Here is a 56093-nt window from a genome sequence, read left to right as displayed (position 1 = left end):
TCGGGCTGCACGCCCTTCATCGCCAGCCAGTGGGTGTCGGCATCGCCGAGATGACGGGTCCAGTTGCTGAAGTCTTCCAGCGAGCTGAAGGCGCGCGAGCAGATGCCGGTGAACGGCTGCTGCGGCTGGAACTCTTCGACCCGGCTGTGGACAACTTCCAGGTTGGCCAGCTTGAGCTCCAGCTTCACCTGGGTGAGGAAGCGGGTCTTCTTGCCATTGGAGTCGAGCAGGGTGAAGCGGCGCTCTGGGAACAGGATGGCCAGCGGCACGCCGGGCATGCCGCCGCCACTGCCGACGTCCAGCCAGTTGTCACCATGCAGGGCGACGTAGGGCACCACGGACAGGCTGTCGAGCAGATGGCGCGAGACCATCTCGTCCGGGTTGCGCACGGCGGTCAGGTTGTAGGCCTTGTTCCACTTGATCAGCAGGGCCAGGTAGCCGAGCAGCTGTTCGTGCTGCTGGGCGGTGAGCGTTACGCCAAGCGTCTGCGCGCCCTGCGCGAGTTCATCGGCATGGCGTTGGGTGACCACGGACATCAGGCGCTCTGCTCCAGCTGGCGGCCGGCGCCGCGTTTCTTCAGGTGGATCAGCAGCAGGGAGATGGCCGCCGGCGTCACGCCCGGGATGCGGCCGGCCTGGCCGAGCGTCTCAGGGCGGGCGTTGCCGAGCTTGTGCTGAATCTCCTTGGAGAGACCGGAGATGCTGGCGTAGTCGATATCGGCCGGCAGCCTGGTGTCCTCACTGGCGCGCAGGCGCTCGATCTCTTCCTGCTGGCGGTCGATGTAGCCGGCGTACTTGGTCTTGATCTCGACCTGCTCGGCGACCTGGGCATCCACCTGCGGCGCTTGTGTCACTTCGGCCAGGGCGGCGTAGTCGATTTCCGGGCGGGCCAGCAGGTTGAGCAGGTTGTACTCATGGGCCAGTGGCGTGCCGAAGCGCGCGACGATGGCATCGCCCTGCGGGGTGCCGGGGCGCACCCAGGTGCTCTTCAGGCGCTGCTCTTCCTGAACGATGCCCTCGCGCTTGGCCTCGAAGGCGGCCCAGCGGGTGTCGTCGACCAGACCCAGCTCGCGGCCCTTCTCGGTCAGGCGCAGGTCGGCGTTGTCCTCGCGCAGGATCAGCCGGTATTCGGCGCGCGAGGTGAACATGCGGTACGGCTCCTGGGTGCCCAGGGTGATCAGGTCGTCGACCAGCACGCCGATATAGGCCTCGTCGCGGCGCGGGCACCAGGCGTCTTTGCCCTGGGCACGCAGCGCGGCGTTGGCCCCGGCCAGCAGGCCCTGGGCGCCGGCTTCTTCATAACCGGTGGTGCCGTTGATCTGGCCGGCGAAGAACAGACCGCCGATGACCTTGGTCTCCAGGCTGTACTTGAGGTCGCGAGGGTCGAAGTAGTCGTACTCGATGGCGTAGCCGGGACGCACGATATGGGCGTTCTCCATGCCGCGGATCGAACGCACGATTTCCAGCTGCACGTCGAACGGCAGCGAGGTGGAGATGCCGTTGGGGTACAGCTCATGTGTTGTGAGTCCCTCGGGCTCGATAAACACCTGGTGGCTGTCCTTGTCGGCGAAGCGATGGATCTTGTCCTCGATCGACGGGCAGTAGCGCGGGCCGATGCCTTCGATCACGCCGGAGTACATCGGCGAGCGATCCAGGTTGCTGGCGATGATCTCGTGGGTGCGCGCGTTGGTGTGGGTCATCCAGCAGCTGATCTGCTGCGGATGCATGTCCTTGTTGCCGAGGAAGGACATCACCGGGATCGGCGTGTCGCCGGGCTGCTCGGTCATCACCGAAAAGTCCACGGAACGGCCATCGATACGCGGCGGGGTACCGGTCTTCAGCCGGCCGACACGCAGCGGCAGCTCGCGCAGCCGCTTGGCCAGCGCGATCGAGGGTGGATCGCCGGCGCGGCCGCCGGAATAGTTCTGCAGGCCGATGTGGATAAGTCCGCCGAGGAAGGTACCAGTGGTCAGCACCACGTTGTCCGCGTGAAAGCGCAGACCCATCTGGGTGGCTACACCCTTGACCTGGTCCTGCTCGACGATCAGGTCGTCCGCCGCCTGCTGGAATATCCACAGGTTCGGCTGGTTCTCCAGGATCTCGCGGATGGCTGCCTTGTACAGCACCCGGTCGGCCTGGGCGCGAGTGGCGCGTACGGCCGGACCCTTGCGACTGTTGAGCACGCGGAACTGGATGCCGCCTTTATCGGTGGCCAGTGCCATGGCGCCGCCGAGGGCATCGATTTCCTTGACCAGGTGACTCTTGCCGATACCGCCGATCGCGGGGTTGCAGCTCATCTGGCCGAGGGTTTCCACATTGTGGGTCAGCAGCAGGGTCTTCACGCCCATGCGTGCGGCTGCCAGCGCAGCCTCGGTGCCGGCATGGCCGCCGCCGATCACGATCACGTCAAAACGGGAAGGGAAGTCCACCACGCACCTCGTGCCTGTAGAGAAAGGGGGATTGGAAAGGGGTGGCAAGTATAGGGAGTTGGCCTGGCCGAATGAAGCCTTCTGGACAAAAAATAGCCAGAACTCCGCTGCTCAGGAAAAGAGAGAATAAAAGAGAGAAATCTTATAAAGCTTAGTTTTTATGTCTATGTATGGTGCAGCGCCTTTCTGTGGATAGATCGCTACAGCCTGCATATGCCATGGTCTGCAGCGATGTATAAGGCTGTGCCATTCCTGGCCCTATCCCTTGGGCAAGCTGGATAACGCCTGTGGATGAAAACGTGCTTTATGCACAGGCTGGTTTTCCACGCTATTGTCACCAGGCTTATCGACCGGGCTCAGGCGTGGTTTTCCACAGGGTTTGGGAAACCTATTTGCCGATGCAGAAGCTGGAGAAGATCCGTCCCAGCAGGTCGTCCGAGCTGAAGGCGCCGGTGATTTCGCCCAAGGCCTGCTGGGCCTGGCGCAGGTCCTCGGCCAGCAGCTCACCGGCGCCCATCAGGGTCAGCTGGTTGCGGCCGTGCTCGAGGCTGGCCTGGGCATGGCGCAGGGCCTCGAGGTGACGACGGCGCGCGCTGAAACCGCTCTCGGCGGTCTGCTCGAAGCCCATGCAGGCCTTGAGGTGTTCGCGTAGCAGATCCAGACCATCGGCCGACTTAGCTGACAGGGTGAGGGTGACATGGCCGTCGTCACAGGTTTCCATGGCCACGGCTTCGCCGGACAGATCGGCCTTGTTGCGGATCAGGGTGACCCGCGCCGGATCGGGCTTCGTGTCGAGGAACTCTGGCCACAGGGCAAAGGGATCGGCCGCCTCCGGGGCGGTTGAGTCGACGACCAACAGCACCCGATCCGCCTCGCCGATGGCCTCGAGTGCACGCTCCACACCGATGCGTTCGACCTGATCGTCGGTGTCGCGCAGGCCGGCGGTATCCACCACATGCAGAGGCATGCCGTCGATGTGGATATGTTCGCGCAGCACGTCGCGGGTGGTGCCGGCGATATCGGTGACGATGGCCGCCTCGCGCCCCGCCAGGGCGTTGAGCAGGCTGGACTTGCCGGCATTGGGACGACCGGCGATCACCACGTTCATGCCGTCCCGCAGCAGAGCGCCCTGGCCCGCCTCGCGCAGCACTGTGGATAAATAGTCGCGCACACCGTCTAGCTGGCTGAGTACGTGGCCATCAGCCAGGAAGTCGATCTCCTCCTCGGGGAAGTCGATGGCCGCCTCGACGTAGATGCGCAACTGGATCAGCCGCTCCGTCAGCTCATGCACCCGCCGCGAGAATTCGCCCTGCAGTGAGCGCAACGCGTTGCGCGCGGCCTGGGTCGAGCTGGCCTCGATTAGATCAGCGATGGCCTCGGCCTGAGCCAGGTCGAGCTTGTCGTTGAGGAAGGCGCGTTCGCTGAACTCGCCCGGCCGGGCTTGGCGGGCACCCAGCTGTAGGCAACGCTGCAGCAGCATGTCGAGCACCACCGGGCCGCCGTGGCCTTGCAGTTCGAGCACATCTTCGCCGGTGAAGGAATGAGGACCGGGGAAGAACAGCAGCAGGCCCTGGTCGATCACCTCGCCATCGTCGTCGTGCCAGGGGCCGTAATGGGCATAGCGTGGCTTGGGTTCCAGGCCGGCCAGGGTGATGCCGATTGCACGAGCGCGCGGGCCGGATACGCGCACGATGCCGACGCCCCCGCGGCCCTGGGCGGTGGCGACGGCGGCTATGGTTTCGCGGGCAGTGGTCATGGAGGGCTCTCGACTGTGGATATCGTGCGGATAGCAAAACGCCCCACGAGGGGGCGTCTTGTGCAGCTTCAGCGGACTCAGGCTTTCGCCGTCGCGGCCTCGATCTTGCGCGTAATGTACCACTGCTGGGCAATGGACAAGACGTTGTTGACCACCCAGTACAGCACCAGACCGGCAGGGAACCAGAGGAAGAAGAAGGTGAAGATGATCGGCATCAGCTTCATCACCTTGGCCTGCATGGGGTCCGGCGGCGTCGGGTTGAGGCGCTGCTGAATGAACATGGTGGCGCCCATGATGATCGGCAGGATGAAGAACGGATCCTTGATCGACAGGTCGGTGATCCAGCCCAGCCATGGTGCTTGGCGCATCTCGACGCTTTCCAGCAGCACCCAGTAGAGGGCCAGGAACACCGGCATCTGCACCAGGATCGGCAGGCAGCCGCCGAGCGGATTGATCTTCTCCTTCTTGTACAGCTCCATCATCGCCTGGGACATCTTCTGGCGATCGTCCCCGTGCTGCTCCTTCAGTGCCTGCAGCTTGGGCGACACGGCGCGCATGCGGGCCATGGAGCGATAACTGGCGGCGGACAGCGGGAAGAAGGCCAGCTTGATGATGATGGTCAGGACGATGATCGACCAGCCCCAGTTGCCGAGCAGATCATGGATGTGTTCCAGCAGCCAGAAGATCGGTTGGGCGATGAACCACAGGATGCCGTAGTCGACGGTCAGTTCCAGGCCGGGAGACAGGGCCTTGAGGTGTTCCTGGGTCTTCGGACCGGCATACAGCACGGCGCCGGTCTCGGCGCTGGCGCCGGCGGCGACGCTCAGCTGCGGGCCGGTGAAGCCGATGATGTAGTTGCCCTGGCTGTCCTTGCGGGTCTGGACGCTGTTGCTGTCGTCCTTGTCGGCGACCCAGGCGGTGACGAAGTAGTGCTGCAGCCAGGCGACCCAGCCGCCCTGCACGGTTTCGCGCAGGCTCTTCTCGTCCATGTCGCCCATCTTCACCTTTTTATAAGGCTCATCGGCGGTCCACATAGCCGCACCCAGGTAGGTGGCGGTACCGGTGGCGGTGGTGGAGGAAGGATCGGCGCTGCTGTCGCGCTTGAGCTGGGCGTAGAAGTTGCCGTTCCACACCTGGCCGCTCTGGTTGTCGACCTTGTAGGTGACACCCAGATCGTACTGGCCACGCTCGAAGCTGAAGCGTTTGACGTAATTGACCCCGGCCTCGGAATAGGTCAGCTCGACCACCATCTGATCCTGGCCCTCAGCCAGTGCATAGCTGCGCTGGGCACTGCTCCACAGGGCGCGACCGCTGGATTTGTCCGGCGAGTTGCTGCCGATCAGGCCGCTCTGTGCCAGGTAGGTGCGCTCGCCGCCGTTGTCGAACAGCTGGAACGGTACGTCCGGGCGATCCTGACGACGCGGATACCTGGGCAGGGTCAGCTGGACGATATCGCCGCCGCGGGGATCGATGGCCAGCTCGAGCACATCGGTCTTCACGCGGATCAGCTCGTCGCTGATGGCAGCGGGCGCGGACAGCTGGGGGTTGGCTTCCACATTGGCGGTCGGTACGTCATTGCCGGCCTGAGTGGTCGCCGGAACATCCGGCAGCGTGGCTTGCGGTTTGCCGCCGACGGTGGCGCTGGCACTGGCCGGAATGGCGGCCTGGCCGTAGTCCTCGTTCCACTGCAGAACCATCAGGTACGACACGACGGCCAGGGCGACGAGCAGGATCGAGCGTTGGATGTCCATGGATTACTCGGTCATCGAAGGGGAGGAAGGAGGCGGAACCGGATCGTAACCACCGGGATTCCAGGGATGGCAGCGGCCCAGGCGGCGAATGCCGAGCCAGCCGCCATGCAACACACCGTGAGTCTCGATGGCTTGTTGCATGTAGCAGGAGCAGCTGGGATAGAAGCGGCAGTGGCTGGCCATCAAGGGACTGATGGCGTAGCGGTAGAACTGGATCGGGAGGATCGCCAGTTTACGCATGGGAGCTGTCGCTTACCCCGGGAGGGGCGGCATCTTGGCGCTGCCGGGCCAGGCGCCTCCAGAGTTTGCCGAACTGCTGGTGCAGTTCCGGATTGTCCAGATCGCCAAGCCCTTTGCGGGCCACCACGACAATGTCCAAGCCGCCGAGCGAATCCTGGTTGAGCCGGAAGGTGTCCCGGATCACACGCTTGAGTCGGTTGCGCTCGACGGAGAGCTTGACGCTTTTCTTGCCGATCACCAGCCCCAGGCGGGGATGGTCGAGATCATTGGCGCGAGCGAGGAGCAGGACGTTCTTGCCTGGAGCCTTGCCGCTGGGTGAGTCGAATACCGCTTTGAAGTGCCGGGGTGTCAGCAGGCGCTTTTCCCGACCGAAGTCTCGACTCACCACCCGTTCCGATTTATCAGACGGTCAGACGCTTGCGGCCCTTGGCGCGACGACGCGACAGGACGGCACGGCCGTTCTTGGTGGCCATGCGAGCGCGGAAACCGTGAACACGAGCGCGCTTGAGGGTGCTGGGTTGGAAAGTACGTTTCATGGTGATTTACCTGGGTGGTCCATACGGGCCTGGATGGCCCCCGTTTAAAGAGACCGGCGATTCTAGTGAAACCGCGCCGCCAGGTCAATTTCCAACCAGCCGGAATGAGTAAAGAAGGATAAAAGAAAAGAAATTCTTTAAAGCTTGATCTGGTTGCTTTTGTTAGTGAGCTGGTCAGGCTGTGGGTAAGTGCTCCCAGCGCGCAGGCGCCGTGGGTCCTGCGGCAGGATAAGACTGTCCGTAAACGGGTGTGCGGCATGTGTGCCACGCGTGCATGACCTGTGCAAGAAAGGCCTGGTTGTTCACAGAAGCATTTATTCCCATGTCTACACCCAGGCTTCTCCACCGGGTTCAAGGTACCCTTATCCACAGCCTTTTCAGCAGCGCATTGCGAATCCGGGAACATAAGTAAATCCTTGATTTCACTGGTTTGAAATTGCCTAATCGTGTGGATAACTCGGTGGCCAAGGGCTACAATGCGGGCTGTTTTTTTGCTTCGTCAACCGTAGCGATCCAGGGGATATCAGTGTCCGTAGAACTTTGGCAGCAGTGTGTCGAGCTGCTTCGCGACGAGTTGCCCGCCCAACAATTCAATACCTGGATTCGCCCTCTGCAGGTGGAGTCGGCGGGTGATGAGCTGCGTGTCTATGCGCCAAATCGCTTCGTGCTCGATTGGGTCAACGAGAAGTACATGGTGCGCCTGCTCGAGCTGCTGGCCGAGCGCGCCAACGGCCTGGCTCCGGCGTTGTCACTGTTGATTGGCAGCAAGCGCGGTCCAGCCCCGCGGATGGCGGCACCTACGCTCTCCACTATTAACAGTGCTCCGGTGGCTGCCACGCCCGCTGCGCCGGCCAGTGAATCGAGCAGCGACCCATTGGCCGTAGTCGCCCCCACGCCGGCTCCCAGCCGACCGACCGAGCGCACCGTGCAGGTGGAAGGTGCACTCAAGCACACCAGTTACCTGAACCGCACCTTCACCTTCGAGAACTTCGTCGAGGGCAAGTCCAACCAGATGGCCCGAGCCGCGGCATGGCAGGTGGCGGATAACCTCAAGCACGGTTACAACCCGCTTTTCCTCTATGGAGGCGTCGGCTTGGGCAAGACCCACCTGATGCATGCGGTGGGCAACCACCTGCTGAAGAAGAACCCGAACGCGAAAGTCGTGTACCTGCATTCCGAGCGTTTCGTCGCCGACATGGTGAAGGCGCTGCAGCTCAATGCGATCAACGAGTTCAAGCGCTTCTACCGCTCGGTGGATGCGTTGTTGATCGACGATATCCAATTCTTCGCCAAGAAGGAGCGCTCCCAGGAGGAGTTCTTCCACACCTTCAACGCACTCTTGGAAGGCGGTCAGCAGGTGATCCTCACCAGCGATCGCTATCCGAAGGAGATCGAGGGCCTCGAAGAACGCCTGAAGTCGCGCTTCGGCTGGGGCCTGACGGTGGCGGTTGAGCCGCCTGAGCTGGAGACGCGTGTTGCTATCCTGATGAAGAAGGCCGAGCAAACCAAGGTCGACTTGCCGCATGATGCCGCCTTCTTCATCGCCCAGCGCATTCGCTCCAACGTGCGTGAATTGGAAGGCGCGCTCAAGCGGGTGATTGCCCACTCGCACTTCACCAACCAGCCGATCAGCATCGAGCTGATCCGCGAGTCGCTGAAGGACCTGCTGGCCCTGCAGGACAAGCTGGTCAGCGTGGACAATATCCAGCGCACGGTGGCCGAGTACTACAAGATCAAGATCGCCGATCTGCTCTCCAAACGCCGCTCCCGTTCGGTGGCGCGGCCGCGCCAGGTGGCCATGGCCTTGTCCAAGGAATTGACCAACCATAGCCTGCCTGAAATCGGCGATGCTTTTGGCGGAAGAGACCACACCACAGTGCTGCACGCCTGTCGTAAGATTGCGGAATTGCGCGAAGCCGACGCGGATATCCGCGAGGACTACAAGAATCTGCTGCGCACCCTGACCACCTGATACGCAGCCCACAAGGCAAGGGACTAGACCATGCATTTCACCATTCAACGCGAAGCCCTGTTGAAACCCCTGCAACTGGTCGCCGGCGTCGTCGAACGCCGCCAGACCTTGCCGGTTCTGTCTAACGTGCTGCTGGTGGTTGAAGGCCAGCAGCTGTCGCTGACCGGCACCGACCTGGAAGTCGAGCTGGTTGGTCGCGTGACGCTGGAAGACAGCGCCGAGCCGGGCGAGATCACTGTGCCGGCGCGCAAGCTGATGGACATCTGCAAGAGCCTGCCGAGTGACGTGATGATCGACATCCGTCTGGACGAGCAGAAGTTGGTGGTCAAGGCCGGTCGCAGCCGCTTTACCCTGTCTACCCTGCCGGCCAATGACTTCCCCACTGTGGAAGAAGGTCCGGGCTCGCTGACGTTCAACCTGGTTCAGAGCAAGCTACGCCGTCTGATCGACCGCACCAGTTTCGCGATGGCTCAGCAGGATGTTCGTTATTACCTCAATGGCATGCTGATCGAGGTACAGACCGGTGTGCTGCGTGCGGTGGCTACCGACGGTCACCGTCTGGCCATGTGCGCCATGGAAGCGGCGATCGAGAATACCGAGCGGCATCAGGTCATCGTGCCGCGCAAGGGCATCCTCGAGCTGGCCCGTCTGCTCACCGAGCAGGACGGCGAGGTCGCCATCGTGCTGGGTGCCAACCACATCCGCGCCACTACCGGTGAATTCACCTTCACCTCCAAGCTGGTCGACGGCAAGTTCCCGGACTACGAGCGCGTGCTGCCGCGTGGCGGCGACAAGCTGGTGATCGGTGATCGTCAGGCGCTGCGCGAGGCCTTCAGTCGTACCGCGATTCTGTCCAACGAGAAGTACCGGGGCATTCGCCTGCAACTGGCCAGTGGTCAGCTGAAGATTCAGGCCAATAACCCGGAACAGGAAGAGGCCGAGGAGGAAGTGGTGGTCGACTACAACGGCGGCTCCCTGGAGATAGGCTTCAACGTCAGCTACCTGCTGGATGTGTTGGGCGTGATGACCACCGAGCAGGTGCGTCTGATCCTGTCCGACGCCAACAGCAGCGCCCTGGTGCAGGAAGCCGGCAACGACGATTCTTCTTATGTCGTCATGCCGATGCGTCTGTAATCACCGCTGAATGTCCCTCTCCCGCGTCACCGTCACCGCGGTGCGAAACCTGCACCCGGTGACGCTCTCCCCCTCCCCTCGCATCAATATCCTTCACGGCGCTAACGGCAGCGGTAAGACCAGCCTGCTAGAAGCCATTCACCTGCTCGGCCTCGCCCGTTCCTTTCGCAGCAACAAACTGCAGCCGATGATTCAGTACGAACAGCCAGCCTGTACCGTATTCGGTCAGGTGCTGCGTGAAGACGGTTTGCACAGCAATCTCGGGATATCCCGTGACCGCCAGGGTGAACTGCAGATTCGCATCGATGGGCAGAACGCGCGGAGCACCGCGCAGCTCGCCGAACTGCTGCCGCTGCAAGTAATCAATCCAGACAGCTTCCGTTTGCTCGAGGGCGCGCCCAAGGTGCGCCGTCAGTTTCTCGATTGGGGAGTGTTCCACGTGGAACCACGCTTTCTTCCGGCCTGGCAGCGCCTGCAGAAGGCCTTGCGTCAGCGGAACTCGTGGCTGCGGCATGGTACACTGGACGCCCCGTCGCAAGCGGCCTGGAACCGTGAATTGTGCCTCGCGAGCGACGAGCTGGACGGTTATCGGCGGGCGTATATCCAAGCCCTGAAGCCGGTGTTCGAGCAGGTACTGAGTGAACTGTTGGAGCTTGAGGGACTGACCCTCAGCTATTACCGCGGATGGGACAAGGATAAGCCACTGGCCGATGTGTTGGCGTCTTCCCTACCGCGCGATCAGCAGCTCGGTCATACCCAGGCTGGGCCGCAGCGTGCGGATCTGCGCTTGCGGTTAGGGGGGCACAACGCCGCAGAGATCTTGTCCCGCGGCCAGCAGAAGCTGGTGGTTTGCGCGCTGCGTATCGCTCAGGGGCATTTGCTGAACGCGGCCAAACAAGGCCAATGCATTTATCTGGTAGACGACTTGCCGTCGGAGCTGGATCAACGACATCGACAGGCCCTGTGCCGCCTGCTGGATGATTTGCAGTGTCAGGTGTTCATCACCTGTGTCGACCAAGAATATTTGAAGGATGGCTGGCGCACGGAAACGCCGGTCGCCATGTTCCACGTGGAACATGGACTGATCACCGCATCGGGAGTGAACGCATGAGCGACGAGAACAACACGTACGACTCCTCGAGTATCAAGGTACTCAAAGGTCTAGATGCCGTACGCAAGCGCCCGGGCATGTACATCGGCGACACCGATGACGGCACCGGCCTGCACCACATGGTGTTCGAAGTGGTGGACAACTCCATCGACGAAGCGCTGGCCGGCTACTGCTCCGAGATCAGCATCACCATCCATCCCGACGAATCCATCACAGTGCGTGACAACGGTCGCGGCATCCCGGTGGACATGCACAAGGAAGAAGGCGTCTCGGCGGCCGAGGTCATCATGACCGTCCTCCACGCCGGCGGTAAGTTCGACGACAACAGCTACAAGGTGTCCGGCGGCCTGCACGGCGTGGGCGTTTCGGTGGTGAACGCTCTGTCCAAGGAGCTGATCCTGACCATCCGCCGCAGTGGCAAGGTATGGGAGCAGACCTATGTGCACGGTGTGCCTCAGGCTCCCCTGGCTGCCGTTGGCGACAGCGAAGGCACTGGTACGCAGATCCACTTCAAGCCGTCCGAAGACACCTTCAAGAACATCCATTTCAGCTGGGACATCCTGGCCAAGCGTCTGCGCGAACTGTCGTTCCTCAACTCCGGCGTCGGCATCCTGCTGAAGGACGAACGCAGTGGCAAGGAAGAGTTGTTCAAGTACGAGGGTGGCCTCAAGGCCTTCGTCGAGTACCTGAACACCAACAAGACCATCGTCAACCAGGTGTTCCACTTCAACATTCAGCGCGACGAAGACGGCGTTGGCGTGGAAGTGGCGCTGCAGTGGAACGACAGCTTCAACGAGAACATTCTCTGCTTCACCAACAACATTCCGCAGCGTGATGGGGGCACCCACCTGGCCGGCTTCCGCTCCGCCCTCACCCGCCACCTGAACAACTACATCGAGCAGGAAGGCCTGGCGAAGAAGTTCAAGATCGCCACCACCGGCGACGACGCTCGTGAAGGCCTGACCGCGATCATTTCTGTCAAGGTGCCGGATCCGAAGTTCAGTTCGCAGACCAAGGACAAGCTGGTCTCCTCCGAGGTGAAGACCGCGGTAGAGCAGGAAATGGGCAAGTACTTCGCCGACTTCCTGCTGGAGAACCCGAACGAAGCCAAGGCCGTGGTCGGCAAGATGATCGATGCAGCCCGTGCCCGCGAGGCCGCGCGCAAGGCTCGCGAGATGACCCGCCGCAAAGGGGCGCTGGATATCGCCGGCCTGCCCGGCAAGCTGGCCGACTGCCAGGAAAAAGACCCGGCGCTGTCCGAACTCTACATCGTGGAGGGTGACTCCGCGGGCGGTTCTGCGAAGCAGGGCCGTAACCGCAGGACCCAGGCGATCCTGCCGCTCAAGGGCAAGATCCTCAACGTCGAGAAGGCGCGCTTCGACAAGATGCTCTCCTCCCAGGAGGTCGGCACCCTGATCACCGCCCTCGGCTGTGGCATCGGCCGCGAGGAGTACAACATCGACAAGCTGCGTTACCACAACATCATCATCATGACCGATGCCGACGTTGACGGTTCGCACATCCGTACCCTGCTGCTGACCTTCTTCTTCCGCCAGTTGCCGGAGCTGGTCGAGCGCGGCTACATCTATATTGCCCAGCCACCGCTGTACAAGGTGAAGAAAGGCAAGCAGGAGCAGTACATCAAAGACGACGAGGCCATGGACGAATACATGACCCAGTCCGCCCTCGAGGATGCCAGCCTGCACGTCAACGAGAATGCCCCGGGCCTGTCCGGCGAGGCGTTGGAGAAGCTGGTCAACGAGTACCGCGCCGTGATCAAGACGCTGGATCGTCTGTCCCGCGTCTATCCGAAGGACATCACTGAGCACCTCGTCTACCTGCCGCGCGTGTCGGTCGAGCAACTGGCCGATCATGGCGCCATGCAGAGCTGGCTGGAGGCCTTCCAGGCGCGCCTGAAGAGCGCCGAGAAGTCCGGACAGACCTACAGCGCCAGCCTGCGCGAGGACCGCGAGCGCCATCTGTGGCTGCCGGAGGTGGAAGTGCTGGCCCACGGCCTGTCCAACTACATCACTTTCAATCGCGACTTCTTCGCCAGCAACGATTATCGCTCGGTGACCACGCTCGGCGATCAGCTGAACAGCCTGCTGGAAGACGGCGCCTACGTGCAGCGAGGCGAGCGCAAGAAGCCGGTTTCGACCTTCAAGGAGGCGTTCGAATGGCTGAAGGTGGAGAGCACCAAGCGCCACAGCATCCAGCGCTATAAGGGACTCGGCGAGATGAACCCGGAGCAGCTGTGGGAAACCACCATGGACCCGAACGTGCGCCGCATGCTCAAGGTGACCATCGAGGACGCGATTGCCGCCGACCAGATCTTCAATACCCTGATGGGTGACGCCGTGGAGCCGCGCCGCGACTTCATCGAGTCGAATGCCCTGGCGGTGTCGAACCTGGACTTCTAGTTTTGGCAGCCGTTTCGTAGAAAGAAGCACCCCGGCTTAGGCCGGGGTTTTTTATGGTCGGCGTCAATGGTCAAAAGCTTACACGCCGAAGCGGGATGAACGTCTGCCGGCGGCCCATGCGCCTGGCTACTCTACACACACCTGCCGGGAACTGGATGTTCCCGGGTCAAGGAAGACAGACCGCGCCAGGACGGCAAACGACAGGATGTCGGAAGGTCATAAAGAACCCGCCTCGGCGGGTTTTTTGTTGCCTGTAAAAGGCGGGCTAGGCCCACCAGTAGCGCACGAAGTGGAAGAAGATCGGCGCGGCGAAGCACACCGAGTCCATGCGATCGAGCATGCCTCCGTGGCCTTCGATCATGTGGCCCCAGTCCTTCACCCCACGGTCGCGCTTGATCGCCGACATCACCAGGCCACCGGCGAAGCCGAGCAGGTTCACGGTCAGGGCCATCAGCGCGGCCTGCCAGAAGCTGAACGGGGTGATCCAGAACAGCGAGGCGCCGATCAGGCTGGCCAGCGCCACACCACCGACAAAGCCCTCCACTGTCTTCGATGGCGACAGTTTGGGCGCGATCTTGTGCTTGCCGGCCAGCTTGCCGCAGACGTACTGCAGCACGTCCGACAGCTGCACCACGATGATCAGCCAGGCGATCAGCAGCAGGTTGCGGCCCTCGTAACCGGGGATGTCCAGGGTCAGCAGGGCCGGCACCGCGGATACGCAGTACACCGCGATCATCAGCCCCCACTGCACTTCCGAGGCGCGTTCGAGGAAGCGCGTGGTGTCGCCGGCCAGCGAGGCGAGGATCGGCAGCAGGAGGAACAGGTAGACCGGGATGAAGATGGCGAACAGGCCGTACCAGTCCAGGGCGATCAGCAGGTACTGCATCGGCAGGGCGAAATAGAAGGCCGCCACCAAGGCCGGGTAGTCGCTGCGCCGGGTTGGCGTCAGGGTGAGAAATTCGCGCAGGGCGTAGAACGACACGAAGTAGAACAGCAGGACCACGCCGTTGTTGCCGAACAGGAAGGCGATGCCGATGACCAGCACCATGACCCACCAGGCGTCGATACGCGCAATGAGGTTGTCGATCACCGCATTGGGCGCGTCACCGGCTCGATGGCGCAGGATGCGGGCGATCAGGGTGGCCAGCAGCAGTACGGCACCGATACCGGCGAACAGCAGGAGGGTATTGCGATCCATATCAGACGATCTCCGGGGCCAGGGCCAGCAGGGCGTTACGTGCACGTTCGAGGAAGGCGGCCTTGTCTTCGCCGTCGATGCGCTCCAGCGGTGCGCCGAAGCTCAGGGTGCACAGCAGGGGCAGCGGCAGCGCCCTGCCCTTGGGCATCACCCGGTTGAGGTTGGCGATCCATACCGGCACCAGTTCCACCTCCGGCCTGGCCTGTGCCAGGTGGAAAAGGCCACTCTTGAAGGGCAGCAGCTGCTCCTCGGTAAGGTTGCGGGTGCCCTCCGGGAAGATGATCAGCGAGTCGCCCTGCCCCAGCGCATCCAGCATCGGCTGCAGCGGATTGGCATTGGGATCGCTGCGGTCGCGGTCGACCAGCACGCCATTGAACACGTCGCGGATCAGGAAGCGGCGCAGGTCGCCCTTCATCCAGTAGTCGGAGCCAGCCACCGGGCGGGTGCGCCGACGCAGCTCCGGCGGCAGCGAAGCCCAGAGCAGCACGAAGTCGCCGTGGCTGCTGTGGTTGGCGTAGTACAGGCGCTGCACCGGTTGGGCCGTGCAGCCCAGCCAGAGTGCACGGGCGCCGGTAAGCAGACGAGCCGCCGAAGTGATGGCGAAGGCGGTGAGCGATGCGAGCATGGATAGGACTCCTTTATCCAGCCAGGGAAAGCCAGGGCATGGCGAGAATGGCGGCCAGGGCGAGCAGCAGCTGTGTGATCAGCCAGGCGGCCTGCAGGCGCAGCAGGCGCAGGGCGCCGCGGCAGCGGTCGTCCCAGTCCCGAGGCGGAGCTTTTGCGTGTTGCAGGCCGAGCTGCAGCAGCGCCTGGTCCAGGTCGGTGGTGTGGTCAGCGAGACCCGCGGCATCGTTGGCCAGCCGGGTGAAGAGCTCGGCGTCCAGCGCCACGCGGACGGCCCAGTACTTCTGCGCCAGGCCCAGCATCACCAGCAGGCCGCAGAGCACGCCGCCGGTGGCGCTGTATGGCATGCCGAGCAGTGGCGCCAGGCCGTAGGCCAAGGCCAGTAGGGTCAGCGCATTGGATAGCAGGTCCAGGCCTCGGCCACGGCGCAGCAGGCCGGCGACCAGGGTAAGTTGCATCTCAGAGGCCATGCGCCATCTCCGGGCTCGCAATGGGTTGCAGCAAGCTATGCAGAGCGCGACGCTGCGGCTCGCCGAGAACGATCTGCGGGCGCGCGGCTCGGACCAGCTCGATGGCCTGCTCGACGCTACTGGCGCGACCGCTATGCAGCAGCCAGGCGGCCACCAGGGTGGCGCTGCGCGAATAGCCGAGGGCGCAGCAGACCAGCAATGGGCCCTGTTGGCGCAACTCCTCGATCAGCTCGGCGCCCTGGCGGCAGGCCTCCGCATCGGGGGCGACCAGATCCAGCAGCGGCAGATTGCGATAGGCCTTGCCGGTCAGGCGAACCGGCAGCTCGGCGCTCAGATCCAGTACGGCAGCGAAGGGCGCGGCTTCAGTCGCGCTCGGTACACGGCCGAGCCAGATGCCCTCTACCACCTGATCCGGCTGCGGATGCTTGCGCGTCCACAGCCGCGAATTGATCCAGGCACCTAGCAGGTAGGGAGCAAGCATCCAGCTGCTGGCAGCCCCGAGCGAGCCGTCGGCGCGCTTCTGAAAGCCGGGCGCGTCGAAGAGCGCATAGTTCAGGGCGACCAGCAGCAGCGAGGCGCAGGGCCATAGCAGCCATAGCCAGGCGCCGCCGAGGTTGACTGCCAGGGCCGCGCAGACAGCACTGACCAATCCGTAGCGCAGGGCTAAGCGCCAGCGCTGTGGCTCGCGCGCCAGGCGCAGCTGCTGTAGAGGACCCCGACCTTCGATCGGCCAGAGCCATACGCACAGCCAGCCCGCGAGTATGCCGGTGGGCACGTCGATGAAATGATGCTGCCAGGTGGTCAGCACCGACAGACCGATCAGCGCCATCCAGCCATGCAGCAGGCCGCGCAGCAGCGCGCCGCGGGTGTGCCGGGCGAACATCACCCAGATCACCACCAGCAGGGCGATGTGCAGCGAAGGCGCCTGGTTGAAAGGTTTGTCGAAGCCCATCAGCACGTCGAACATCCAGCCAAAGAAGCCGCTCAGCTCCGGACGTTCGAAGGTGAAGCGCAATGGCCAGAGCAGGAAGCAGGCAACGCAAACCAGCTGAGTGCTGAGCAGGCGCAGGGCATGTCGGTCCATCTCGCGGCGGTTCGCCGGGAGCAGGAAGGACAGGCCGTAGAGCAAGTCGATCGACCAGTAGGGCACGATGGTCCAGACCCACAGTGGCGTCGCGCCTTCCCAGGCGAATACCAGGCTGCCGACATCGTTGCGCTGTGCGGTGAACCAGTTGGCGAAGCCATAGCTGGCGAAGAACAGCGGGCCCAGCAGCAATAGCCAGAGAACCCCGCGTTTCCATAGCCCGCTTTCGCGGGCGGCGGGGGCGTCCATCAGGACACCCGCTGAGCCAGGGACACGCTGAAGATGCCCCATTCATCGATGCGCTGTTCCAGCTTGCGGAAGCCGGCGGCTTCCACCAACTGGTCCATCTCCGCCTGGCTGCGCCGGCGCATGACCCAGGCCTGGCCCTGGCGATGGCTGGTCAGGGCGCGGGCGATCAGCTCCAGCTGCGGGTGCCAGGGCTGACCGGTGTAGACCAGGTAGCCGCCCTCCTCGACCGCCGCCGCCAGCCCGGCCAGCGAGTCGCCGACCATCTGGTTGCTGCCAAACAGTTCATAGAGGCCGGAGACTACCGCCACTGTTGGCTTGGGATCGAGTGAGGCCAAATCTGCCTTGTCGAAGGCATCGCCTTTGACGAAGCGGGCGATGTCGCCCAGTCCCTTCTGCTCGATCAGGGTACCGCCGTCGCGCACGTTGATATCGCTGTAGTCGCGCAGCAGAATCGAGTCCGGCTTGTGTTCAAGCCCTTCCAGCGACTCGAGGATGTAGCGGCCATGGCCGGCGGCGATATCGACGATGCGCACCGCCCTGCCCGCCTCGCGCAGCCGGCCCATGGCCAGGCGCAGCAGCTCTTCGGCATGCACCTTGCGCTGGCGAATGCCGCGCCAGCCGATGGAGTTGAGGTAGTTGGCGTCGATCAGGCGGCCCAGCGCGGACTTGCCGGACGGTTGGTTGCGGTAGACGTAGTCCAGGGTGCTGCCGGAGTCGAAGCCCGTATCGAAGCCGAGCTTCACGCCGTCGGACAGTCCGTTGCCGAGTTTCAGGCCGGCGCGGGTGGCGCGCCAATAGAGATCGGCGAACGAATTCCTGGGTAGCGGCGCGGCCAGGCTCTCGGCCTCGGCGCAGCTCCAGCCGCAACGGTCGGCATCCAGCAGCGAGGGGCGCTCGGCCGGCTGTTCGAAGCTATCCAGGATGAAGCGCCGCGCACGGCTCAAGGCATGGCCGCGGTCGCGCTCGCCGAGGGTGTCGTGGAAGAAGCCGGGCAGGATGTGCTTTTCCTTGCGCAGGCTGCCCAGGCGCTCGAAGAACTGCTCCTGCGGCTGGCGATGCACGACGAAGTCGGCGCCGGAGATCAGCAGCTGGGTCGGCACCTGGATCGCCTGGGCGTCGTTCACCACGCGCTCGGCGGCGTCGTACAGGCCGAGCAGCATGTTCACCGAAATCGGCCGGGTGATCAGCGGGTCGTTCTCGAAGGAGGCGATGCGCTCGGGATCGTGGCTGAGGAAGCGCGCCTTGACGTAGCTGTTGACGAAGAAGTTGCCGCGCCACTGGCGCAGCAGCTTCAGGCCCGGACGGGCGAAGGGCACGTAGAGCTTGACCTTAAACGCCGGCGAGGCCAGTACCAGGCAGCGCACCTTCGGGGCGTAATCGTGGGCCCAGGTGCTGATGATCACCGCGCCGACGCTCTGCGCCAGCACGGCCATCTCCGTCTGCTCGATAGCGTGGGTTGCGCTGATATGGTCGAGGAAGGTCTGCACGTCGCGCACGCTGGTGGCGAAGCTCGGGCTGTCGCCGCGGGCGCCTGGCGAGAGTCCGTGACCGCGGGCATCCCAGGCGAAGAAGTCGTAGTCGGGCAGGTCCAGCTCGGCGGGCAGGTGGGCCATGCGTCCGCCGTGCTCGTGGCCGCGGTGGAACATCACCACCGCCTTGCGCGGGCCGTCGCCGGGTTGAGTGGCCGGCCAGTGGCGGTAGAGCAGCTCCACGCCGTCGTGGGTGAGAAAGACCGCCGTCGTGCAGTCGCGCATCGAAATGTCCCTATTCCGAGTGAGAGGTGGGTGCGACCTCGGCAAGGCCTTGGCGCACGCGATTGATCAGGGTCGCCAGTAGCAACAGCAGGATCACGGCCAGCAAAACGTTTATCCAAGACGCCGGCAGCAGGCCGGACGCCACGCCGGCGCCCAGCACGCCGAAGCAGAAGGCGCGGTCGCTCTTGCCCATGGGGCCGTCGTAGCGGCGCGAGGCGCCGACCATCGGGCCGAGCACGCCGGCGTATTCGCTGATCACCGCCAGCACCACCACCAGCACCACCAGGGTCGGCGATACGCCGGCGAGCAGGGCGAAGGGCAGGTACAGGGCGCTGTCGGCGACCACGTCGCTGAGTTCGTTGAGGTAGGCGCCAAGCCTGGACTGCTGGCCGAACTCGCGGGCCAGCATGCCGTCGACGGCGTTCAACGCCATGCGCAGCAACATCCACAGCGGGATCAGGGCGAACAGCCAGGTGTGATGCGGCAGCCAGGCCAGCAGGGCGCCCAGCAGCACGGAGATCAGGGCCGCGGTGAGAGTCACCTGATTGGCGGTGACGCCACGCTCGTATAGGCCCTTTACCCCCGGGCGCAACAGGTTCTGAAAGCGCGGCTTGAGCTGGTAGATCGATGGCATGAAACGAAATCCCTTTCCCGTTGCGTTCCGCTAGCTTAACCGCTTTGCCGGTACTCGGCTGCGCATAGAACGTGCGGTGCCGCTCGAAACTTATACCCTGTCGCGCCGTTCCCTGGCCGCACCAAAAACGATCGGTAAATCAGCGAGTTGCAAGCGGTGATGTCACTCTGCCGGTATCTTCTGCACAGCTTATCCACAATCAGGCGGCGTTGGACGCGTTCTCCACGCATTCCTGAGTGGCGGCGCCGCTGATCGACTGCTGTGCCTGGCTCACCCAGGTAAAGGCGCGTTCGTTCAGTTCGGCGATGGCGCGAGGACCCTCGCCTTCGGCATGCATCGCCGGGCCGATCACCACCCGGATGGTGCCCGGATACTTGGCCCAGCCCTGCTTGGGCCAGAACTCGCCGGCGTTGTGGGCAATCGGCAGTACCGGCAGGCCGGCATTCACGGCCAGGGCGGCGCCACCGCGGGAGAACTTGCCGATCTGGCCCGGCGGGATGCGCGTGCCCTCGGGAAACACCAATACCCAGGCGCCCTGCTTGATGCGTTCATCGCCCTGCTTTGCCAGCTGCTTGAGGGCGGCCTTGGGGTTGCTGCGGTCGATGGCGATGGGCTTGAGCATGGCCATCGCCCAGCCGAAGAACGGCACGTAGAGCAGCTCGCGCTTGACCACCTGGGACAGTGGTTCGAATAGGGCGGAGAGGAAGAAGGTTTCCCAGGTGCTCTGGTGTTTGGCCAGGATCACGCAGGGCTGCTGCGGAATGTTCTCCAGGCCGTGCACCTCGTAGCGGATGCCGACCACCACCTTGGCCAGCCAGGTGGCGCAGCGGCACCAGGCCTGCACGACCAGGCGATAGCGGGAACGGAACGGCAGAAAGGGCGCGATGAACACGCAGAGGATGCACCAGAAGAACGAGCTGGACGACAGCAGCAGGTAGAAAACGAAGGTTCTGATGGCCTGCACGGTCGTCATGGGGCTCGGGCTCTCCTAGAGCAGCAGCTGGTCGGCTATCGCCGCCAGATCATCGAATATCAGGGTTCCCGCTGGCAACGGCTTGGCCAGCGTACGCTCGCCCTTGCCGGTCTTCACCAGAACGGGTTGGCAATGGACGGCCAGGGCGGCGTCGAGGTCACCGCGGCTGTCGCCGACGAACCAGACACCGGTCAGTTCCGTGCCGTAGTGCGCGGCGATCTGCAGCAGCATGCCAGGCTTCGGCTTGCGGCAGTCGCAGCCGTCGTCCGGGCCATGCGGGCAGTGGACGATCAGGCCGACTTCGCCGCCCTGCTCCGCCACCAGCTGGCGCAGGCGCGCGTGCATGGACTCCAGCACCGTGACGTCGTAGTAGCCGCGGGCGAGGCCGGACTGGTTGGTGGCCACCGCCACGGTCCAACCGGCCCTGCTCAGGCGCGCGATGGCCTCGATGGAGCCGGGCACCGGAATCCATTCGTCGAGGGACTTGATATAGGCGTCGGAGTCTTCATTGATGACGCCGTCGCGGTCGAGAATCAGCAGCTTCATACGCTTACCAGGGCGACCGGGCGGCATCGCGCCGCCCGGTGAGCCGTCAGCCCAGCAGGGAGATGTCGGCGACGCCGAGGAACAGCCCGCGCAGCTGGTTGAGCAGCGCGTAGCGGTTGGCCCGCACCGAGGCGTCCTCGGCATTGACCAGCACGGCCTCGAAGAACGCATCCACCGGCTCGCGCAGGGCGGCCAGGCGTTCCAGCGCCTCGCAGTAGCAACGGGCGGCCGCCATCGGCGCCACGGCCTGGCTGGCCTGCTGGATGGCCGAGTACAGGCTGAACTCCGTCGGATTGTCGAAGTAGTGGGCTTCGGCGCTGGCGGCGACCTGGCCTTCGTACTTGCTCAGCAGGTTGGACACGCGCTTGTTGGCGGCGGCCAGGGCGGCGGCTTCCGGCAGCGTGCGGAAGGCCTGCACGGCCTGCACGCGCTGGTCGAAGTCCAGCGGCGACGCCGGCTTGAGCGCGCGCACCGCCTGGTACACGGCCACGTCCACACCTTCGTCTTCGTAGCGCGCACGCAGACGGTCGAAGATGAAATCCAGCACCTGAACGGCGAGGCCTTCGCTCTTGATCTTGCTGCCGTACAGACCGATGGCGAAGCTCACCGCCTCGACCAGGTCGAGGTCCAGCTGCTTCTCGATCAGGATGCGCAGCACGCCGAGCGCGGCGCGGCGCAGGGCGTAGGGGTCCTTGGAGCCCGTCGGCAGCATGCCGATGCCGAAGATGCCGACCAGGGTGTCGAGCTTGTCCGCCACGGCGACCGCGGAACCGGTGAGGGTCTGCGGCAGCTCGGCGCCGGCGCCACGCGGCATGTACTGCTCGTTCAGCGCCAGGGCCACATCGTCGGCCTCGCCGTCATGCTTGGCGTAGTAGTAGCCGGCAATGCCCTGCATCTCTGGGAACTCGCCGACCATCTCGGTGGCCAGGTCGCACTTGGAGAGGATGCCGGCGCGGGCCGCGCGGGTGGCATCGCCACCAATGCGCTCGGCAATAAAGGCGGCGAGCTTGGAGACGCGCTCGGCCTTGTCGAACACGCTGCCGAGCTGGGCCTGGAACACCACGTTGGCCAGGCGCTCGTTGCGCTTTTCCAGCGGCTGGCGCTTGTCTTGCTTGAAGAAGAACTCGGCGTCGGTCAGGCGCGGGCGCACCACCTTCTCGTTGCCGGTGACGATTTGCGCCGGGTCTTTCGATTCGATGTTGGCCACGGTGATGAAGCGCGGCAGCAGCTTGCCGTTGCCATCCAGCAGGCAGAAGTACTTCTGGTTGTCCTGCATGGTGGTGATCAGGGCTTCCTGCGGCACCTCGAGGAAGCGTTCCTCGAACGAGCAGACCAGCGGCACCGGCCATTCGACCAGGGCGCTGACTTCATCGAGCAGGGCCGGCGGCACGATGGCGCTGCCGTTCTCGGCACGGGCCAGTTCTTCGACGCGGGCGGCGATCTGCTGGCGGCGCTCGGCGAAGTCGGCGACCACGTAGGCGGCGCGCAGGTCTTCGGCGTAGCGGGCCGGGCTGGAAATGGTCACGTCACGGTTCGCATGGAAGCGGTGGCCGCGTGAGATGCGGCCGGCCTTCTGGGCGAGGATCTCGCAGTCAACGACCGCGTCGCCGAACAGCATCACCAGCCACTGGGTCGGACGCACGAATTCGTCCTTGCGCGCGGCCCAGCGCATGCGTTTCGGAATCGGCAGCTCGCCGAGGGAGGTCTCGACGATGCCCGGCAGCAGGCTGGCGGCGGGCTGGCCGGCGATGCTCTGCTCGAACTTCAGTTTCGGGCCGCTGGTGTCGATCTGGCTCAGTTCGACGCCGCATTTTTTGGCAAAGCCCAAGGCGGCCTGGGTCGGCTTGCCCTCGGCGTCGAAGGCGGCCTGCACGGGCGGGCCGTCGAGGCGCACGCTGCGGTCCGGCTGCTGCGCAGCCAGTTGCTCGACCACTACGGCCAGGCGCCGCGGCGCCGCGTAGAAGCGGGCGGTGGCGTACTCCAGGCCGGCGGCCTTGAGGCCCTTCTCGATGCCGGCGAGGAAGGCTTCGCCGAGGCTCTTCAGGGCCTTGGGTGGCAGCTCTTCGGTGCCCAGCTCAACCAGAAAATCCTGAGCACTCATCATTCGGCCTCCTTGAGCTTGGCCAGTACTTCGTCACGCAGTACGGGGGTGGCCATCGGGAAGCCGAGCTTGGCGCGGGCCAGCAGGTAGCTCTGGGCGATGTTCCGCGCCAGGGTGCGCACGCGCAGGATGTACTGCTGGCGCGCGGTCACCGAGATGGCGCGGCGGGCGTCGAGCAGGTTGAAGCTGTGCGAGGCCTTGATCACCATTTCATAGGCCGGCAGGGGCAGCTGCAGCTCCATCAGGCGGTTGGCCTCGGACTCGTAGAAGTCGAACAGGTCGAACAGCTTATCGACGTTGGCGTGCTCGAAGTTGAAGGTGGACTGCTCCACTTCGTTCTGGTGGAACACGTCGCCGTAGGTGACCTTGCCGAACGGCCCGTCGGAGTAGACCAGGTCGTACACCGAGTCGACGCCCTGCAGGTACATGGCCAGGCGCTCGAGGCCGTAGGTGATCTCGCCGGTGACCGGGTAGCACTCGACGCCGCCGACCTGCTGGAAGTAGGTGAACTGGGTGACTTCCATGCCGTTCAGCCAGACTTCCCAGCCCAGGCCCCAGGCGCCAAGAGTCGGCGATTCCCAGTTGTCCTCGACGAAGCGGATGTCGTGCACCAGGGTGTCGACGCCGATGCGGCGCAGCGATTCCAGGTACAGGTCCTGGATGTTCTCCGGGTTCGGCTTGAGTACCACCTGGAACTGGTAGTAGTGCTGCAGGCGGTTGGGGTTCTCGCCGTAGCGGCCGTCGGCCGGGCGGCGCGAGGGCTGCACGTAGGCGGCGTTCCAGGTCTCCGGACCGATGGCGCGCAGGAAGGTGGCGGTGTGGAAGGTACCGGCCCCCATCTCCATGTCGTAGGGTTGCAGGATCACGCAGCCTTGCTCGGCCCAATAGCTCTGGAGGGCGAGGATCAGGCCTTGGAAGGTGCTCACGTCGGGCGTTGTCTGGCTCACGAATACCACCGGTGTCGAGGCGTTTGCATAAAGCCGCGCAGTATACCCCAAGGCTGTGCGGCAACGAGGGTGCCGCCGGCGCGAGCAGAAGGTCGGCTAAAGGCTGTATTTACATACAGTATCTATTGGCTATAGTTCGTTTCGATTCCTTCACAGGTGCCCTGCCATGCCCCGCTGCTTCTGGTGCAACGACGACCCGCTGTACATCACCTACCACGACGAGGAATGGGGCGTGCCGCAGCGCGACCCGCAGTGGCTGTTCGAGATGCTCTTGCTGGAAGGCTTCCAGGCCGGGCTGTCGTGGATCACCGTACTGAAGAAGCGCGGACGCTATCGCCAGGTACTGTTCGGCTTCGACCCTGAGCGCCTGGCGGCGATGAGCGACGCGGAGATCGAAGAGCGCATGCAGGATCCCGGCATCATCCGCAACCGCGCGAAGCTGAACGCCGCGCGGCAGAACGCGCGGGCCTGGTTGAAGCTGGAAGACCCGGCCGGCCTGCTCTGGTCCTTCGTCGGCGGTGCGCCGAAGATCAATCACTTCAGCGGCCGCGGCGACGTGCCGGCGGTGACGCCCGAAGCCGATGCCATGAGCAAGGCGCTGAAGAAGCTCGGCTTCACCTTCGTCGGCCCGACCATCTGCTACGCCTACATGCAGGCCGCCGGCATGGTGATGGACCATACGACCGACTGCGACAGGTACCACGTTCTCAAAGGCTGAACCCTTCGGTCACAACCGTTACAATGCCCGCCTTTTGCGTTTCCGGGAGTTGTTCGTGGAGAGATTGAAAGGCGCCTTGGTGGTCGGCTTTCTGCGCCTGTTCGCCCTGCTGCCCTGGGGTGCAGTGCAGGCTGCCGGCTCGGCCATCGGCTGGTTGATGTGGAAGCTGCCCAATGGCTCGCGCGACGTGGTGCGCATCAACCTGGCCAAGTGTTTCCCCGAACTCGACCCGGCCGAGCGAGAGCGCCTCGTCGGCGCAACCCTGCGCGACATCGGCAAGACCCTCACTGAAAGCGCCTGCGCCTGGATCTGGCCGGTCGAACGCACGCTCAAACTGGTGCGCGAGGTCGAGGGCCTTGAGGTGCTGCAGGCCGCGCTCGCCTCCGGCAAGGGCGTGGTCGGCGTGGCCAGCCACCTGGGCAACTGGGAGGTGCTGAACCACTACTTCTGCTCCCAGTGCAAACCGATCATCTTCTACCGCCCGCCCAAGCTGCAGGCCCTCGACGAGCTGCTGCAGAAGCAGCGCGCACAGATGGGCAATCGCGTGGCGCCCTCGACCAAGGAAGGCATTCTCAGCGTGATCAAGGAGGTGCGCCGCGGTGGTGTGGTGGGCATTCCCGCCGACCCGGAGCCGAGCCGTTCCAGCGGCCTGTTCGTGCCGTTCTGCGCGATCCAGGCACTGACCAGCAAGTTCGTCCCCGGCATGCTCGCCGGCGGCAAGGCGGTCGGCATCTTCCTGAACGCCGTGCGCCTTCCGGACAACAGCGGCTTCAAGGTGATCTTCGAAGCGGTGCCCGAAGACATGTACAGCGAGGACCCGCAGGTATCAGCTACGGCCATGAGCCGGGAACTCGAACGCTATGTGCGCGCCTATCCCAGCCAGTACCTGTGGAGCATGAAGCGTTTCAAGAAGCGGCCGGCGGGCGAGAAGAAGTGGTATTGATGCGCTGCGTGTAAGTCAGTACCGTCAGAGCACTTTTTCTCACCACGACAGGACAGGCATGGACAACAAGCGCGATCACCTGCGTACCCCGCTCAAGGTCCAGCTGCGTATCGACCATCCGCTGCACGGGCAGATGCTGGTGACCACCCGGGATATCTCCGAGAGCGGCGTGTTCGTGGTGATCGACGATGCCCAGCGCCTGTTGCAGATCGGTGAGGTGGTCCAGGGCCAGGTCCAGGGCCTGCCGATTCCGGCGCCCGTGGTGCAGATGCAGGTGATCCGCTTCGAACCCAGTGGCGTCGCCCTCAAGTTCCAGCGCGACTAGCGGCCCTCATTGCCAGCCACCTTCTCCAGGCGGCGCAGGAAAACCATCATTTCCTTCTCGGTCTGCTTGTCGCCGCGTTTGCGCGCCACTTCCAGGCCATTGTGCCACGCCTGGCGCGCTTCCTCGAACATCTCCCGACGCTGGCACGCCTGGCCCAGCAGCTTCCACGCCGCCGAGTAATTGGGATCGAAGCCCAGGCATTTCTGCAGGTGCTTGGCCGCCGCGTCGGGCTGGTTGCCATCCAGGTAGGCCTTGCCCAGGCCGAAGCGTAGCAGGGCGTTGTCCACCCCACGGGCCAGCAGTTTTTCCAGGGATTCGGGCGTGGTCATGCCAAGGGCGCCTCGTGGCTCAGAAGAAGGTCAGACCGACCTGGAACAGGCGCTCCACGTCGCGGATGTACTTCTTGTCGACGAGGAACAGTATCACGTGGTCGCCGGATGCGATGACCGTGTCGTCATGGGCGATCAGCACCTCCTCGTCGCGGATCACCGCGCCGATGGTGGTACCCGGCGGCAGGGCGATCTCCTCGATCATCTTGCCGACCACCTTGCTCGAGCGCGCGTCGCCATGGGCGATGGCCTCGATGGCTTCGGCCGCGCCACGACGCAGGCTGTGCACGCTCTCGATGTCGCCGCGGCGCACGTGGGTCAGCAGGGTGCCGATGGTGGCCAGCTGCGGGCTGATGGCGATATCGATATCGCCGCCCTGGACCAGGTCGACGTAGGCCGGGTTGTTGATGATGGTCATCACCTTGCGCGCGCCCAGGCGCTTGGCCAGCAGCGAGGACATGATATTGGCCTCGTCGTCGTTGGTCAGAGCGAGGAAGATGTCGGCCTCGTTGATGTTCTCCTCCACCAGCAGGTCGCGGTCGGAGGCGCTGCCCTGCAGCACGATGGTGCTTTCCAGGTTGTCCGACAGGTAGCGGCAGCGCGCCGGGTTCATCTCGATGATCTTCACCTGGTAGCGGCTCTCGATGGCCTCGGCCAGGCGCTCGCCGATATGCCCGCCGCCGGCGATAACGATGCGCTTGTAGCTGTCTTCGAGGCGGCGCAACTCGCTCATCACCGCGCGGATGTGCGCCTTGGCGGCGATGAAGAACACCTCGTCATCGGCCTCGATCACCGTGTCGCCCTTCGGCATGATCGGCCGGTTGCGGCGGAAGATGGCGGCCACGCGGGTGTCGACATTGGGCATGTGTTCGCGCAGCTGGCGCAGCTGCTGACCCACCAGCGGCCCGCCGTAGTAGGCCTTGACCGCCACCAGCTGGGCCTTGCCCTCGGCGAAGTCGATCACCTGCAGGGCGCCGGGATACTCGATCAGGCGCTTGATGTAGTTGGTCACCACCTGCTCGGGGCTGATCAGCACGTCGACCGGGATGGCCTCGTTGTCGAACAGCGCCTCGCGGGTCAGGTAGGCCGACTCGCGCACCCGGGCGATCTTGGTCGGGGTGTGGAACAGGGTGTAGGCGACCTGGCAGGCGACCATGTTGGTCTCGTCGCTGTTGGTCACCGCCACCAGCATGTCGGCGTCGTCGGCGCCGGCCTGACGCAGCACGGTGGGGAAGGAGCCGCGGCCCACCACGGTGCGGATGTCCAGGCGGTCGCCGAGATCGCGCAGGCGGTCGGCATCGGTGTCGACCACGGTGATGTCGTTGGCCTCGCTGGCCAGGTGCTCCGCCAGGGTGCCGCCGACCTGGCCTGCGCCGAGAATGATGATTTTCACCTAGAGCTCCATTAGCCGCGCGGTGCCGCGGCGATCTTGATCAGCTTGGCATAGTAGAACCCGTCGTGGCCCTCGGCCTGCGGCAGCAGCTGGCGGCCGTGGGCCTGCTTGAGGCCGAAGGCGCCGGGAATATCCAGCTCGCGCGCGCCAGGGGTGCGGGCGAGGAAGGCGGCGATATTGTCGCGATTCTCCTCCGGCAGCACCGAGCAGGTGGCATAGAGCAGCACGCCGCCGACCTCCAGGGTCGGCCAGAGGGCATCGAGCAGCTCGCCCTGCAGCTTGGCCAGGGCGGTGATGTCGTCGGCCTGGCGGGTCAGCTTGATGTCCGGATGGCGGCGGATCACCCCGGTGGCCGAGCAAGGGGCGTCGAGCAGGATGCGCTGGAACGGCTTGCCGTCCCACCAGGTGGCCACGTCGCGGCCGTCGGCGGCGATCAGGGTGGCTTCGAGCTTGAGGCGGTCGAGGTTCTCCTGCACCCGGGCCAGGCGACTCGGCTCCAGATCCAGGGCGATCACTTCGCTCAGTTGCGGCTGGGCTTCCAACAAGTGGCAGGTCTTGCCGCCGGGTGCCGCGCAGCCGTCCAGTACGCGCTGGCCGGGTGCCAGATCCAGCAGGTCGGCGGCCAGCTGCGCGGCCTCGTCCTGCACGCTGACGCGGCCCTCGGCGAAGCCCGGCAGGGTCGTCACGTCACAGGGCTGCAGCAGGCGGATGCCGTCGCGGCTGAAGGCGCAAGGCTCGGCTTCGAGGCCGGCGCCGCGTAGTTCGGCGAGGTAGGCATCACGGCCCCCATGGCGGCGATTGACCCGCAGCAGCAGCGGCGGGTGTTCGTTATTGGCGGCGCAGATGGCCTGCCAGTGCTCGGGCCAGTCGGCCTTCAGGCGCTTCTGCAGCCAGCGCGGATGTGCGGTGTGCAGCACCGGGTCGCGGTCCAGTTCGGCGAACAGCGCCTCGTGCTCGCGCTGCGCGTTGCGCAGCACGCCGTTGAGCAGGCCCTTGAGCGAGGATTTCTTCAGCTTGTCGACGCAGGCCACCGTCTCGCCGATGGCGGCATGGGCCGGGATTCGGGTATGCAGCAGCTGGTACAGGCCGATCAACAGAAGGGCCTCGACGTCGCGGTCGGCCGCCTTGAACGGCTTCTGCAGCAGCTTGTCGGCGAGCAGCTGCAGGCGCGGTTGCCAGCGTGCGGTGCCGAAGGCCAAGTCCTGGGCCAGGCCGCGGCCACGCGGCTCGACCCTGTCCAGCAGCGGCGGCAGGCTGCTACCCAGCGAGGCCTTGCCGTTGAGCACGGCGGCCAGGGCGCGAGCGGCGGCCAGGCGGGGGTTCATTGGCCGAGCACCAGGCCGGCGGCGAACTGCTCGCGTCGGCTGTTGTACAGATCACTGAAGGCCAGCGGCTTGCCGCCGGGCAGCTGCAGGCGCGTCAGGCGCAGGGCGCCCTCGCCGCAGGCGACGGTCAGGCCACTCTTGTCGGCGGCGAGCACGGTACCCGGAGCGCCGCTGCCCTCGCCCAGTTGCGCGGCCAGCACCTTGAGCGGTTCGCCATTCAGCGTGCTGTGGCAGATCGGCCAAGGGTTGAAGGCGCGCACCAGACGCTCCAGCTCCACGGAGGGGCGGCTCCAGTCCAGGCGCGCCTCGTCCTTGTTCAGCTTGTGGGCGTAGGTGGCCAGACTGTCGTCCTGCACTTCGCCACGTAGCTCGCCGGCGGCCAGTTTGCTTACGGCTTCGACCACGGCCTGGGAGCCCAGCTGCGACAGACGATCATGTAGGCTGCCACCCGTGTCGTCGGCGCTGATGGCGGTGCTGACTTTGAGCAGCATGGGGCCGGTGTCCAGGCCAGCCTCCATCTGCATGACGGTGACGCCGGATTCGGCATCGCCGGCCTGCACCGCGCGTTGGATCGGCGCGGCGCCGCGCCAGCGCGGCAGCAGTGAGGCGTGGCTGTTGATGCAGCCCAGACGCGGGGTGTCCAGCACCACTTGCGGCAGGATCAGGCCGTAGGCGACCACCACCATCAGGTCTGGCTGGAGCGCGGCCAGTTCGGCCTGGGCGGCCTGGTCGCGCAAGGTCTGCGGCTGGTACACCGGGATAGCGTGCTGCAGGGCCAACTGCTTCACCGGGCTGGGCATCAGCTTCTGCCCGCGGCCGGCCGGGCGGTCCGGTTGTGTGTAGACGGCGACTACCTGCTTACCCGCATCGAGCAGGGCCTGCAAATGCTGGGCGGCGAATTCCGGGGTGCCGGCGAAAACGATGCGCATGGATCACTCACTGCATGAAAAGAAAAAGGCTTGCCGGAGCAAGCCTTTGGGAGTCGGAGGATCAAGCCTGCTGGCGGTGCTGTTTTTCCAGCTTCTTCTTGATCCGGTCGCGCTTGAGCGTGGACAGGTAGTCGACGAACAGCTTGCCGTTGAGGTGATCGCACTCGTGCTGGATGCACACGGCGAGCAGGCCTTCGGCGACCAGCTCGTAGTGGCTGCCGTCGCGGTCCTGGGCCTTGATCCGCACCTTCTGCGGGCGGTCGACGTTCTCGTAGAAGCCGGGTACCGAGAGGCAGCCTTCCTGATACTGGTCCATCTCCTCGGTCAGCGACTCGAACTCGGGATTGATGAATACCCGCGGCTCGGACTTGTCCTCGGACAGGTCCATCACCACCACCCGCTTGTGAACGTTGATCTGCGTGGCGGCCAGACCGATGCCGGGCGCGGCGTACATGGTCTCGAACATGTCATCGATCAGCTGCGAGAGTGCGGCGTCGAAAACGGTCACCGGCTTGGCGATGGTGCGCAGGCGCGGATCGGGGAATTCGAGGATGTTTAGAATGGCCATGGCTGTTTGTGATGCACTTGTGGAATAAAGTAAAAAACCGCTGCTAAGATGATGAGCAGCTTTGAAAAACGGCTCAAAAGCCGCTGTTTCCGCGGCCTTCAGGCGCCAGCCACATAATAAAGGGATTCACCGTATGAGGAAATCACTACTCGCCCTGCTGCTGGTCGCCGCGGGCGGTCTGGCCCAGGCCGGACTGGTCCAGGCCGAAGTGCAGCTCAAGGATGGTCATCCGGACCGTTATACGGTGGTCAAGGGCGATACCCTCTGGGACATCTCCGGCAAATTCCTCAGCCAGCCTTGGAAGTGGCCCGAGCTGTGGCACGCCAATCCGCAAATCGAAAACCCGCACCTGATCTACCCGGGCGACACCCTTAGCCTGGTCTACATCGACGGCCAACCGCGCCTGATGCTCAACCGCGGCGCCTCGCGCGGCACCATCAAGCTGTCGCCCAAGGTGCGCAGCACGCCGATGGCCGAAGCCATTCCGACCATCCCGCTGGAAGCCATCAACAGTTTCCTGCTGAGCAATCGGATCGTGAATAGTGCCGAAGAGTTCGCGGCCCAGCCGTACATCGTCGCGGGCCGGCAGGAGAGCGTGATCGCCGGCGCAGGCGACCGCATCTACGGCCGCGGCGAGTTCGCCGACGCGCAATCGGTCTACGGCATCTTCCGCCAGGGCAAGGTCTATACCGACCCCGAGACCAAGGAATTCCTCGGCATCAATGCCGACGATATCGGTACCGTCGAGGTGCTGGCTCATGAGGGCGACATCGCCACGCTTAACCTGACCCGCTCGACCCAGGAAGTGCGCCTCGGCGACCGCCTGTTCCCGACCGAAGAACGCGCCGTCAACTCCACCTTCATGCCCAGCGAGCCGGAGGCCGAAGTAAACGGTGTCATCCTGGACGTGCCGCGCGGTGTGAGCCGGGTCGGTCAGTACGACGTGGTGACCATCAACAAGGGCAAGATCGATGGCCTCAGCGAAGGCAACGTGCTGGCCATTTACAAGACCGGCGAGACCGTGCGTGATCGCATCACCGGCGAGTCGGTGAAGATCCCGGACGAGCGTTCCGGCCTGCTGATGGTGTTCCGCACCTACGAGAAGCTCAGCTATGGCCTGGTGCTCTACGCCACCCGCGACCTGGCGTTGATGGACAAGGTGAAGAACCCGTAACACCCCGAACCCCCGCCCCGTGCGGGGGTTCTGCTTTCCGGCCACGATCAAGGACGATCGCCATGCACATCTCCCCCGCCGAACTGGAGGCGCGTCTGCGCCTGCACAGCCTGCCGGAGCTCGGGCCGCGGCGCTTCCGCCGCCTGCTGGAAGCCTTCGGCCATGCCTCCGCCGCCCTCAGCGCACCCGCCGCCGCGTGGCGCTCCCTCGGCCTGCCCGCCGCGTGCGCCGAGCCGCGGCGCGACGCCGAAATCCGCGAGCGCGCCGCACATGCGCTGGGCTGGCTCGAGCAGCCGGGCCGGCATCTGCTGATGTGGGACGATCCGACCTACCCCGAGCTGCTCGCCGAGCTGGACGATGCTCCGCCACTGTTGTTCGTCGAAGGCGATCCGGCGCTGCTCGAGCGTCCGCAGCTGGCCATGGTCGGCAGCCGCCGCGCCTCGCGCACGGGGCTGGACACCGCATGCGCGTTCGCCCGCAGCCTGGCCGGCGGCGGCTTCGTCGTCACCAGCGGGCTGGCGCTCGGCATCGACGGCGCGGCGCATCAGGGCGCGCTGGAAGTCGGCGGCGCTACCGTGGCGGTGCTCGGCACCGGGCTGGAGCGCCTCTATCCGCAGCGTCACGTCGGCCTGGCCGCGCGCATCGTCGAGGGCGGAGGCGCGCTGGTCTCGGAGCTGCCGCTGGACTGCCCGCCCCAGGCGGGCAATTTCCCCCGCCGCAACCGCATCATCAGCGGCCTCTCGCTGGGTGTGCTGGTGGTCGAGGCGAGCCCGTCCAGCGGCTCGCTGATCACCGCGCGGCTGGCCGCCGAACAGGGCCGCGAGGTCTATGCGATTCCCGGCTCCATTCACCATCCCGGCGCTCGTGGCTGTCATCAGCTGATCCGCGAAGGCGCGGCTCTGGTGGAAAGCGTGGACGACATTCTCCAGGCCCTGGGTGGCTGGCAGCGGCTGCCGCCAACCGCGGGCGAGGCGCCACGCAGCGAAAGCCCGCTGCTGAATCAGCTGCGCGCCGCGCCGCAGACCAGCGAAGGTCTGGCCCGGGCCTGCGGCCTGGACCTGGGCGAGACCCTCGCCGCCTTGACCGAGCTGGAACTGGAGGGGCTGGTAGTGTGCGAGGCCGGGCGCTGGGTACACCGCGCCGTCTGAGCTGGGTAAACTCGCTGCCAAACAGAGCATCGGGGGCGAGCATGCACGGCAGTTGGCGCATACAGCGAGTGGCACGGGTGGTACGCGAAGGCGGGGTGATCGCCTACCCCACCGAGGCCGTCTGGGGCCTGGGATGCGATCCCTGGAACGAGGCCGCGGTGGACCGCCTGCTGGCGCTCAAGGAGCGTCCGGTGCACAAGGGCCTGATCCTGGTGGCGGACAGCATCGAGCAGTTCGATTTTCTCCTCGACGACCTGCCCGAGCGCTGGATCGACCGCCTGGCCAGCACCTGGCCGGGGCCCAACACCTGGCTGGTGCCACATCAGGATCGCCTGCCGCGCTGGATCACCGGGCAGCACGACAACGTCGCCCTGCGCGTCAGCGACCACCCGCTGGTGCGCGATCTCTGCGCCCTCACCGGGCCGCTGGTGTCCACCTCGGCCAACCCGGCCGGGCGGCCCTCGGCGCGCTCGCGCCTGCGGGTCGAGCAGTACTTTCCGCGCCAGCTGGACGCCGTGCTCGGCGGCGCCCTGGGCGGGCGCAAGAACCCCAGCCTGATCCGTGATCTGCGTACGGGCGACGTGATCCGCCCGTCCTGAGTTGCGTAGGGTGCGTCGTGCGGGCGCCTGCTCGGGCGCGCACGGCGCACCTATGGATCAAGGCAACAGAATGGTCGAGCCGGTGGTCTGTCTGCTGGTCAGCGCATCATGGGCCTGGGCCGCATCCGCCAGGGGATAGCGCTGGCCGATCTCCACCGTGATCCGGCCGTCGGCGACCAGAGCGAACAGCTCGTCCGCCATGGCCTGCAGATTTTCCGCGCTGTTGGCGTAGTGGCCGAGAGACGGCCGGGTCACGTAGAGCGAGCCCTTCTGCGCCAGCACACCGAGGTTGACCCCGGTGACCGCGCCCGAGGCGTTGCCGAAGCTCACCAGCAGGCCGCGCGGTGCCACGCAGTCCAGCGAGCGTTCCCAGGTGTCCTTGCCCACCGAGTCGTACACCACCGGGCACTTGCTCCCGTCGGTCAGCGCCAGCACGCGCTGCACCACGTCCTCGCGGCTATAGTCGATGGTCGCCCAGGCGCCATTGGCCTTGGCCAGCGCCGCCTTGTCCGGCGACGACACGGTGCCGATCAGTTTTACGCCCAAGGCTCTGGCCCACTGGCAGGCGATCAGCCCGACGCCGCCAGCCGCGGCGTGCCAGAGAATGGTCTGCCCGGCCTCGACCCGGTAGGTCTGGCGCAGCAGGTACTGCACGGTGAGGCCCTTGAGCATCAGCGCCGCGGCCTGCTCGAAGGCGATCGAGTCCGGCAGCTTGACCAGGTGCTGCGCCGGCAGCACGTGCAGCTCGCCATAGGCGCCCAGCGGACCGGTGCCGTAGGCCACGCGGTCGCCGACCTCGAGATGAGTCACCGCGCTGCCCACCGCCTCCACCTCACCGGCGCCCTCGCTGCCCAGGCCGGACGGCAGGCTCGGCGGCGGGTACAGGCCGCTGCGGTAGTAGGTGTCGATGAAGTTCAGGCCGATGGCGCGGTTGCGCACCCGCACCTCGTGCGGATCTGGCTCGGCGGCTGGGCGGGCGACCAGCTCGAGCACGTCGCTGCCGCCGTGGCGGGAAAACTGGATGCGTTTGGCCATCTGCTGCACTCCTCTGCAAAGGGCTCCATCCAAGCGCCGGGACTGACCCCCGTCAAGTGCGGCGGAATGCGACGATGGTATGCTGGCGCCCTCTTCCGAACTGCCCGGACCCTTGCCGTGAGTGAACGTACCCAGGCCGTGAAGGCCTACCTGCTCGACCTGCAGGACCGCATCTGCACCGCCCTCGAAGCCGAGGATGGCGGCACCCGCTTCTTCGAGGACAGCTGGGAGCGTCCCGCCGGCGGCGGTGGTCGTACCCGGGTGATCGAGAACGGCGCGCTGATCGAAAAGGGCGGCGTGAACTTCTCCCATGTGTTCGGCGACAGCCTGCCGCCGTCGGCCAGCGCGCACCGTCCCGAGTTGGCCGGGCGCGGCTTCGAGGCCATGGGCGTGTCCCTGGTGATCCATCCGGAAAACCCGCACGTGCCGACGTCCCACGCTAACGTGCGCTTCTTCAGCGCCGAGAAGGAGGGCGAAGAGTCGGTCTGGTGGTTCGGCGGCGGCTTCGACCTGACGCCCTATTACGCTCATGAAGAAGACTGCGTGCACTGGCACCAAGTCGCCCGCGACGCCTGCGCGCCGTTCGGCGCCGAGGTCTATCCGAAGTTCAAGGAGTGGTGCGACCGCTACTTCCATCTCAAGCACCGCGGCGAGCCGCGCGGCATCGGCGGGCTGTTCTTCGACGACCTCAACCAGTGGGACTTCGACACCAGCTTCGCCTTCCTGCGTGCCATCGGCGATGCCTACATCCAGGCCTACCTGCCCATCGTCCAGCGGCGCAAGGCCACCCCGTTCACCGAGGCGCAACGCGAGTTCCAGGCCTTCCGCCGTGGCCGCTACGTCGAGTTCAACCTGGTGTTCGACCGCGGCACCCTGTTCGGCCTGCAGTCCGGCGGGCGCACCGAATCCATCCTCATGTCGCTGCCGCCGCACGTGCGCTGGGGCTATGACTGGAAGCCGGAGCCGGGCAGCGAAGAGGCGCGCCTGACCGAGTATTTCCTGCAGGACCGCGACTGGCTCGCCGGCGTTTAGGGCGGCCCTCTCCCCCCGCCCCCATAAAAGGGCGCGGGGAGTTGTAGGGTGGAAAACGCCGTAGGCTTTTCCACCTCCCACATCAGTAGGTGGAAATCGCTGCGCGAGTTTTCCACCTTACGCAGACAGGCAAACTTCGAAGGATTTTCCATGGACCGCTACGGCGTCTTCGGCAACCCCATCGGCCACAGCAAGTCGCCGCTGATCCACCGCCTGTTCGCCGAGCAGACTGGCCAGGACCTGACCTACGAGGCCCTGCCGGCGCCGCTGGAAGACTTTCCCGGCTACGCCCGCGCCTTCTTCGAAACCGGCCGGGGCGGCAATGTCACCGTGCCGTTCAAGGAAGAGGCCTATCGCCTGGCCGACGAGCTGAGCGAGCGCGCCCGCCGCGCCGGCGCGGTGAACACCCTGAAGAAACTCGATGAGGGCCGCCTGCTCGGCGACAACACCGACGGCGCCGGCCTGGTCCGCGACCTGACGGTGAACGCCGGCCTCGACCTGGCCGACAAGCGCATCCTCCTGCTCGGCGCCGGCGGCGCCGTGCGCGGCGTGCTGGAGCCGCTGCTGGCCGAGCGGCCACAGAGCCTGACCATCGCCAACCGCACGGTGGAGAAGGCCGAGCAACTGGCGCGCGAATTCGCCGACCTGGGCCCGGTGGCCGCGGCCGGCTTCGACTGGCTCAGCGAGCCGGTCGATCTGATCGTCAACGGCACCTCGGCCTCGCTGGTCGGTGAGCTGCCGCCGCTCGACCCGAGCCTGATCCGCCCCGGCCACACGGTCTGCTACGACATGATGTACGGCAAGGAACCGACCGCCTTCAACCGCTGGGCCGCCGGGCACGGCGCGGCGCGCTGCCTCGATGGCCTGGGCATGCTGGTGGAACAGGCGGCCGAGGCGTTCTTCGTCTGGCGCGGCGTGCGGCCGGACGGCGCGCCGGTGCTGGCCGAGCTGCGCCGACAGCTGGGCTGACATGCCGTACCTGCTGGTCGTCACGGCCCTCTGGGCCTTCTCCTTCAGCCTGATCGGCGAGTACCTGGCCGGCCGCGTCGACAGCGATTTTGCCGTGCTGGCGCGGGTGCTGATCGCCGCCCTGGTCTTCCTGCCCTTCACCGTCTGGCGCGGCCTGCCGCGGCGGATGCTGGCCGGCTTCTGGCTGGCCGGCGCGCTGCAGTTCGGCATCACCTACCTGTGTCTGTACCGCAGCTTCCAGGTGCTGACGGTGCCGGAAGTGCTGCTGTTCACCGTGCTCACGCCGATCTACGTGACCCTGCTCGACGATGCCCTGGCCCGCCGCTTCAGCCCCTGGGCGCTGCTCGCCGCGCTGGTCGCCGTGGGCGGCGGGGTGATCATCCGTTTTGACAAGCTGGAAGGCGATTACCTGCTCGGCTTCGTCCTGCTGCAGATCGCCAACGCCACCTTCGCCGCCGGCCAGGTACTGTGCCGCCGCCTGCTCCTGCACTACCGGCCGACGCAGCCGCTGCACCGCTTCTTCGGCCATTTCTTCCTCGGCGCGATGGTGCTGGTGCTGCCCTCCTTCCTGCTGTTCGGCAATCCGGACAAGCTGCCGCACACCGCCGTGCAATGGGGCGTGCTGGTGTGGATGGGGCTGTTTGCCACGGCGCTGGGCCTGTACTGGTGGGTTAAGGGCAGTACGCGGGTGGACGCCGGCACCCTGGCGATCATGAACGAGCTGCACGTGCCGGCCGGCCTTCTGGTCAACCTGCTGATCTGGAACCGCGACTTCGACCTACCGCGCCTGGCCGCCGGCGGCGCGGTCATCCTCGCCGCCATGGCCTTGCTGCACCTGGGCCGCCGTAGAGCGTCCGCGCTCGCCTGAGCGGCGCGCCACACATATACTCTCCGCCATTCGCTGGCAGGGACCGCCAGGCTTACATCAACCGCGCGGACCCCGACAGTGAAAAAAGCCCTCTCCTTCGCCGGCCTGTTGCTGGCCTGTCTGACCCTCATCGCCCCCGTCGCCCAGGCGGCGCCACAGACCCAGGAACTCGCCTCCGGCAGCGCCCTGCTGGTCGACCTCAAGACCAACCAGATCCTCTACTCCAGCAACCCCGACCTGCAGGTGCCGATCGCCTCGGTGACCAAGCTGATGACCGCCATGGTGGTGCTGGACGCCAGGCAGTCGCTGGACGAGCAGCTGAACATCGTGATCAAGGACGTGCCCGAGATGCGCGGCGTGTATTCGCGCGTGCGCATCGGCAGCCAGCTGAGCCGCCGCGACATGCTGCTGCTGACCCTGATGAGCTCGGAGAACCGCGCCGCCGCCAGCCTGGCCCATCACTACCCGGGCGGCGTGCCGGGCTTCGTCGCGGCGATGAACGCCAAGGCCCAGGCCCTGGGCATGCGCCACACCCGCTACCGCGAGCCGACCGGCCTGTCGGAGAAGAACGTCTCCACCGCCAACGACCTGGTCAAGCTGGTCAAGGCCGCCGGCCAGTTCCCGCTGATCGGCCAGTTCAGCAGCACCCGCGAGCACGTCCAGCAGTTCGCCAAGCCGCGCTACAGCCTGGGCTTCCGCAACACCAACAGCCTGGTGCACAAGGCCAACTGGAGCATCCAGCTGACCAAGACCGGCTTCACCAACGCCGCCGGCCACTGCCTGGTGATGCGCACCCAGATGGCCGGCAAGCCGGTGGCCTTCGTGGTGCTGGACGCCTTCGGCAAATACACCCACATGGCCGACGCCAATCGCCTGAAGAAGTGGCTGGAAACCGGCCAGGTCAGCAAGGTGGCACCGGCGGCGCTGGCCTACAAGCAGCAGAAACAGGCCGAACGCGCCCGGACCATGCAGGCGGCGCAGTAACCCGCCAGCCATAAAAAAAGCCCAGCTTGATGCTGGGCTTTTTCATGTTGGGGATGTTGGTGCCGGAGACAGGAATCGAACCTGCGACCTTCGCGTTACGAGTGCGCTGCTCTACCGACTGAGCTACACCGGCGTGGACGGCAACTTATCAGCTGGCCGCGAGCCGGGCAATTGCGCCTTGCTCACTACAGGAACCAGCGATACTCGCGCGCGCTGACCTCGTTCATGAAGTCCAGATGGTCGTGGCGCTTGTTCTCGCAATAGACGAAGACGAACTCGGCGCCCAGCTTGTCCTTGACCACCTCGTGGGACTCCATGGCCGCCACTGCGGTGAGCATGTCCTTGGGGAAGTCCACGCCGCTGCAGCGGTCGTCGTTCAGCGAGGGGATCGGCTCGCGGGCCTGGTCCAGGCCGTGCTCCATGCCGCTGAGGATGGCCGCCAGCACCAGGTAGGGGTTGGCGTCGGCGCCAGCCAGGCGGTGTTCGATGCGCAGGTTCCTGCCGTCTGACTCGGGGATGCGGATACACGCGTCGCGGTCCTCGAAGCCCCAGCTGGCCTTGCTCGCCGCGTTGACCCGCGAACCGTAGCGGCGGTAGGCGTTGTGGTTGGCCGCGAAGATCGGCATGCAGTGCGGCAGCAGCTCCAGGCAGCCGGCCACGGCGTGGCGCAGCGGGCGCTGGCCGTCGCCGTCGAGCAGGTTGTTGCCGGCCTGGTCGTACAGGCTCACGTGCACATGCATGCCACTGCCCGGCGCCTCCAGGTAGGGCTTGCTCATGAAGCTGGCGCGGTAGCCGTGCTTCATCGCCACCCCGCGGGTGCTGCGGCAGAACAGGGCGGCCTGGTCCGCGGCACGCAGGCCGTCGTCGCAGTGGGCGAAGTTGATCTCGAACTGCCCGGGGCCGATCTCGGCGGTGATGACGTTGGCCTCCACGTCCTGCTCCTGGGCCGCCTCGACCATCTCGTGCAGCACGTCAGAGAAGCGCGAGAGGCGCTCGATGTGCATGTTCGGCTGGTCGTCTTCATCGTCGGTCAGCGGGTCGCGCGGGAAGCGCGGCAGGCCATTGTCCAGCTTGCGGTCGAACAGGTAGAACTCCAGCTCGAAGGCCACCACCGGGCGGATGCCCCTGGCTTCCAGGCGCTTGAGTACGCGGGCCAGCACCTCGCGGGGCTCGAACTCGATCGGCGCCTCGGTGCCGTCGGAGCTGATCAACATCTGCCCCAGCGGCTGCTTCTCCCAGCGCACCGGCTTGAGCGTGCCGGGGATCAGGCGGCGCGGGGCGTCCGGGTCGCCGTCGTTGAAGCAATAGTCGCCGATCGGGTGCAGGCCTCCCTGGGCGCCAAGCAGCACGCAGTTCTGCGGCAGCTTGAGCGGGCCGCCGGCGGCGACCTTCTCCAGCATGTCGAGGGGATAGCGTTTGCCGTAGAAGTGCCCGGGGATGTCCAGGCAGATCAGCTCGACGTAGCGCACGTCCGGGTGGGCGGCGCGGAAGGCGCGCACTTCGCTGAGCAGGTCGGGGAATGTAGATGTCACGTTCTTGTCCTTGTTTTCATCAATACCCGTCAAATGCGGATCAGAACCGTCACGAGCGAAGGCCAGGCAAGGCGCAGGCTGGCGACGGCGCGGAGCTTACAAGTGGTAAGTGGGCAGCCCGAGCCAGCGTGCAACGCAGCCTGGCCGAGCGCAGTAGGTTCTGGCCGCATTTCAGGTGAAGACCCAGAGCACTCGAGTGGGTTGATCGGTGAGGTTGGCGTAGCGGAACTGGGCATGCGGTGGCAGCTGGAAGCTGTCGCGCGGGCCGAGGGTGACCGGCTCGGCGGTGTCGCCGTACCAGACCGTCAGCTCGCCCTCGAGAACGAAGCCGCCCTGCTCGGAGCTGTCGTTCAGGTGGCCCTCGCCGCTGGTGGCGCCGGGCTCAAGGAAGCTCTCCAGCATGGCGAAGCCGCCGGACATCCCCGGCGAGGCCAGCACATCGGTGATGCCGCCGGCGTAGTACAGCGTGCGGCGCTCGTCCGGGCGGGTCGCCCAGGGCACCAGGCGCGGTTTGCCGGGGTTGTAGAAGTAGGTGGTCGGCACGCCCAGCGCCTCGCTGATGGCGGTGAGGTCGGCCACGGTCGGGCGTGACAGGCCGCGCTCGACCTGGGACAGAAAGCCCACCGAGCGGCCAATGCGCTCGGCCAGCTCATTGAGCGTCAGGTCCTTGTGCTTGCGCAGATCGCGCACCAGGATCGCCAGGCCTTCGATTTCTTCCTGCTTGTCCATGACATTCCTCGCGTAGCCCGGATGCCATCCGGGGAGGGTTATTTCGGTTGGCATCCGGGCTAGGGTAAACGGGCTCAGAAAAGATCGCGCAGGCGGTACCAGGCCTTGCCCACCGCCTCGATGGGCGCGGCTAGCTGGTCGCCGCCGGGAAAGCGCGGGTTGTCCAGGCCCTGATACAGGCCGAGCAGGTCGGCGTCGCCGAGGATCGCGTCGCTCACCGCGCGGGCGGCGGCCAGGGTCGGCAGGATGCCGTGGCCGGAGAAGCCCTGCAGCCAGTACTTCTGGCCCTGGCGGCCGACGTCCGGAGTGCGGTGCATGGTGCAGTCGATATGCCCGCCCCAGCCATGGTCGATCTGCACGCCGCGCAGCTGCGGGAACACCCGTTCCAGATACGGGCGGGTGGCCGCCGGCACGTCCTTGGGAATGCCGCCCAGGTAGGTACAGCCGCCGCCGAACAGCAGGCGGTGGTCCGGGGTGACGCGGAAGTAATCGGGGACGAACTGGTTGTCGATGGCGCAAGTGCCGCGCGGCAGCAGCGAGCGGGCCAGCTCGGGGTCAAGCGGGGCGGTGGCCACCTGATACGAGCCGACCGGCAGCAGGCGTTTCGACAGTTCGCGGTCGAGGCCGTCGACATAGGCGTTGCAGGCCAGCACCAGCACATCGCCGCGGACCTCGCCATGCTCGGTGCGCACGCGGTAGCCCGCCGGTGTCTCCTGCCAGTCCAGCGCCCGGCTCTGCTCGAAGATGCGCCCGCCGGCCGCCTCGATGGCACCGGCCAGGCCCTGGGCCAGCTTCAGCGGGTTGAGGTGGGCGGCGCCGGTGTCGTGCAGGGCGGCCAGGTAGCGTGGGCTGGCGATCCACTCGGGCAGATCCTGCTGGGCGATGAAGCTGAGCTGGCGATACCCGTATGTGTGCTCGGCCTCTTCCAGGTTCTCCTGCAGCTGGCGCACCCGGCGCGGCAGCACGGCGGTGTAGAGGGCGCCGGTGCGGTAGTCGATGTCGAAGCCGTGGCGCTCGGGCAGCTCGCGCATCTCCTCGGCGGCCCAGACCATGCTGTCCCACAGGCGACGCGCGCGTTCGGTGCCCAGGGCCTTTTCCAGGGGCGGCATGTCGCAGGACCAGCCCGGCAGGGCCTGTCCGCCGTTGCGCCCGGAGGCGGCCCAGGCCAGGCGGCTGGCCTCCAGCAACACCACTTTCTTGCCGGCCAGGGCCAGGCGCAGGCCGGTGTGCAGGCCGCTGAAGCCGGCGCCGACGATCACCACGTCGCAGTCGAGGGTTTCCTGAAGGCGCGGGCGCAACGGAATCGGGCCGTAAGTGGCGGCGTAATAGGTGCCGACGTGCTGGGCGGATTGCTTGAACATGCGGGCCTCATGAAATTTCTTGTTTTCTATTTCATGAAAAAATACACAAGAAAATTCACAAGGCCAAGGCCGGTTGGTCAGTTCTGCGCCCAGGCCTGCCCCGCCAGGCACTCGCTCAGGTAGTCGAGGAAGCAGGTGATACGCGCCGCCAGCGCGGTGTTGCGGTAGTACACGGCGTTGATCGGCTGGCGGGTATCGACGTTGTGCGCGGCCAGCACTTCCACCAGCGCGCCGGACCGCCGATCTTCTGCGGTCATAAAGTCCGAGAGGCAGACCAGCCCGGCGCCGGCCAGGGCTAGCTGGCGCAGGGTCTCGCCGCTGGAGGCCTTGAGCGTCGGGACGATCTGCAGCTGGTCACCCCGATCGTGGCGCAGCGGCCAGAGGTTTAGGCTGTCCGGCTGGGTGAAGCCGAGCAGGCCATGGTCCCGCAGCTCCGCGGGCGATTGCGGCGTGCCACGCGCCGCCAGGTAGGCCGGGCTGGCCAGCACGCGGATGCGGCTGCGCCCCAGCGGTCGGGCGTGCAGGCTAGAGTCGCGCAGGGCGCCGATGCGGATGGCCAGGTCGGTGCGCTGTTCCAGCAGGTCGATGATCAGGTCGTTGCTGTTCAGCTCCAGCTCGATCTGCGGATAGCGCGCGCGGAAGCCGGCCACCAGCGGCACCAGCACGTGCAGCATGAAGGGCGAGGCGGCGTTGACCCGCAAGCGCCCGGCCGGCACCTGGCGGCGCAGGGCCATCTGCTCCTCGGCCTCCTCGACGGCGGCGAGAATGCGCCGGGCCTGGACGAGGAACGCCGCACCCTCCTCGGTCAGCTCCAGGCGCCGCGTGGTGCGGCGCAATAGGGTGACGCCGAGCTTGTCCTCGAGGCGGCCGAGGGCGCGGCTGATGCCCGAGGCGGTCTGCCCCAGCTGCTCGGCAGCGGCGCTGATGGAGCCACCGTCCACCACCTGGGTGAAGGCCTGCAGTTCGTCCAGGCTGGTCTTCATTCGTGATTCCTTGGCAAATATCTTTGGCGTACTACCGGGTTTTTCCGCATGAGTCTGGCGTGGAGACTGCGCGTCATCCAGTCCCTTGCGGAGAAAATCCATGCCCATCGCCCTGCTGGCTCTCACCCTCAGCGCTTTCGCCATCGGCACGACGGAGTTCGTCATCGTCGGCCTCATCCCCATCATCGCCGCCGACCTCGGCGTCAGCCTGCCCTCGGCGGGCCTGCTGGTCAGCCTCTACGCCCTCGGCGTGGCGGTCGGCGCGCCGCTGCTTACCGCCTTGACCGGCCGTATGCCGCGCAAGGCCCTGTTGCTCGGCCTGATGGTGCTGTTCACCGCCGGCAACCTGCTGGCATGGCTGGCGCCGGGCTACGAGTCGCTGATCGCTGCACGCATCGTCACCGGCCTGGCCCACGGCGTGTTCTTCTCCATCGGCTCGACCATCGCCACCAGCCTGGTGGCCAAGGAGAAGGCGGCCAGCGCCATCGCCATCATGTTCACCGGCCTGACAGTAGCCCTGGTCACCGGCGTGCCGCTGGGCACCTTCATCGGCCAGCACTTCGGCTGGCGCGAAACCTTCCTCGCCGTGTCCGCCCTGGGCGTGATCGCCTTCATCGGCAGCCTGTTGTTCGTGCCGCGCAGCATCCCGCACACGCCGCCGGCTGCCCTGCTCACCCAGCTGGCGGTGCTCAAGCAGCCGCGCCTGCTGCTGGTCTATGCGATGACCGCGCTGGGCTATGGTGGCACTTTCACCGCCTTCACCTTTCTCGCGCCGATCCTGCAGGAGGTCAGCGGTTTCAGTGCTTCCATGGTCGGCCTGGTGCTGCTGGTCTACGGCGTGTCGGTGGCGATCGGCAACATCTGGGGCGGCAAGCTGGCCGACCGGCGTGGCCCGATCGGCGCGCTGAAGCTGATCTTCGCCCTGCTCGCTGCTGTGCTGCTGACGCTGACCTTCACCGCCAGCCACCCCTGGCTGGCGCTGCTCACCGTGCTGCTGTGGGGCGCGGTGGCATTCGGCAACGTGCCCGGCCTGCAGCTCTACGTGGTGCGCCAGGCCGAGCGCCATGCGCCGCAGGCCGTGGACGTCGCCTCCGGCCTGAACATCGCCGCCTTCAACCTCGGCATCGCCGGCGGCGCCTGGCTCGGCGGCCACATCGTCGCCGACCTCGGGCTGATCCACACCGCCTGGATCGGCGCCCTGGTGGTGCTCCTCGCGCTGGGCCTGACCTTCTGGGCCGGGCGCCTGGATCGATGCGATCCTGCTGGCGACGCCGCCCCAACCCGCTCGGCGCTGGTCGCCGCTCACTGATACAGGAGATATCCAGATGCACATCCCCTCCCTCGGCCTCGGCACCTTCCGCCTCAAGGACCAGGTCGCCATCGACTCGGTACGCACCGGCCTTGAGCTCGGCTACCGGCACATCGACACGGCGCAGATTTACGGCAATGAGGCTGCTGTCGGCCAGGCCATCGCCGACAGCGGCGTGCCGCCCGACGAGCTGTTCGTCACCACCAAGATTTGGACGGAGAATCTGGCCGCCGGCCGGCTCGTCCCCAGCCTGCGCGAGAGCCTGGCCAGGCTCGGTCTGGAGCGGGTCGATCTCTGCCTGATCCATTGGCCCTCGCCCGGCGACGCAGTGCCGGTGGCGCAGTACATGGCGCAGCTGCTGGAGGCCAAACGTCAGGGCCTGACCGCCGCCATCGGCGTGTCCAACTTCACCATCGCCCATCTGCGCGAGGCCATCGCCGCGGTCGGCGTCGAGGAGATCGCCACCAACCAGGTGGAGATCCACCCGCTGCTGCAGAACCGCAAGCTGGTGGATTTCGCACGCCAGCAGGGCATCCACCTCACCGCCTACATGCCGCTGGCCTACGGCAAGGTGCTGGCCGAGCCGGTGATCCAGCGCATCGCCGCCGCTTACGGTGCCACTGCGGCCCAGGTGGCCCTGGCCTGGCTACTGCAGCAGGACTTCGCGGTGATCCCGTCCTCGACCAAGCGCGACAACCTGGCCAGCAACCTGGCGGCGAGCCGACTTCGCCTGAGCGCCGACGACCTGGCCGCGATCGCCGGGCTGGACCGCGGCGAGCGCGTCGCCAACCCGGAGTTTGCACCGCGTTGGGACTGATGCCCCGCCCCGGGGGTCATAGTCACAGGCCCTGTGGAGGAGGCGGTTGGATGATCGAGGTTATCGTGGAGATCACCTGCATGCCCGGGCGGCGGCAGGAACTGCTGGAGGCCGTGCTGGCCAACCAGGCGCGGGTGCAGGCGGAGGTCGGTTGTCTCGCCCATCGGCCGTTGCTCGACGTGTCGGCCGGCTTGCCCGATCAGTCCCAGGACGGCGACAGCGTGGTGATACTGGAACAGTGGCAGAGCCTCAAGCATCTGCAGGCGCACCTGGCCGCGCCCCATGGGGTGGAGTTCCAGAGCGCGACTGCTGAGTGGGTACGGCAGGTACGGTTGCGGGTACTCGCCGCGCCGGGCGTGGCGCGATGAGCCTCCCATCCGTGCGGTACTGATGCCGACCGGGGAATCGGAGAGTATCCTGCCGGCTCAGTTCGGCAGGAGCGTGCCATGCAGATTCGCAGCGATTTCGACAGCGGCAACATCGAGGTTATCAACGCCGGCGACCCGGCGCGGGTGCGCCTGGCGATCCGCAAGGACTTCGCCAGCGACCACTTCCAGTGGTTCCACTTCCTCGCCGAGGGGCTGACGGTCGGGCAGACGCATGGCTTCACCCTGGAAAACGCCGGGCAGTCCAGCTACCGGAACGCCTGGAGCGGCTATCAGGCGGTGGCCAGCTACGACGGCCTCGACTGGTTCCGCATCCCCACCCGCTTCGACGAGGGCGGCCTGCACTTCGAGCTGGTGGCCGAGCAGGGCGCCGCCCGCTTCGCCTATTTCGAGCCCTACAGCCGCGCCCGCCATGCCCAGCTGCTGGTCAAGGCGCTGGCGCTGCCCAACGTCGAACTGCTGGCCTGCGGCAGCAGCCTGCAGGGCCGCGAGCTGCCGCTGCTGCATGTGCGCGGCACATCTAGCACGCCGCGCAAAATCTGGCTGATCGCCCAGCAGCATCCCGGCGAGCATATGGCCGAGTGGTTCATGGAGGGCCTGATCGAGCGCCTGTCCCAACAGGACGACGAACTGCAGCGCCTGCTCGCTCAGGCCGACCTGTACCTGGTGCCGCACATGAACCCGGACGGCGCCTTCCTCGGCAACCTGCGCACCAACGCCGCGGGCAAGGACCTCAACCGTGCCTGGCAGGCGCCCTCGGCGAGCGAGAGCCCGGAAGTGCTGTTCGTCCAGCAGCAGATGGCCGGCCAGGGCGTGGACTGCTTCCTCGATATCCACGGCGACGAGGAAATCCCCTACGTGTTCACCGCCGGCTGCGAGGGCAACCCCGGCTTCACCCCGCGCCTCGATGCGCTGGAGCAGGAATTCCGCCAGCGCCTGATGGCCATCGGCGAGTTCCAGGTGGAGCACGGCTACCCGCGCGACGAGCCGGGCCAGGCCAACCTGGCACTGGCCTGCAACTGGGTCGGACAGACCTACGACTGCCTCGCCTATACGGTGGAGATGCCGTTCAAGGACCACGACCTCTCGCCGGACCCGCGCACCGGCTGGAACGGCGCGCGCTCCAAGCGCCTGGCGCGCGACGTGCTGAGCGTGTTGGCGGCGATGGTCGACAAACTGCGCTGAGCGCCGGCGCCATGAAAAAGCCGCCCGAGGGCGGCTTTTTCGTGTAACGCAGCGAACTCAGCGACGGGCGCCGCGCACGCCCTCGGCCAGTTGGGCGCAGAGGTTCAGCACGCCTTCGACGGCCTGCTGCGGGGTGGACGCCTTGGCGATCTGGTCGACCAGCGCCGAACCCACCACTACGCCTTCGGCGCGGCGCGCCACGTCGGCGGCGTGTTCCGGGGTGCGGATGCCGAAGCCGATGCACACCGGCAGGTCGGTGTGGCGGCGCAGGCGGGCATGGGCCTCTTCCACATGCTCCAGGGTGGCGGCACCGGCACCGGTCACGCCGGCCACGGACACGTAGTAGACGAAGCCGGAGCTGCCGTTGAGTACGGTCGGCAGGCGCTTGTCGTCGGTCGTCGGCGTGGTCAGACGGATGAAGTCGATGCCCGCGGCCTGGGCCGGGAAGCACAGGTCGGCGTTATGTTCCGGCGGCAGGTCGACCACGATCAGGCCGTCCACGCCGGCTTCCTTGGCGTCGGCGACGAACTTGTCCACGCCGTAGTAGTGGATGGGGTTGAAGTAGCCCATCAGTACCAGCGGGGTGTTCTGCTCGCCCTGGCGGAATTCGCGGACCATCTGCAGGGTCTTGGCCAGGGTCTGCTTGGCGCCCAGGGCGCGGATGTTGGCCAATTGGATGGACGGGCCGTCGGCCATCGGGTCGGTGAAGGGCATGCCCAGCTCGATCACGTCGGCACCGGCCTGCGGCAGGCCCTTGAGGATCTGCAAGGAAGTCTCATAGTCCGGGTCGCCGCCGGTGACGAAGGTGACCAGGGCGGCGCGGTTCTGTTGTTTCAGCTCGGCGAAGCGCGTCTGCAGGCGGCTCATATGTGTTCTTCCTGTTCGTCGTAGTGGTGCATGACAGTCTGCATGTCCTTGTCGCCACGACCGGACAGGTTGATCACCATCAGGTGGTCCTTGGGCAGCTTCGGCGCGCGCTTGAAGGCTTCCGCCAGGGCGTGGGAGCTCTCCAGGGCCGGGATGATGCCTTCCAGGCGGCAGCACTGGTGGAAGGCGGCCAGGGCCTCGTCATCGGTAATCGAGGTGTACTCGACGCGGCCGATGTCGTGCAGCCAGGCGTGTTCGGGGCCGATGCCCGGGTAGTCGAGGCCGGCGGAGATCGAGTGGGCGTCGATGATCTGGCCGTCGTCGTCCTGCAGCAGGAAGGTGCGGTTGCCGTGCAGCACGCCCGGTACGCCGCCGTTGAGGCTGGCGGCGTGCTTGCCGGTCTCGATGCCGTGGCCGGCGGCTTCCACGCCGACGATCTGCACATCTTTGTCATCGAGGAAGGGGTGGAACAGGCCCATGGCGTTGGAACCGCCGCCGATGCAGGCGACCAGACTGTCGGGCAGACGGCCTTCCTTCTCCTGCAACTGGTCGCGGGTCTCCTTGCCGATCACGGCCTGGAAGTCGCGGACCATGGCCGGGTACGGGTGCGGGCCGGCGACGGTGCCGATCAGGTAGAAGGTGTTGTGCACGTTGGTCACCCAATCGCGCAGCGCCTCGTTCATCGCATCCTTGAGGGTGCCGGTGCCGGCGGTGACCGGGATCACGGTGGCGCCCAGCAGCTTCATGCGGAATACGTTGGCCTGCTGGCGATCGATGTCGGTGGTGCCCATGAAGATCACGCATTCCATGCCGAAGCGCGCGGCCACGGTGGCGGTGGCCACGCCGTGCATGCCGGCGCCGGTCTCGGCGATGATGCGTTTCTTGCCCATGCGTTTGGCCAGCAGGATCTGGCCGATGCAGTTGTTGATCTTGTGCGCGCCGGTGTGATTCAGCTCCTCGCGCTTGAGGTAGATCTTAGCGCCGCCGCAGTGCTCGGTCAGGCGCTCGGCGAAGTACAGCGGGCTCGGCCGGCCGACATAGTCGCGCTGGAAGTAGGCCAGTTCCCTGGCGAATTCCGGGTCGGCCTTGGCCTTCTCGTATTCCGCGGCGAGGTCATGGATCAGCGGCATCAGGGTCTCGGCGACGTACTGCCCGCCGAAGTGGCCGAACAGGCCGGTGGCGTCCGGGCCGGTGCGCAGGGAAGTCATGGTGTTCTCCTGTTCTTGCTGCCCTGATCCGCGAAAGCCGGATCGAGGGAGCGTGAGCGATGGCGCCATTCTAACCCTGGCCGATCCGGGGAAAAGCGATTAGATTGCCCTGACATGTCAGAAAAACTCACGAATCAATGAGCCGAGAACTACCCCCGCTGAATGCTCTGCGCGCCTTCGAGGCCGCTGCCCGCCTGCTCAGCATCAGCCAGGCCGCGGCCGAGCTGCATGTGACACACGGGGCGGTGAGCCGGCAGATTCGTGTGCTGGAGGAACAGCTCGGCGTGGCCTTGTTCGACAAGGACGGCCGCGGCGTGAAACTCACCGATGCCGGCCGCCGCCTGCGCGAGGTCAGCAGCGAGACCTTCGAGCGTCTGCGCGAGGTGTGCACCGAACTGCGCCAGCAGGACCGCGAGCGTCCCTTCGTGCTCGGCTGCCCCGGCAGCCTGCTGGCGCGCTGGTTCATCCCGCGTCTGGATCGCCTGCAGAAGGACCTGCCGGAGCTGCGTTTGCAGCTGTCCACCAGCCAGGGCGAGCTGGACCCGCGCAGCCCGCAGGTCGACGCCACCCTGCTGTTCGCCGAACCGCCGTGGCCGGCGGACATGCAGGTGTTCGAGCTGGGCGTGGAGCGCATCGGCCCGGTGCTCAGCCCGCGCTATGCGCGCAGCGCCGAACTGGCCGGCCAGCCGCCCGCCGCGCTGCTCGGCGAGCCGCTGCTGCACACCGCCTCACGCCCGCAGGCCTGGCCGCAATGGGCCGAGGTCCAGGGCCTGGATGCGCAACGCCTGCAGCACGGCCAGGGCTTCGAGCACCTCTACTACCTGCTGGAAGCCGCCGCCAGCGGCCTCGGCGTGGCCATCGCGCCACAGGCGCTGGTGGCCGACGACCTCGCCGCCGGCCGCCTGATCGCCCCCTGGGGCTTCGTCGAGACGGATGCGCGCCTGGCCCTGTGGGTGCCGAGCCGGCGTGGCGAACGCCGTGCCGAGCGGCTGGCTGACTGGCTGCGCCGGGAGCTGCAGGACGATAACGGGTAGGGATCATAAAGCTGCGATTTCCCGGGCTCGTCCGTCTTTTGTCTGTAGATGCCGCGTTACTGAGGGGATAGCGCAGCCTAACCGCCGGCTGCGAACTTTTGCCGGTCGCAAGTCCATGTTGGGCTTCGGCGCGGCGCCTCAGCCCAACGTACGTGTTGCTCAGAACTTATAGCGCGCGGTCAGGTTATAGCTGCGTGGCTCGCCAAAGAAGTTGCTGCCAATGGGCTCAGAGATGCTGGTGTAGTAGCGCTTATCGAAGATGTTCTTCGCGTTTAGCGTCAGCGCCAGCTGGCTATTCACGTCATAGCCCGCCTCAAGGTCGAACAGGGTGTAGCCGCCCTGTTCGACGCCTTGTGGCGTGAAGATGTCGCTTTGCGAATACACCGAGCCGCCCACGCGCCACTGGTTGAGCACGCCCGGCAGGCGGTAGCTGGTCGACAGCTTGGCCAGGTTGAGCGGCAGGTTCGTGCCATAGCGTTTGCCTTCGATCCCGGTGCCGATGGGGTTGGCGCCGTCTGCTGCGGACTCGCGGACGATGGCGTGGTTATAGGTGTAGCTGGCCGCCACCTGCCAGCTCGGCGTCAGCTCGCCGGTCAGTTCCAGCTCGAAGCCGCGGCTGCGTACTTCACCCGCAGACTCATAGCAAGCGGCGAGGCCGGCCTGGCAACTGGCGGTTGGCAGCTGCTGTGGCAGATTTTCAAGGTCGATCTGGAATATGGCGAGGCTGGCATTCAGACGCCCATCAAAGTATTCGCCTTTGATGCCCAGCTCATAGTTACTGCCTTCCTGGGGGTCGAGCAGCCCACCGCTGGCTGTGGCGTAGTTCTGTGGCGTGAAAATGCGCGTCCAACTGGCATATAGCGAGTAGGTGTCGTTCAGGTCATAGACGAGGCCGGCATAGGGGGTGAACTCGCGCGTCGTCTTGTAGTTAGCCTCGCCATAGGGCCAACCGGCGTCGTATTGAATGGTGTCCATTTCGTACCAGTCGAGGCGGCTGCCGACGATCAGCGACAACTGGTCGGTCAGGCTGAAACGACTGGCCCCGTATACGCCGGTCTGATCGGTTTGCTGGTAGCGATGCCAGGTGCCGAAGGCGCCGATTTCAGGGATGGCCAATGAGTCCGGGTCCCAGGCCAGAGGATTGATCGTGGCGATATCGAAGCTGCCGTTATCGGTCGTTGCAGCCCCAGTATCGTGATGTTCACTACGCCGGTAACTGGTGCCCAGCACCAGCTCGTGGCTGCGCCCCAATAGCTGGAAGGGACCGGACAGATAACCATCGATGCTTTTCTGATCGCGGTCGTAGTTGTAGGCGCCACCGCGCATGGTGAACGAGGGATCACCATTGGCATCCAGCGTGGAGGAATTGAGGAAGGTACCGAGCATGTCCATCTCGCTTTCCACCAGGGAGGCCGCGATGCGCGCCTTCCAGTCGTTGGCGAAGCGGTGCTCCAGTTCGGCGAAGACGGTGGTGCTTTCCTTATCCCAGTAAGACCAGCTCGGGCTCATACGTGTGGAGCGGGAGATCGGCAGGAAGCTGCCGTCAGGGTAGGTGCCCAGGCCGTTCCAGTCGGCGCCAGGGTTGTTGTCCTTGCTCCAGGAGGCGCCGAGGGTCAGGGTGGTGTCTTCGCTGAGGTCGCCTTCGAGGATGCCGTAGAACAGGCTGCGCTGGTTCTCGTAATCGTCGATGAAGGAGTTCTTGTCCTGGTAGGCCAGCACGGTGCGCCCACGCAGGGTGGCGCTGTCGTTCAGTGGCCCGGAAAGATCCAGCTCGTTGCGGTAGTTGTCCCAGCTGCCGGCGGAAGCGGTGGCCGAGCCTTGGAATTCCTTGGTTGGCCGCTTGCGCACGAGATTGATCGAGCCGCCTGGCGTGCCGGCACCTTCCATCAGACCGCTTGCGCCACGCACCACTTCGACCCGGTCGTACATGGACAGCAGCCCGGTAGACAGCGCGGCCTCCTCATACTCCATCGGCAGGCCGTCGATCATCAGGTTGTTGATCTGGAAGCCGCGCGAATTGAAGCGCTCACGTTCGCCACCCCATTTGCTCAGGGTAACGCCGGGGGCGTACTTGATCGCTTCCCCCAGCGTATTGATGTTCTGATCCTCGATACGCTGGCGGGTGATGACACTGACCGATTGCGGGGTCTCGCGTGGCGACAGGTTCATCTTGGTCGCGGCGCTGGTCGAGCCAGTGGTGTAAGAGCCTGTGCCCTCGGTTGTGGCGCCCAGTCCGTTGGCATTGATGTTGGTGGTGCCCAGCTCGACCGCCGCGCCGCTATCCACCGCCTTTTCCAGTACATAGCTGCCGCCGGCATTCAGGGCGCGCAGGCCGCTGCCTTGCAGCAGGCGGACCAGGCCGTCATCCACCGTATGGCTGCCGTTGAGTCCCGGGCTGCGCTTGCCGGCGGTGAGCTGGGCGTCCACCGCGAGGAGGATGCCGGCCTTGCTGGCGAAGCGGTTCAGCGCCTGGTCCAGCGGGCCGGCGGGGATGGCATAGCTGCGGCTCTGTTCGCTGGCAGCATCGGCGGCCTGGGCCAGGGGGGCGGTCATCAGTAGTGGCGCGCCGGCCAGCAGGCCGGTGAACAGGGCGTGGCGAACCGCGAGGCTCAGTCGGGAGCGGGTGGCAGCGGGCAGATACGGCATTCTGATCGATCCTCTTGAGAATGCTTCTGGATTGAGTTCAAGAGGTATCCCGAGCGATGCGGCGAAACCGACAAGCAACTGGTGAAATATTTTCTGGCGGGCTTTCGGCTGGAAGCAGGCGCCTTGTCGGGCGGGAAGGATCGGTTTAGGCGGGCACGACCGTTATCCAGTAGCGCGTCAGGCTGTTCACCCGGATCGGCAGCGACTGCTGCAGGGCAGTGAGCACGCGGTCGGTGTCGGCCAGCGGGAACACGCCGGTCAGTTGCAGCCCGGCTACCGCCGGATCGCAGCGCAGCACGCCGGGGCGGTGGCGTGAAAGTTCGCTGAGGAACTGGCCCAGCGGCATGCGCTCGGCGATCAATCGGCCCTGCTGCCAGGCGCTGCGATTGGCGTCAGCCGCCATCAGCGGGCCGAGCCGCGTGGCGGAGAACCAGCGACTTTGTCCCGCCTGCAGGCGCGTGGGTTGGGCACTGCGCGGGCGCAGCTCCAGCTCGCCGTCGTAGAGCTCGACGCGGCTGCCGTCATCGATCTCGTACACCGAAAAGCGCGTGCCCAGGGCCTGGATCTCGCCGGCGCCGGTCTCGACGATCAGCGGCCGCCCGGCCGGGTCCTTGCCGCTGTCGAGCAGCAACTCGCCGGTCAGCAGGCGCAGGCGACGTTCTCTCGGACCGAACAGGATGTTCACCGCGCTGGCGCTGTTCAGGCTCAGCTGGCTTCCATCGGCCAGGGTGCGCTGCAGGCGTTCGCCGGTGCCGCTGCGCAGGTCGGCCATGGCTTCGCGCCAGGGCAGCTGCGATTGCGCGACATAGCCGCTGCCGCCGGCCATCAGCAGCAGGCCGAGCAGCTTGAGGGTGTGGCGGCGGCGCTGGTCGGGCATGTCGCGCAGCACCGCGCGCGAGGTATCCCCCGGTACGCTGGCCAGGGTCTGCTGCAGCTGCTGCATGCGCTGCCAGGCGCGCTGGTGCTCGGGGTTGGCAGCCTGCCAGGCGGCGAAGCTGCGTTGCTGTTCGCCGAGCAGCTGGCCGTCCCACTGCAGCATCAGCCAGTGGCTGGCTTGCTCGACGATGGCGGGCGCGATGGGGGCGTGGCTGTCGGCTTTCATTCGGCGTATAGCACTTGGTAGCAGGCGGCGATGGCGCGGGTCATGTACTTCTGCACCGAACTGATGCTGACCTGCAGGCGCTCGGCGATCTCGGCGTAACCCAGGCCCTCGAACTGCGCCAGCATGAAAGCCTGGCGCACCTTGCTCGGCATGGCATCGAGCATGGCGTCGATCTGCAGCAGGGTCTCGATGATCATGGCGCGGGTCTCCAGCGACGGCGTTTCCGGTTCCGGCAGCGCGGCGAGGGTGTCGAGGTAAGCCTGTTCGATGCGCTGGCGACGCCACTGGTCGATGATCAGGTTGCGGGCGATCTGCGCCAGGTAGCGGCGACCCTCGCCGAGCTCGGGCATGCGCCGGGTCACCAGCAGGCGCAGGAAGGTGTCCTGGGCTAAATCGGCGGCGCGCTCGCGGTCACCCAGGCGCTTGCGCAGCCAGCCCTGCAGCCAGCCGTGATGATTGCGGTAGAGCGCGTCGAGCTGAACGCCGTCGAGAGCCTCGCTGGACATATCCGCCTCTTACTCTGAATCGAGTGCAAATAAGAATTTATCGCAATTCTAAGGCCGCGGCGTGCGGTTTGGGAATGCTGTGGAAGAAAAGTAGGGTGGATAGCGCGCAGCCAATCCATCGGAGCTAGGTCGTGGCGTCGGGCTGGTGAAAGACGCCCGTGGCGCTCCATCTAATTGCCATGGGCTGCGGCCGTTGGACGGGCCTATTGCCCTAACGCGACAAGGCCCCCGGAATTTCAGCCAGATGTTCGGGCGGCGCCCTAAACGCTGAGAGTGCCACCTGGAAAGGGCCCACAGGTGTGGGCCTTCAGGTGGAAGACAGGACGCGTCTTAGAACTGCGCTCGCACAGAGACAGAGGCGTTCAGTGGTGCGCCATAGGAATAGGAGTAGTTGCTGACGCGGTACTCTTCATCCAGGACATTGTTGACGAGCAGTGACAGCGAAAGCTCCTCGGTCAGCTGGTAATCCGCATTGGCGCCAACCACAAAGTAGCTGTCGATGTCGTAGAGCGGATCGCTCTCGCCTGCCACATGGGTATCGTCTTGCCAGCGCACGCTGGTGCCCAGCGTCAGCTTCGGCACCAGTGCCGGTTGATACGAGGTATACAGCTTGAATAGCTGCTCGGGCTGTGTGGCATCGAGAACGTTGCCATCGTGATCCTCGTTGCGGAAGTAGGTATAACCCGCCTGAACCTGCCAGCGAGGTGTCAACTCTCCCGCCACCTCGAACTCCCATCCCCTGCCCTGGGTATCGCTTTCGGCACGGTAGGCCTGATCGCCGTCCGGGGTCACGTTGATGCCGTCTTCCACCGCGAGGTTGTCGCGTTTCGATTCGAACACGGCGATGCTCGTGTTCAAACGGTCATCAAACCACGCACCTTTCAGCCCGACCTCGTAGGTATCTCCCTCCTCCGGATCGAGCAGACGGCCATCGGCATCCTTCACATCCTGCGGGTTGAAGATCTGCGTATAGCTCGCATAGGCCGAGAGATTCTGGGTGAGATCGAGCACCACACCGGCGTAGGGCGTCAGCTCACTGCTGTACACACGATCATCCCAAACGTAGGCGTCGTGATAGGCCGTCGCACGGTCCTTCGAGTGGGACTTCCAGGTGGTCATGCGTCCGCCCAGGATCACCGAGAGACGGTCGGTAGGGTGTAGCCGAGTGGCGACGAAGGCACCTTGTTGTTCGATCTTCGAATCAAAGGGGTAATCGTCTTCGGAGCCGTCGAGGTCATTCCAGTTGGGCTCGTTGAAATGCAGCCCGCCGTTATTCCAGGTCGCGAAATCCGAGTAGGCGTTACTCAGGAAGGCGGTATCCGCTTGCTGATCGTTGCGATAGAAGTTGAAGCCGGTGACGAGTTCGTGCTCCCGTCCGAACAGCTGGTACTTGCCGTCGAGCTGGGCATCGACAATGTGTGTGTCGTAGCTGTAGTCGAGGCTGAGAACGCGCCCCTCGGCAGGTGAGCCGTCCTCCGGGATGAGCCAGCTGATCATGCCGCGGTGCATCTTGGAATTGAATTTGCCGTAACCGTAGCTGAGCCTGCCCTTCCAGTCTTCGCTGAACTGGTGAGCCAATGTCGTCGTCAGGTAGCTGCGATCACTGTTCAGATCAGTCCAGTCGGGCACGATGCTGGTGGAGTCGTCATGGGGAATGGGCGTTTCCCCGTCGGCGAAATAGAAGAAGGCGCCGTAGTCGGCTGCCCAGGGAGCGCCTTTGCTGTCGGCAGTGCCATGTTCCAGGGTGACGGTCAGCAGCGTGTCCAGGCTGAGGTCTGCCTCTATCACGCCGTAGAAGATGCTGCGCTCATTGCTGTATCTGTCGACCCAGGTATCGCCCTCGTCGTAGGCGCCCACCACGCGTGCGCGCAGCGTTCCGGACTCGTTGAGCGGCCCGCCCACGTCGGCCATGCCGCGATAGTGATCCCAACTTCCGGTGGTGGCCTCCAGGGTGGTCTGCAGCTCGCTTGTCGGCTTCTTGCGCGTCAATGCCATCAAGGCACTGGGTTCACCGGCTCCGGTCATCAGGCCGGTCGAGCCACGTACCACGGTGACGGAGTCGTAGATGGAGGTATCCAGTGCGCCATGCCCGTATTGAGAGGATTCCGACATCGTCTCCCATGGCACGTTGACGCCATCAACCTGATAGCTGTTCACGATG

At 65.6% G+C, this 56093-nt stretch carries 52 protein-coding genes and 1 tRNA gene (2 of these 53 only partly in view); 19 read left to right on the top strand and 34 right to left on the bottom strand.

The annotated features are described in order from the left end of the window. The 7 genes from rsmG to rpmH form a co-directional block, all read right to left on the bottom strand. Positions 1–536, bottom strand: the 5' portion of a protein-coding gene (gene rsmG, locus NF616_RS06280) for a 16S rRNA (guanine(527)-N(7))-methyltransferase RsmG (RefSeq protein ID WP_252272373.1). It extends 112 nt beyond the left edge of the window; the window shows 536 of its 648 coding nt (coding positions 1–536); it begins with the start codon at positions 534–536; the stop codon falls past the left edge of the window. Next, entirely contained in the window at positions 536–2428 is a 1893-nt protein-coding gene (gene mnmG, locus NF616_RS06275) for a tRNA uridine-5-carboxymethylaminomethyl(34) synthesis enzyme MnmG (RefSeq protein WP_252272372.1), read from the bottom strand. Before mnmG ends, rsmG begins: the two co-directional genes overlap by 1 nt. Positions 2429–2816: 388 nt before the next feature. Continuing rightward, a complete protein-coding gene (gene mnmE / locus NF616_RS06270) occupies positions 2817–4184 on the bottom strand; it encodes a tRNA uridine-5-carboxymethylaminomethyl(34) synthesis GTPase MnmE (RefSeq protein ID WP_252272370.1) in 1368 nt (455 codons plus the stop codon). A gap of 77 nt (positions 4185–4261) precedes the next feature. Beyond that, a complete protein-coding gene (yidC, locus tag NF616_RS06265; RefSeq protein ID WP_252272368.1) occupies positions 4262–5935 on the bottom strand; it encodes a membrane protein insertase YidC in 1674 nt (557 codons plus the stop codon). 3 nt (positions 5936–5938) lie between these two features. Then, entirely contained in the window at positions 5939–6175 is a 237-nt protein-coding gene (gene yidD / locus NF616_RS06260; protein WP_252272366.1) for a membrane protein insertion efficiency factor YidD, read from the bottom strand. Further along, complete coding sequence (gene rnpA, locus NF616_RS06255) at positions 6168–6563, bottom strand: ribonuclease P protein component (RefSeq protein WP_252272364.1); 396 nt, start codon at positions 6561–6563, stop codon at positions 6168–6170. The genes yidD and rnpA overlap by 8 nt, the downstream gene beginning before the upstream one ends. A 13-nt stretch (positions 6564–6576) precedes the next feature. After that, positions 6577–6711, bottom strand: coding sequence for a 50S ribosomal protein L34 (gene rpmH / locus NF616_RS06250; protein ID WP_021702523.1), 135 nt, complete (start codon positions 6709–6711; stop codon positions 6577–6579). A 526-nt stretch (positions 6712–7237) separates the two neighbouring features. On the opposite strand from rpmH, the gene dnaA reads away from it, so the two are divergent. Genes dnaA through gyrB form a run of 4 tightly spaced genes read left to right on the top strand, consistent with a single transcriptional unit; the run spans position 7238 to position 13348 of the window. Beyond that, on the top strand, positions 7238–8683 hold the full coding sequence (dnaA, locus tag NF616_RS06245; RefSeq protein WP_252272479.1) for a chromosomal replication initiator protein DnaA: 1446 nt from the start codon (positions 7238–7240) through the stop codon (positions 8681–8683). A 30-nt stretch (positions 8684–8713) separates the two neighbouring features. Beyond that, positions 8714–9817 (top strand): DNA polymerase III subunit beta, encoded by a 1104-nt coding sequence (gene dnaN, locus NF616_RS06240; protein WP_252272362.1) that lies wholly within the window; start codon positions 8714–8716, stop codon positions 9815–9817. Positions 9818–9827: 10 nt separating this feature from the next. Then, positions 9828–10928 carry a DNA replication/repair protein RecF gene (gene recF / locus NF616_RS06235; protein ID WP_252272360.1) on the top strand — a complete coding sequence of 367 codons (1101 nt, stop codon included), beginning with the start codon at positions 9828–9830 and terminating at the stop codon, positions 10926–10928. Then, positions 10925–13348 carry a DNA topoisomerase (ATP-hydrolyzing) subunit B gene (gene gyrB, locus NF616_RS06230; RefSeq protein ID WP_252272358.1) on the top strand — a complete coding sequence of 808 codons (2424 nt, stop codon included), beginning with the start codon at positions 10925–10927 and terminating at the stop codon, positions 13346–13348. The genes recF and gyrB overlap by 4 nt, the downstream gene beginning before the upstream one ends. 265 nt (positions 13349–13613) lie before the next feature. Here the strand turns inward: gyrB and NF616_RS06225 are convergent, their stop codons facing one another. The 10 genes from NF616_RS06225 to glyQ all read right to left on the bottom strand — a co-directional run bounded on the left by NF616_RS06225 (position 13614) and on the right by glyQ (position 23928). Then, positions 13614–14546, bottom strand: a complete 933-nt coding sequence (locus tag NF616_RS06225; protein WP_252272356.1) for a phosphatidate cytidylyltransferase — start codon at positions 14544–14546, stop codon at positions 13614–13616. Between the two features lies 1 nt (position 14547). After that, the gene (locus NF616_RS06220) at positions 14548–15171 is read right to left on the bottom strand and encodes a lysophospholipid acyltransferase family protein (RefSeq protein WP_252272354.1); all 624 of its coding nucleotides are present in this window, start codon (positions 15169–15171) and stop codon (positions 14548–14550) included. A gap of 13 nt (positions 15172–15184) precedes the next feature. Then, positions 15185–15640: a hypothetical protein gene (locus NF616_RS06215; RefSeq protein ID WP_252272352.1), complete on the bottom strand. Its 456-nt coding sequence runs from the start codon at positions 15638–15640 to the stop codon at positions 15185–15187. Next, positions 15630–16973 (bottom strand): phosphatase PAP2/dual specificity phosphatase family protein, encoded by a 1344-nt coding sequence (locus tag NF616_RS06210; protein ID WP_252272350.1) that lies wholly within the window; start codon positions 16971–16973, stop codon positions 15630–15632. The genes NF616_RS06215 and NF616_RS06210 overlap by 11 nt, the downstream gene beginning before the upstream one ends. Further along, positions 16973–18727 carry a bifunctional alpha/beta hydrolase/class I SAM-dependent methyltransferase gene (locus tag NF616_RS06205; RefSeq protein WP_252272348.1) on the bottom strand — a complete coding sequence of 585 codons (1755 nt, stop codon included), beginning with the start codon at positions 18725–18727 and terminating at the stop codon, positions 16973–16975. The genes NF616_RS06210 and NF616_RS06205 overlap by 1 nt, the downstream gene beginning before the upstream one ends. 10 nt (positions 18728–18737) lie before the next feature. After that, positions 18738–19361, bottom strand: a complete 624-nt coding sequence (locus tag NF616_RS06200; protein WP_252272347.1) for a CDP-alcohol phosphatidyltransferase family protein — start codon at positions 19359–19361, stop codon at positions 18738–18740. Between the two features lie 199 nt (positions 19362–19560). Further along, positions 19561–20334: a lysophospholipid acyltransferase family protein gene (locus NF616_RS06195; RefSeq protein WP_252272345.1), complete on the bottom strand. Its 774-nt coding sequence runs from the start codon at positions 20332–20334 to the stop codon at positions 19561–19563. 15 nt (positions 20335–20349) lie between these two features. Next, the gene (gmhB, locus tag NF616_RS06190) at positions 20350–20880 is read right to left on the bottom strand and encodes a D-glycero-beta-D-manno-heptose 1,7-bisphosphate 7-phosphatase (protein ID WP_252272343.1); all 531 of its coding nucleotides are present in this window, start codon (positions 20878–20880) and stop codon (positions 20350–20352) included. A 46-nt stretch (positions 20881–20926) separates the two neighbouring features. After that, positions 20927–22981: a glycine--tRNA ligase subunit beta gene (gene glyS / locus NF616_RS06185; protein ID WP_252272342.1), complete on the bottom strand. Its 2055-nt coding sequence runs from the start codon at positions 22979–22981 to the stop codon at positions 20927–20929. Beyond that, positions 22981–23928: a glycine--tRNA ligase subunit alpha gene (gene glyQ, locus NF616_RS06180; RefSeq protein ID WP_252272340.1), complete on the bottom strand. Its 948-nt coding sequence runs from the start codon at positions 23926–23928 to the stop codon at positions 22981–22983. The genes glyS and glyQ overlap by 1 nt, the downstream gene beginning before the upstream one ends. Before the next feature lie 166 nt (positions 23929–24094). On the opposite strand from glyQ, the gene NF616_RS06175 reads away from it, so the two are divergent. Genes NF616_RS06175 through NF616_RS06165 form a run of 3 tightly spaced genes read left to right on the top strand, consistent with a single transcriptional unit; the run spans position 24095 to position 25914 of the window. After that, positions 24095–24646, top strand: a complete 552-nt coding sequence (locus tag NF616_RS06175; RefSeq protein WP_252272338.1) for a DNA-3-methyladenine glycosylase I — start codon at positions 24095–24097, stop codon at positions 24644–24646. Between the two features lie 55 nt (positions 24647–24701). Further along, a complete protein-coding gene (locus tag NF616_RS06170) occupies positions 24702–25589 on the top strand; it encodes a lysophospholipid acyltransferase (protein ID WP_252272336.1) in 888 nt (295 codons plus the stop codon). A gap of 58 nt (positions 25590–25647) precedes the next feature. Then, positions 25648–25914, top strand: a complete 267-nt coding sequence (locus NF616_RS06165) for a PilZ domain-containing protein (RefSeq protein ID WP_252272334.1) — start codon at positions 25648–25650, stop codon at positions 25912–25914. On the opposite strand, the gene NF616_RS06160 is transcribed toward NF616_RS06165, so the two are convergent. The 5 genes from NF616_RS06160 to def form a co-directional block, all read right to left on the bottom strand. Then, the gene (locus NF616_RS06160; RefSeq protein WP_252272332.1) at positions 25911–26243 is read right to left on the bottom strand and encodes a tetratricopeptide repeat protein; all 333 of its coding nucleotides are present in this window, start codon (positions 26241–26243) and stop codon (positions 25911–25913) included. The two genes, NF616_RS06165 and NF616_RS06160, sit on opposite strands and share 4 nt — an antisense overlap. 19 nt (positions 26244–26262) lie before the next feature. Next, a complete protein-coding gene (gene trkA / locus NF616_RS06155; protein WP_252272331.1) occupies positions 26263–27636 on the bottom strand; it encodes a Trk system potassium transporter TrkA in 1374 nt (457 codons plus the stop codon). Between the two features lie 11 nt (positions 27637–27647). After that, a complete protein-coding gene (gene rsmB / locus NF616_RS06150) occupies positions 27648–28961 on the bottom strand; it encodes a 16S rRNA (cytosine(967)-C(5))-methyltransferase RsmB (RefSeq protein ID WP_252272329.1) in 1314 nt (437 codons plus the stop codon). Beyond that, on the bottom strand, positions 28958–29890 hold the full coding sequence (gene fmt, locus NF616_RS06145) for a methionyl-tRNA formyltransferase (protein ID WP_252272327.1): 933 nt from the start codon (positions 29888–29890) through the stop codon (positions 28958–28960). The genes rsmB and fmt overlap by 4 nt, the downstream gene beginning before the upstream one ends. Before the next feature lie 61 nt (positions 29891–29951). Continuing rightward, positions 29952–30458, bottom strand: coding sequence for a peptide deformylase (gene def, locus NF616_RS06140; protein WP_252272325.1), 507 nt, complete (start codon positions 30456–30458; stop codon positions 29952–29954). 133 nt (positions 30459–30591) lie between these two features. On the opposite strand from def, the gene NF616_RS06135 reads away from it, so the two are divergent. From NF616_RS06135 to tsaC, 3 genes are all read left to right on the top strand, one after another. Then, positions 30592–31632 (top strand): LysM peptidoglycan-binding domain-containing protein, encoded by a 1041-nt coding sequence (locus NF616_RS06135; RefSeq protein ID WP_252272322.1) that lies wholly within the window; start codon positions 30592–30594, stop codon positions 31630–31632. Positions 31633–31694: 62 nt separating this feature from the next. Beyond that, positions 31695–32780: a DNA-processing protein DprA gene (dprA, locus tag NF616_RS06130; RefSeq protein ID WP_252272320.1), complete on the top strand. Its 1086-nt coding sequence runs from the start codon at positions 31695–31697 to the stop codon at positions 32778–32780. A gap of 41 nt (positions 32781–32821) precedes the next feature. After that, the gene (gene tsaC, locus NF616_RS06125; protein ID WP_252272318.1) at positions 32822–33379 is read left to right on the top strand and encodes an L-threonylcarbamoyladenylate synthase type 1 TsaC; all 558 of its coding nucleotides are present in this window, start codon (positions 32822–32824) and stop codon (positions 33377–33379) included. 57 nt (positions 33380–33436) lie between these two features. On the opposite strand, the gene NF616_RS06120 is transcribed toward tsaC, so the two are convergent. Next, positions 33437–34414 carry an NADPH:quinone reductase gene (locus tag NF616_RS06120; RefSeq protein WP_252272317.1) on the bottom strand — a complete coding sequence of 326 codons (978 nt, stop codon included), beginning with the start codon at positions 34412–34414 and terminating at the stop codon, positions 33437–33439. Between the two features lie 66 nt (positions 34415–34480). Here NF616_RS06120 and hemF point away from each other — a divergent pair, with 66 nt between their 5' ends. From hemF to pbpG, 4 genes are all read left to right on the top strand, one after another. After that, positions 34481–35446, top strand: a complete 966-nt coding sequence (hemF, locus tag NF616_RS06115) for an oxygen-dependent coproporphyrinogen oxidase (RefSeq protein WP_286674921.1) — start codon at positions 34481–34483, stop codon at positions 35444–35446. 150 nt (positions 35447–35596) lie between these two features. Then, positions 35597–36415, top strand: coding sequence for a shikimate dehydrogenase (gene aroE, locus NF616_RS06110; RefSeq protein ID WP_252272313.1), 819 nt, complete (start codon positions 35597–35599; stop codon positions 36413–36415). A 1-nt stretch (position 36416) separates the two neighbouring features. Continuing rightward, positions 36417–37283, top strand: coding sequence for a carboxylate/amino acid/amine transporter (locus tag NF616_RS06105; RefSeq protein WP_252272311.1), 867 nt, complete (start codon positions 36417–36419; stop codon positions 37281–37283). Positions 37284–37361: 78 nt separating this feature from the next. After that, entirely contained in the window at positions 37362–38267 is a 906-nt protein-coding gene (gene pbpG, locus NF616_RS06100; RefSeq protein ID WP_252272309.1) for a D-alanyl-D-alanine endopeptidase, read from the top strand. Between the two features lie 57 nt (positions 38268–38324). On the opposite strand, the gene NF616_RS06095 is transcribed toward pbpG, so the two are convergent. From NF616_RS06095 to NF616_RS06075, 5 genes are all read right to left on the bottom strand, one after another. Beyond that, a tRNA-Thr gene (locus tag NF616_RS06095) sits at positions 38325–38400 on the bottom strand. Positions 38401–38452: 52 nt separating this feature from the next. Beyond that, entirely contained in the window at positions 38453–39799 is a 1347-nt protein-coding gene (locus NF616_RS06090) for a glutamine synthetase family protein (protein WP_252272307.1), read from the bottom strand. 171 nt (positions 39800–39970) lie between these two features. Further along, positions 39971–40528, bottom strand: a complete 558-nt coding sequence (locus tag NF616_RS06085) for a helix-turn-helix domain-containing protein (RefSeq protein ID WP_252272305.1) — start codon at positions 40526–40528, stop codon at positions 39971–39973. A 74-nt stretch (positions 40529–40602) separates the two neighbouring features. Then, positions 40603–41889, bottom strand: coding sequence for an NAD(P)/FAD-dependent oxidoreductase (locus tag NF616_RS06080; protein ID WP_252272303.1), 1287 nt, complete (start codon positions 41887–41889; stop codon positions 40603–40605). Between the two features lie 77 nt (positions 41890–41966). Then, complete coding sequence (locus tag NF616_RS06075) at positions 41967–42872, bottom strand: LysR family transcriptional regulator (RefSeq protein ID WP_252272302.1); 906 nt, start codon at positions 42870–42872, stop codon at positions 41967–41969. Positions 42873–42972: 100 nt separating this feature from the next. Between NF616_RS06075 and NF616_RS06070 the strand changes: the two genes are divergently transcribed. From NF616_RS06070 to NF616_RS06055, 4 genes are all read left to right on the top strand, one after another. Then, positions 42973–44181, top strand: coding sequence for an MFS transporter (locus NF616_RS06070; RefSeq protein ID WP_252272300.1), 1209 nt, complete (start codon positions 42973–42975; stop codon positions 44179–44181). A 16-nt stretch (positions 44182–44197) separates the two neighbouring features. Further along, complete coding sequence (dkgB, locus tag NF616_RS06065) at positions 44198–44998, top strand: 2,5-didehydrogluconate reductase DkgB (protein WP_252272298.1); 801 nt, start codon at positions 44198–44200, stop codon at positions 44996–44998. Between the two features lie 50 nt (positions 44999–45048). Next, positions 45049–45366 (top strand): putative quinol monooxygenase, encoded by a 318-nt coding sequence (locus NF616_RS06060; RefSeq protein ID WP_252272296.1) that lies wholly within the window; start codon positions 45049–45051, stop codon positions 45364–45366. A 78-nt stretch (positions 45367–45444) separates the two neighbouring features. Further along, entirely contained in the window at positions 45445–46569 is a 1125-nt protein-coding gene (locus tag NF616_RS06055) for a M14 family metallopeptidase (protein WP_252272295.1), read from the top strand. A 57-nt stretch (positions 46570–46626) separates the two neighbouring features. Here NF616_RS06055 and trpA read toward each other — a convergent pair whose 3' ends face one another. Together trpA and trpB are read right to left on the bottom strand one after the other, a co-directional pair. Next, the gene (trpA, locus tag NF616_RS06050; RefSeq protein ID WP_252272293.1) at positions 46627–47436 is read right to left on the bottom strand and encodes a tryptophan synthase subunit alpha; all 810 of its coding nucleotides are present in this window, start codon (positions 47434–47436) and stop codon (positions 46627–46629) included. Beyond that, positions 47433–48644 (bottom strand): tryptophan synthase subunit beta, encoded by a 1212-nt coding sequence (gene trpB / locus NF616_RS06045; RefSeq protein ID WP_252272291.1) that lies wholly within the window; start codon positions 48642–48644, stop codon positions 47433–47435. Before trpB ends, trpA begins: the two co-directional genes overlap by 4 nt. 137 nt (positions 48645–48781) lie before the next feature. On the opposite strand from trpB, the gene NF616_RS06040 reads away from it, so the two are divergent. Beyond that, entirely contained in the window at positions 48782–49678 is an 897-nt protein-coding gene (locus NF616_RS06040; RefSeq protein WP_252272289.1) for a LysR family transcriptional regulator, read from the top strand. A gap of 159 nt (positions 49679–49837) precedes the next feature. Here the strand turns inward: NF616_RS06040 and NF616_RS06035 are convergent, their stop codons facing one another. The 4 genes from NF616_RS06035 to NF616_RS06020 all read right to left on the bottom strand — a co-directional run. Then, a complete protein-coding gene (locus NF616_RS06035) occupies positions 49838–52324 on the bottom strand; it encodes a TonB-dependent siderophore receptor (protein WP_252272287.1) in 2487 nt (828 codons plus the stop codon). Positions 52325–52469: 145 nt separating this feature from the next. After that, positions 52470–53426 carry a FecR domain-containing protein gene (locus NF616_RS06030; RefSeq protein ID WP_252272285.1) on the bottom strand — a complete coding sequence of 319 codons (957 nt, stop codon included), beginning with the start codon at positions 53424–53426 and terminating at the stop codon, positions 52470–52472. Next, positions 53423–53932 carry a sigma-70 family RNA polymerase sigma factor gene (locus NF616_RS06025; protein ID WP_252272283.1) on the bottom strand — a complete coding sequence of 170 codons (510 nt, stop codon included), beginning with the start codon at positions 53930–53932 and terminating at the stop codon, positions 53423–53425. Before NF616_RS06025 ends, NF616_RS06030 begins: the two co-directional genes overlap by 4 nt. A gap of 330 nt (positions 53933–54262) precedes the next feature. Beyond that, positions 54263–56093, bottom strand: the 3' portion of a protein-coding gene (locus NF616_RS06020) for a TonB-dependent siderophore receptor (RefSeq protein WP_252272281.1). It continues 599 nt past the right edge of the window; only the last 1831 of its 2430 coding nucleotides appear in the window; its start codon lies beyond the right edge, outside the window; the stop codon is at positions 54263–54265.

Origin of the sequence: Pseudomonas subflava (assembly GCF_023823685.1) — a bacterium.
In the GTDB taxonomy this organism is placed as follows: domain Bacteria; phylum Pseudomonadota; class Gammaproteobacteria; order Pseudomonadales; family Pseudomonadaceae; genus Aquipseudomonas; species Aquipseudomonas subflava.
Note: the sequence above shows the minus strand (reverse complement) of the source record. Positions and strands in the feature narration are given on the sequence as shown.

Coding starts and splice junctions, on each gene's coding strand:
- mnmE (WP_252272370.1), bottom strand. CDS start 4,184: ATGACCACTGCCCGCGAAACCATAGCCGCCGTCGCCACCGCCCAGGGC.
- yidC (WP_252272368.1), bottom strand. CDS start 5,935: ATGGACATCCAACGCTCGATCCTGCTCGTCGCCCTGGCCGTCGTGTCG.
- yidD (WP_252272366.1), bottom strand. CDS start 6,175: ATGCGTAAACTGGCGATCCTCCCGATCCAGTTCTACCGCTACGCCATC.
- rpmH (WP_021702523.1), bottom strand. CDS start 6,711: ATGAAACGTACTTTCCAACCCAGCACCCTCAAGCGCGCTCGTGTTCAC.
- dnaN (WP_252272362.1), top strand. CDS start 8,714: ATGCATTTCACCATTCAACGCGAAGCCCTGTTGAAACCCCTGCAACTG.
- recF (WP_252272360.1), top strand. CDS start 9,828: ATGTCCCTCTCCCGCGTCACCGTCACCGCGGTGCGAAACCTGCACCCG.
- gyrB (WP_252272358.1), top strand. CDS start 10,925: ATGAGCGACGAGAACAACACGTACGACTCCTCGAGTATCAAGGTACTC.
- NF616_RS06225 (WP_252272356.1), bottom strand. CDS start 14,546: ATGGATCGCAATACCCTCCTGCTGTTCGCCGGTATCGGTGCCGTACTG.
- NF616_RS06220 (WP_252272354.1), bottom strand. CDS start 15,171: ATGCTCGCATCGCTCACCGCCTTCGCCATCACTTCGGCGGCTCGTCTG.
- NF616_RS06215 (WP_252272352.1), bottom strand. CDS start 15,640: ATGGCCTCTGAGATGCAACTTACCCTGGTCGCCGGCCTGCTGCGCCGT.
- NF616_RS06210 (WP_252272350.1), bottom strand. CDS start 16,973: ATGGACGCCCCCGCCGCCCGCGAAAGCGGGCTATGGAAACGCGGGGTT.
- NF616_RS06205 (WP_252272348.1), bottom strand. CDS start 18,727: ATGCGCGACTGCACGACGGCGGTCTTTCTCACCCACGACGGCGTGGAG.
- NF616_RS06200 (WP_252272347.1), bottom strand. CDS start 19,361: ATGCCATCGATCTACCAGCTCAAGCCGCGCTTTCAGAACCTGTTGCGC.
- NF616_RS06195 (WP_252272345.1), bottom strand. CDS start 20,334: ATGACGACCGTGCAGGCCATCAGAACCTTCGTTTTCTACCTGCTGCTG.
- gmhB (WP_252272343.1), bottom strand. CDS start 20,880: ATGAAGCTGCTGATTCTCGACCGCGACGGCGTCATCAATGAAGACTCC.
- glyS (WP_252272342.1), bottom strand. CDS start 22,981: ATGAGTGCTCAGGATTTTCTGGTTGAGCTGGGCACCGAAGAGCTGCCA.
- NF616_RS06175 (WP_252272338.1), top strand. CDS start 24,095: ATGCCCCGCTGCTTCTGGTGCAACGACGACCCGCTGTACATCACCTAC.
- NF616_RS06165 (WP_252272334.1), top strand. CDS start 25,648: ATGGACAACAAGCGCGATCACCTGCGTACCCCGCTCAAGGTCCAGCTG.
- NF616_RS06160 (WP_252272332.1), bottom strand. CDS start 26,243: ATGACCACGCCCGAATCCCTGGAAAAACTGCTGGCCCGTGGGGTGGAC.
- rsmB (WP_252272329.1), bottom strand. CDS start 28,961: ATGAACCCCCGCCTGGCCGCCGCTCGCGCCCTGGCCGCCGTGCTCAAC.
- fmt (WP_252272327.1), bottom strand. CDS start 29,890: ATGCGCATCGTTTTCGCCGGCACCCCGGAATTCGCCGCCCAGCATTTG.
- def (WP_252272325.1), bottom strand. CDS start 30,458: ATGGCCATTCTAAACATCCTCGAATTCCCCGATCCGCGCCTGCGCACC.
- NF616_RS06135 (WP_252272322.1), top strand. CDS start 30,592: ATGAGGAAATCACTACTCGCCCTGCTGCTGGTCGCCGCGGGCGGTCTG.
- dprA (WP_252272320.1), top strand. CDS start 31,695: ATGCACATCTCCCCCGCCGAACTGGAGGCGCGTCTGCGCCTGCACAGC.
- tsaC (WP_252272318.1), top strand. CDS start 32,822: ATGCACGGCAGTTGGCGCATACAGCGAGTGGCACGGGTGGTACGCGAA.
- NF616_RS06120 (WP_252272317.1), bottom strand. CDS start 34,414: ATGGCCAAACGCATCCAGTTTTCCCGCCACGGCGGCAGCGACGTGCTC.
- hemF (WP_286674921.1), top strand. CDS start 34,481: ATGCGACGATGGTATGCTGGCGCCCTCTTCCGAACTGCCCGGACCCTT.
- aroE (WP_252272313.1), top strand. CDS start 35,597: ATGGACCGCTACGGCGTCTTCGGCAACCCCATCGGCCACAGCAAGTCG.
- NF616_RS06105 (WP_252272311.1), top strand. CDS start 36,417: ATGCCGTACCTGCTGGTCGTCACGGCCCTCTGGGCCTTCTCCTTCAGC.
- NF616_RS06085 (WP_252272305.1), bottom strand. CDS start 40,528: ATGGACAAGCAGGAAGAAATCGAAGGCCTGGCGATCCTGGTGCGCGAT.
- NF616_RS06080 (WP_252272303.1), bottom strand. CDS start 41,889: ATGTTCAAGCAATCCGCCCAGCACGTCGGCACCTATTACGCCGCCACT.
- NF616_RS06075 (WP_252272302.1), bottom strand. CDS start 42,872: ATGAAGACCAGCCTGGACGAACTGCAGGCCTTCACCCAGGTGGTGGAC.
- NF616_RS06070 (WP_252272300.1), top strand. CDS start 42,973: ATGCCCATCGCCCTGCTGGCTCTCACCCTCAGCGCTTTCGCCATCGGC.
- dkgB (WP_252272298.1), top strand. CDS start 44,198: ATGCACATCCCCTCCCTCGGCCTCGGCACCTTCCGCCTCAAGGACCAG.
- NF616_RS06060 (WP_252272296.1), top strand. CDS start 45,049: ATGATCGAGGTTATCGTGGAGATCACCTGCATGCCCGGGCGGCGGCAG.
- NF616_RS06055 (WP_252272295.1), top strand. CDS start 45,445: ATGCAGATTCGCAGCGATTTCGACAGCGGCAACATCGAGGTTATCAAC.
- trpA (WP_252272293.1), bottom strand. CDS start 47,436: ATGAGCCGCCTGCAGACGCGCTTCGCCGAGCTGAAACAACAGAACCGC.
- trpB (WP_252272291.1), bottom strand. CDS start 48,644: ATGACTTCCCTGCGCACCGGCCCGGACGCCACCGGCCTGTTCGGCCAC.
- NF616_RS06040 (WP_252272289.1), top strand. CDS start 48,782: ATGAGCCGAGAACTACCCCCGCTGAATGCTCTGCGCGCCTTCGAGGCC.
- NF616_RS06035 (WP_252272287.1), bottom strand. CDS start 52,324: ATGCCGTATCTGCCCGCTGCCACCCGCTCCCGACTGAGCCTCGCGGTT.
- NF616_RS06030 (WP_252272285.1), bottom strand. CDS start 53,426: ATGAAAGCCGACAGCCACGCCCCCATCGCGCCCGCCATCGTCGAGCAA.
- NF616_RS06025 (WP_252272283.1), bottom strand. CDS start 53,932: ATGTCCAGCGAGGCTCTCGACGGCGTTCAGCTCGACGCGCTCTACCGC.